Raw genomic sequence first — 57,671 nt, 5'->3', positions numbered from 1 at the left:
GGGTAGAGACCTTATCACCGGTAAGCCTAAAGAAATTATGGTTGGATACAAAGAGATTGCACGTGCATTAGACAAATCGATCATCAGAATCGAGGATGCCGTAATGGAAACACTTTCTCTTACTCCACCGGAATTGGCAGCTGATATTTACAAAACAGGTATTTATCTTGCCGGAGGAGGAGCGCTATTAAGAGGTCTTGCGGACAGAATTCACAAAAAAACAGGCCTTCCTGTATTTGTTGCTGAAGATCCGTTGAGAGCTGTAGTTCGCGGAACAGGGATTGCCCTTAAGAATATGGATAAGTTCAATTTCTTAATTAAATAATTTTAACTTTTTACGACTTTATATCTGAATGGGATTTTTGCTGAGATTATTTTCGAAGAATACTCTTTTCGTCTTCTTTATATTCCTGCAAATTATTGCTCTGGTTTTGATATTCTCTAGAAATGCCATGCAGAGATCCTGGATTGCAGGCCAAACGGCTGCTTTCAATTCCTGGGTTTCCGGATATATTGATGAAGGAGTTTCTTATCTGAAGCTAAAACAGATCAATGAAGATCTTGTGGTTCAGAATAAAGCCCTTATGACTGAGCTCTATGGAAAAGACGGAGAGAAAAATCCTGTTTTCAAAAGAGTTCATGATACCATTGGTGGAGGGCAGATCTATACTTTTGTTGATGGTGAAATTGTTTTCAACAGTATCAACAGAAGAAATAACTATTTTACCATTAACCGTGGCCGAAGAGACGGTGTCTTCCCTCAAATGGGGGTAATGGCGCCAAGAGGGATTGCGGGAATTGTAATCAATTCTACAGATAGTTATGCATTAGTTCAATCGGTGTTAAGTGTCAACAAGATCAGAATTAATGCAGCACTTAAAAACTCAGGATATTTTGGTACCTTAACGTGGAATGGAGATAACTCAAGAGTCATGCACCTTGCGGATATCCCTAAATATGTTGCCTTAAAAGTAGGGGATACTGTCGTTACAGATGGTAAATCTGCTATTTTTCCTAAGGGCGTAACCATTGGTACTATTGCAGGATATTCTGTAGATAATAAAACCGGCTTCTGGGATATTTCCGTAGAGCTGAGTGAGAAAATGGGAGCATTGAATAAAGTGTATGTAGTGAAGAATCTTAAGAAAGCAGAAGTGCAGAAGATTCAGGACACTATGCAGGCTGTAATAAAAAAAGAAAATGATTAGCAGAACTTTATTTACCGATATATTGATCATGATCTTTCTTGTTGCATTACAAATTTTTGTATTGAACAGGATTACGCTTTTCGGAAAATATACTCCGGTATTATATCCTGTGTTTGTCATGTTTTACCCATTTTTCAGAAATAAATTTCAGTTCCTGGCATTGAGCTTTTTAATAGGACTATCTATTGATGGTTTTCTTAATACCTGGGGAATTAATGCGTTTGCAACAACGCTGATTGCCTATTTCAGAACGTTGATCTTTAGAACTTCTACGGATACTTCTACGGATTTTTTCTCTTTTCAGTCCCTTCAATGGGCGCAGTTTTTGCTGTTTTTATTTTCAAGTATTTTCCTGCATCAACTTTTATTACAGTATATTGAGTTCTTTAAGTTTAGCAGGTTTTTTGAAATATTATTTAATGTGTTGGTGACAAGTGTAATTTCATTTATCTTTATAGTCATTTACGCATTAATATTTAAAATCAAACAAAAAGTTTGAACACACGTTATTTAAAAATCTTTTCGATCCTCGTTATCATCGCACTTATTTTTGTGGTGAGGCTTGCGTATTTGCAATTGTTTACAGACCGTTATGCATTGAATGCTGCGAATACATCCATTAAAACAGAATATGTTATTCCACAGCGTGGAGTTATTTTTGATAGAAATGGTAAAATCATGGTAGGCAATCAGCCTGCTTATGAAATTTCATTTACTCAGGCTTTGATGAAACCTGATTTTGATACACTGGCTTTTTGTAGTTTGATGAAAATTACAAAACAGGATTTTATCAATAGAGTCAATATTATCAAAAAGGAGAAATATTATTCGAAGCTGACCCCAATGACTTTCATTAAAGACCTCGGCAGGGAAGATATTGCAAGAGTTCAGGAAATTATTTTTAAATACCCCGCATTCAATATAGTATCAAGACCTCAGCGTCAGTATGAAGTCTCCACATCCGGAAACCTTCTGGGATACACCAGTGAGGTGAACGAAAGAGATATTAAAAAAGATTCTGTCTATTATTTACCAGGAGATTTTATCGGGAAAACAGGAGTTGAAAAATCCTACGAAAAAGAACTTAGAGGAGTAAAAGGGATAAAATATATTCAAAAAGATATCAGGCTCAGAAATATCGGTTCTTATAAAAACGGATCTTTAGATAAAGATGTGATTACAGGTAAAGATATTACCTTAACCATTGATTATGATCTTCAGAGAACAGCTGAGGAAATGATGGTCAACAAACATGGTGCTATTGTAGCTTTAGATCCTAATAATGGGGAAGTACTAGTGGCGGCAACAGGACCGGACATTGATCCGAACCTTTTCACCGGACCTTATAAATCAAAAAATTTATATGCCCTTTCAAAAGATACTCTCTACGAGAATAAACCTACTTTTGACCGTTCTTTACAGGCAGGATATCCTCCGGGATCAACTTTCAAATTGCTGACAGCACTCGCGGCCATGCAAATGGGAGTAATGGATGAAAAAACAATCTTCCCTTGTGGAGGAGGATTCTTCTATAAAGGAAAAAGAATTAAAGGACATGGTGGAGCTGATCCGTTAATTCCTTCTATTCAGGTTTCCAGTAACTGTTTCTTTACCTATGCATTTATTGCCATCATCAAAAAATACCCGGGAAATCCTTCTAAAGGGGTTGATGAATGGAAAAAAATCATGAGTAGTTTTGGGGTGGGTGAGTTTTTAAATAATGATTTTGCTGTTGGAGCAAAAGGAAGAATCCCTTCCGGAGATTTTTACGAAAAAAGATTTAAAGCCATCATGAAGGCAAGTGGCTCCCAGAGAAAGGATTTTACCAACTGGGACGAGATGTCAACCGGTGCTATTTATAATGGAATGGGGCAGGGTGATGTTTTGGTAACGCCTATTCAGTTAGCGAACTACGTAGCTGCTATTGCTAATAAAGGATGGTATTATACCCCTCATATCGTAAAGGCTATTGATGGAAAACCCAATCCTGATCAAAGATTCAAGGTTAAACATAAAACGTTAGTAGATCCAAAGCATTTCGAACCTGTTTTAAAAGGGATGGAAGCTGTGGTTTTGAGAGGAACGGCAAGAGGATTGAAATCCAATGACTTTACCCAATTGGCTAAAACAGGTACAGCACAGGTTCCGCAAGGAAAGGATAATTCTATCTTTGTATTGATTGCTCCTGCTGATAAACCAAAAATTGTAGTAGTAGCAGTAATGGAACATGCTGGATTTGGTGCTACGTGGGCTGGACCGGCTTGTACAGTGATTGCTGAAAAATATATTACAGGTGATCTGAAAAGAGAAAATCTTTATAAAAAAATGATTACCTCGAGTTTCATGCCTGAATATAAAAGGCAATGGATTGCTGATTTGAAGCGTAAAGGTTTGTATGTGGATCCTAAACCTGATTCCATTAAACAGAAAAAAATTAAGGATAGTCTGGAGTTGGTAAAGCAACAAAAAGCTAAACTGCAAAAGAAAATAGAAGAGGAAGCTAAAAAAAATAACACTGCTAAAAAACCTGTGAAGCAATGAAATGGACAGAAGGAATAGATAAACTGGGCCTTGGGCTGTATTTCCTGCTTTGCATTTTTGCGATTGCAAACATCTACAGTGTGGACCAGAAACTAGGAGAAAAGCAATTGGTTTTTTTCTGTATTTCTGTATTTGTGGGGCTTATTATATTCGTTGGGAGAAGCAAATTCTTTGAGAATATGGCCGGGATTATTTACATTGGAGGCGTTTTGTTATTGATAGGGCTTTTCCCGTTTGGTAAAGAAATTCTGGGACAAAAGAACTGGTATAAGTTTGGAAGTTTCACCATGCAGCCCGTGGAGTTTGCAAAAATTGGAACTGCTTTGATGCTGGCTAATTTTGTTTCAAGCCCGGATTTTAATATTAAAAATAAAAAATCTATCTGGACTGCCCTTGCTATTATAGGTATTCCTGCAGCCGTCGTTCTGGCGATTCCTGATGTGGGTTCTATGCTCGTATTTATAGCGTTTTTTATTGCTTTGTACAGAGAAGGACTGAGTGGTCTTTTATTTGGTATTGGATTTATTTTCGCCGGAGTTTTTTTGATCGCATTAGCGGTTCCTCCCGTTTATGTTGCGATCGCTGTTTTAGTGATTGCTGGTGTTCTGATTGCTATGAATTATCATAGAATGTCATGGGACGTTATTTCTATTTCGGGAATTACCGGTTCCATTCTTTTATTGTGCGGCCTGGCTTTCGGATCTCCTTATATTTTAGAAAAACTTCCTAAACACCAAAGAGAAAGAATTGAGGTTCTTTACAAAGGTGAAAAGGCATTTAGAGATACTTCAGGATACAATCTGTTATATTCCAAAACGGCTATCGGATCCGGTGGCCTTTGGGGAAAAGGATACCGTGAAGGATCTGTTACCCAGGGGAAATTTGTGCCTGAGCAGGAAACGGATTATATCTTTTGTACAGTAGGAGAAGAATGGGGCTTTTTAGGAAGTGCGATTCTTATTTTATGCTACATGGTCTATATTGGAAGGATATATTATCTGGCAGAGAAACAGAAATCTACTTTTAACCGTGTATTCGGGTATTGCTTTGCCTCGATTCTGCTGATGCACTTTTCGATCAATTTAGGGATGGTTATGGGGCTTTTCCCAACAGTTGGGATTCCTCTCCCGTATTTCAGTTATGGAGGAAGTTCTTTACTGGCCTTCTCCATGATGACATTTATTTTCTTTAAACTTAATTATTCGGATAAGAATAGCCTGGTGTAATATCTTTTAAGCGAAAATATAAAATCGCAAAAAGGTAATACTTCTTCTTTACACATCTGCAGATTGTGGAGTATATTGTCGTTCTATAAATCATAAAAAATGAAAGATGCTTATATCCTGGATCAGGATTTTGAAAATATTGATCTTACCCAATTACAAAAAGGAGAATATGAAAACTGTACATTCAGAAACTGTAATTTTGAATACGGAAATCTGTCCGGTTTCAGTTTTACAGACTGTGAATTTACAGCCTGTAATCTAAGCATGACAAAGCTTATCAAAACAGCCTTCCATGAGGTGGTTTTCAAAGAATGTAAAATGTTTGGACTTCAGTTTAATGATTGTAATGCCTTTGGATTATCTTTCACGTTTGACGGAAGTGCTTTAAATAACTCCGTTTTTTATCAGACTTCCATTAAGAAGACTGTCTTTAAAAATACCAAATTAATAGAGGTGGATTTTACTGAATGTGATCTGTCAAATGCCGTCTTCACTCACTGCGATTTGTCGGGCGCTGTTTTTGATAGTACAAACCTTGAAAAAGCAGATTTCCGCACATCGGTTAACTATTCAATAGATCCGGCTTTAAACAGGCTTAAAAAGGCTAAATTTTCGCTTTCTGAAATCTATGGACTGCTCTATAAACTGGATATTGAAATTGATAAGAATGGCTGATACCGGTAACTGTGGAATTACAGAACTAAAATAAATAGAAATTCATTCAACAGAACTGGGCTTTAGCCAAAAATTAATGTAAACAACACATATAAAAAAGCCATCAGATTTCTGATGGCTTCATTATTTAAATCAATTATTTATAAAATTAAAAATTTGCTGGTGTAGCTGGAGTAGTTGCTGCTAAGTTGTTATAATTTTCTCCTTCTTCATTAATCACTCTCTTAGCAAATCTGAACTTAGGCCCCCAATAAGAATCATTCAGTGAAGAAATCATTACTCCTTTTGATGTTGCTGCGTGGATAAATTTAATCTCACCCTCTTCAGAAACACTCTCTACAATACCTACGTGAGAAATTCTTCTTCCATGAGAGAAGAAAATCAAATCTCCCTTCTGTAATTCTCCTTTTTCTACTCTTTCACCTTCCTGAGCCTGAGATGCTGCTACTCTTGGTAAGCTAAGCCCTGCTGCTGCTCCGAATACAGAAAGAACAAAAGCTGAACAATCGATACCGTTTCTTGTTGTCCCTCCGTATCTGTAAGGAGTCCCAAGATATGTTTCAGCTTCTTCAAGGATACCGTCAATGGTTTTATTATGTTTGATTGCTTTTGCAATCTCAGAATTCTTAACTGCTTTTTTAGCACTAGCGATAGATGCTGCCTTTTCAGCAAGGAAAGAGTCGATAAGTCTTTGCTTATCCTGCTCTATTTTTTTGTTATCTATAGAAGCTAGTTTGGCATCTGTTTTGTATTCTTTTGTGTAAGTTGCTGGTTTTGAAACCACATAATTTGTAGCACACGATTGCAATGAAACTGTAGTAACTAAAGCAACTAAATAAAACAAAACTCTTTTCTTCATATATATTTGATTATCCGTGTTAAAAAGGAATATTTATTTTCAAAAGCAATACAAAAGTAGAGATTCCGAGCAAAAGACCCCTGATATGATAATTGTCAGGATCTTATTTTAACACATTTTAACATATTGTTTGCATATGTTAAAGAAAAATAAACCGCAACGGCCTATTTTTGGTAAGTGTGCGGTTTTTTTTATTAAGATTCTTTAACAAACTCTGTCGATTTTCTTCTATATATCAGGTTCTGTGATTTAAAACTCTAATTTTCAGGGCTGTTAATAAAACAAAAAAATTCCCCGGAAAACCGAGGAATTTAAACTAATATGGAACTTTACAGGACGTTATTTTGTAAACAACATTTCTCTGTATTTTGTCATCGGCCAAAGCTCGTCGTCTACCATCATTTCCAATGCATCAGAAGCTTCTCTGATTGGATCAAATAATGGCTTTACTTTATTACAATAGCTTTCTGCCTGTTTTTGGCTGTCTGATGTGCTTTTTGCGGTTTCTCTGGCTTTCAGAAGATCCTCAACACCAAGCTTAATTTTAGAAACATTTTCAGAAATGCTTGTAATTAAACTCATTTGTTCTTTTGCTAAAGTTTTGAATTCTTTGTCACCAAAGATTTCTTTAAGACCTTTTACGTTTTCAATTAATCTGTTCTGATAGTTTAGTGCAGAAGGAATAATGTGGTTTCTTGCGATATCACCTAAAACTCTTGCCTCAATATCAATAACAGTAGAGTATTTCTCTAATTTGATTTCGTTTCTTGCTTCAACTTCTCTGTGGTTAAAGATTCCCATCTCTTCATATAGATCTAAGAATTTCTTGTCCATTTCCTGCTTTAAAGCTTCAGGAGTTGTTTTAAGGTTGTTTAATCCTCTTTTCTTAGCTTCTTTTGCCCAGTCATCAGAATATCCGTCACCTTCAAACATAATGTTTTTACACTGCTTGATGTATTCTCTCAATACATTGAAGATGGCTTCATCTTTCTTAAGACCTGTTTCAATTAAAGCATCAACTTCTTTCTTGAAATCGTTAAGTTGTTTTGCTGCAATAGTGTTCATTACTGTCATAGACTCTGCGCAGTTTGCAGAAGAACCTACCGCTCTGATTTCAAATTTATTTCCTGTAAATGCAAATGGAGAAGTTCTGTTTCTGTCTGTATTATCTAACAGGATTTCAGGAATTTTTCCAACTACATTTAATTTTAATTCTGTTTTTTCTTCCGGAGATAGTTTTCCGTTGGTTACTTTTTCAAGTTCTTCCAATACGCTGAACAACTGACTTCCGATGAATACGGAAATAATTGCCGGGGGAGCTTCGTTAGCCCCAAGTCTGTGGTCATTGCTTGCAGAAGCGATACTTGCTCTTAAAAGGTCTGCATATTCATGAACCGCTTTGATTGTGTTAACAAAGAAGGTTAAGAACTGTAAGTTTTTCTTTGGATTTTTTCCTGGGCTTAACAGGTTTTCTCCCGTATCTGTTGCTAAAGACCAGTTGTTGTGTTTTCCACTTCCGTTTACTCCGGCGAATGGTTTTTCGTGGAAAAGGATGTGGAAGTGGTGTTTGTGGGCTACTCTTGCCATGATGTCCATCAACAAAGAGTTGTGGTCTACAGCAACGTTTACTTCTTCAAACATTGGAGCAAGCTCAAACTGGTTAGGGGCTACCTCGTTGTGTCTTGTTGTAGCAGGTATACCTAATTTCATACACTCGATTTCCAGCTCTTTCATGAAGTTCATTACTCTTGTAGGGATAGAACCGAAATAGTGGTCATCCAGCTGCTGTCCTTTTGCCGGAGAATGTCCTAACAATGTCTTACCTGTTAATACAAGATCCGGACGTGATTGGTATAATGCTGAATCAACAAGGAAATATTCCTGCTCCCAACCCAAAGTAGGCGTTACCTTCGTTACATTTTTATCAAAATACTGCATTACGTTCGTTGCAGCTTCATCTACAGCGTTCAAAGCTCTCAAAAGAGGTGCTTTATAATCTAATGTTTCTCCTGTATAAGAAATGAAGATTGAAGGGATACATAATGTAGTTCCCATAATGAATGCCGGAGATGTAGGGTCCCAAGCTGTATAACCTCTTGCTTCAAAAGTATTTCTGATACCTCCGTTAGGGAAAGACGATGCGTCAGGCTCCTGTTGGATAAGCATGTTTCCACTGAATCTTTCAATAGCTCTGCCTCCTTCAATTGGAGTGAAGAAAGAATCGTGCTTTTCTGCAGTAGTACCTGTTAAAGGCTGAAACCAGTGAGTATAGTGGGTTACCCCTTTGCTCATTGCCCAGTCTTTCATTGCTACAGCTACCTGGTCTGCAATATGTCTCTGGATCTTAGTTCCTTTTTTAATCGCATCCATGATAGAACCGAATGCTTCTTTCGTTAAATATTCTCTCATTGTTTCTTCTGAGAAAACATTTTTACAGAATAGCTCTGATAATTTCGCAGGGATCTCAACAGAGTTGTCTTTTCTGAAATCCTTAAATGGAAGGGTTTCTAATGCTTTGAATCTTAAGGTTGACATAATTGGGTTGATTTTTTACAGGGCAAATTTACAAAAAAAATGAATCAAAAATATTTTAACCCTAAAAATTTTAGGGGTCTTTTGAAAATTTATACAATTTAAACGATTGTTTGGTGTTTTTTAACAGGGTGTTTTGTGTTTCCTGTTCAAAAACAATTGTAAATAAGAATGCCAGTTGCCTAAGCAGTGCAAAAAAGATTGTATTTGCTGCCTTCCTGTATATATATCGAATTAAATTTACAATTATTTACACTAATTCTTGAGATTTTTCCTGAAAATAAATAAAAAGATCGGCAGAAAAATAAAAAATGAATAGAGAAAAGGCTTAAAATAATCCATGTCATAAATATCAAATGCATAAAATAAGATGTGAGTTGCAAAAGTTATCAAGAGATAAGGGAGTATTTTTTTAGAAGAAATAACTGCATTTATAAAAAACATGACCAGCATCTGAAGGAGGATTACAAGAGGGAACTTATCAAATAATCCATATATTCCGGCAAAAGGAGAAATCAGAATTGATTTAACAATTTGAGTAAAATCAGGTGTTTCATCCAGCTGAAACAAAAAAAACAAAGCTCTGATAGGAAAGTATATAAAGATATGACAAATCCATATTTTCCAAAAAAGAGAAATTCTATTTAATTTACTTTTCATAAGGTTTAATAATTTTTACAATTTCATTATTTACAGTTCCATCTGAATGTAATTTGCCTTTAAATCCATACCACTTTGGTTTATGCTTTGATAAATATAGCATTAATAATGGTAAATCTATCCTGAATTGTGAATCTGTTACTTTAGCATTAGGCGTAAAATCATCAAATGCCGGAACAATGTCATTAAACCAACTAATTGCCTGAGCTCCGGCTCCATGCCATCCGCCGAAAGGGTCTTTGTCTGCCATATTCTGGAATCTGGATATCGTTGATGAACCCGTTTTTCCATAAATGGGCGGGGCTACAACCCCTTGTTCATGTTGGATAAATTCTTTATCCCAGGTATAGGCCGCGTCTCCTTTTAAAGGAGTTTTAGCATATTGTCCATACATCAGCTCATGAAATTTGGTTATGGCAAAATCACAAATACCTAAATTTAATTCATTGAGAATCGTTTCGACATCATTGGCTAAAAAGCTATTTCCTCCTTCCAGTGAGTTCGATAATGCTTTTACCAGTCCTTTAGCTCCTTTGCACCACTTTACTTCATGCCCGAAACGGTTCTTAATATTCCAGTCTACACCCTCGTAAAAATCATAAATTTGTTTAAAAGGAGCAAGTCTTCCAGGTATTTTGTGCTCAATAATATAAGAATAAGCTCTTCTCCAGGTATCATTATTTTCTGCCCTGTCTTTTGTCAGCCATGAACCATCCTGTCCTTTCCAGTCTTGTATTTTTATAGCTTTGTTTCGTAAAGCAAGTTGATAAGTTTCGTAATCAGGAAATTCTCCTCCAATATATTTTTCTACAGAATTTTTGTTGGTTAGGAAATCATACATCAATTGAGGAAAGTTATTGCCAACATAATTTTTTGGAAGAAGTATTTTAATTTTACCACCATCAATATTAATATATTTTGAATGATGAATGGCGGAATCAAAATATTTTACCTTAGAAGCTCCTTCTACAATTTCTATAACAAGCGGGTTGACATTTTGTTCCACATCTTTTACTCCTGCGTAGTTGAAAAGAATATTGATTACCGGAAATATTTTTCCTACAATAAAGACCCTTTCTTTAGGGAAAATATCTGTGGAATAATCAGATAACTGAATGGGCTTAATATGTTTTCTGTAATAATTTGCATTACGAATCTGAAAAAGAGTTTTTACCGTATTAAGTTCTGTTTTATTGAGAAAAAGAACATCATCTTCTTCCCTGTCTTTTACTGCTAATATTTCCTGTTGTGTAATATCTGAAATACTCATCGATGGATATTGCGTATGTAATCCTAATCTTTTTGGATAGCTCATCTGTATATGTTTAGTGTAATTATGGCAAACTTAGCCTTAGCAGACGCCAAATCTCGACGTATTAAAACAAATATTCATTAGCCTGAAGCATATGTTTTAAACGACTTGTTAAAAGACAGTTAAAATAAAATGGGCAAAGATTTTGTATATTTGTGTGAAATTTATTTTATGACAAATTCTAGAGCAAGAGAAACAACAGAGGCTATTGAAAGACTATACATCTCTATGAGACATTTATTTTATAGAGGATTTTTCAAGCCGGGTGGAGTTTCAGGAGAGAGTATCAGAAGTTTGTTAAAGACCATCAATCCGGAAATTTATGGAACCATGAATATTCCAAGCAAACTGGAGCTTGACGGCTTGATGTATGTACTAGACAGACTTCCGGAAGGAATTGAAGAATGTGCTTTTATTCATCTTACATCTGATGAAGGGTTTGATAAAGGAAGTTTCGAACCCATTGTTCCAAAGAAAAGAAGAAGAAACTGTTATAGAATAGACGAACACCAGATGAATATTGAGGTTCTTTTGGGCCGTTCCGAAATTTATGACATTCTTACCCACCTTACCTTCCTTTTTATAGAAGCTGATAAAATCCGTAATCTGGCATTCATTCAGGATGAAAACTGGAAGCCTACACGTGCTTTCAAAATCATTGAAGAAGTAGTAAAAGGAGAAAAGAAATTCAGCAGAAAAGAAAAAGAAGTGGCGCTTATCCATCTTTCTTCTTTAATAGGAAGATCTTTTGATGAGACTTTAAGGGCTTACAATACTTTTGGTGACGATCAAAATCCTGACCGTTTGTTTAAAATCATTTACAACTTAGGAAAAGTAAGTCTTGATGATGCAAAAGGAAGCAGAGAAAGAGAAATTCATTTCAGTTCTATATTAAAAGAAAGAGTAGGGCACCATTATTTTGGAGAAAAATGGGCCAACAAAGTGAAAGAGGTTTTATTTGAAAAGAATCTTCACATGCGTCCGTTACATATTATTTCTGCCAATATGCATTCGGTGAAAAATATGCTGTATGCCAATAATGCCCTTAAAAAGAAGCAGCATCATGAAATTGATTATAAACTGTACGAAGAAATTTCAAACAAAAAAGAACTTCGTGACAAAGTATCAAAATATGCTTTGGATGAAGGGATGATTCATATTGCTGATAAAAGCGGAAGTAATATTGATGTTCAGATTATAGACCTCAGCAAAACAGACCTGAAGAATACTCCATTTGCTGATTGCAAGTTCGGTGGAGACGATGTGGTGATGGTTTTTGATTACGCATTCGGTGAACAGGCATTCGAAGTAATGGATGAGTTGCTTAGACCTTTTGAGCATAAAGGTGAAGTGTATATGATGCATGTAAAATCTGTTTCCATTATGGGGAAAGCAGGTATCCTTACCGGAGAAAAAGGAGATATTATGATTCCTACTTCTCATATTTTTGAAGGAACAGCAGATAACTATCCTTTTGAAAATGCTTTAAAGCTGGAAGATTTCAACGATGATGAACTGAAAGCTTTTGAAGGACCCATGATTACTGTTTTAGGAACTTCTCTTCAGAATAAAGATATCCTTTCTTACTTTATGAATACTTCATGGAAGGCTATTGGGCTTGAAATGGAAGGAGCACATTATCAGAAAGCTATTCAGGTAGCTTCCAAGATCAGACATCATATTTCACCAGATCTTTTTGTATGCTATGCTTACTATGCATCGGATAATCCGCTGGAAACAGGAAGTACGTTGTCTTCAGGAGGCTTAGGTCTTACAGGAGTAAAACCAACCTATCTGATCACTTTAAGAATCCTTGAAAAGATTTTAAGAAGTGGAAAGAAAGAAGCTTCCACTAAAAAATAATTATATTTCATTATAATATCAACCTCAGGTGCATTTGTATCTGAGGTTTTTTTGTAATTAGTTAAACACGAATATCACAAATTTATTTGCACAAATTGCACTATTTTATTGTGTTTAAAATAGTGGTTTTCATTGGTGAAATTTGTGTTTAAATAAAAACCTATCTTTAGGAAATATAAATAAAATATCCATGAGCTCAGTTTCACAACTTGCGAAAAGATTCAGAGAGGTTCTGCTGGATGGTCTCTGGATCGCCAATACCAATTTTAAAGATCAGCTTTCAGAGGTGACTTGGAAACAGGCTGTGACAAAGATAGACTCTCTTAATACCATTGCAATGCTCACTTTCCATATAGATTATTATATTGCAGGAATTATGAATGTTTTTGAAGGTGGGAATCTTGAAATTAAAGATCAATTCAGTTTTGACCTTCCTCCCATAGAATCGCAGAAACAATGGGAGGATTTGTTGGATAAATTTTGGAAAAATTCTGAAAAATTCGCAGCACTCCTGGAACAGATGCCTGATTCCAAACTTGATGAGGTTTTTGCAGATGAAAAGTACGGAACTTACCGTAGGAATATCGATGGAATGATTGAACACAGCTATTATCATCTGGGACAGATTACTTTAATCAAAAAACTATTAAAAACCTCTGAAAATAAATGAACACCTTTGAAAAGCTGTGGATAGATAATCTTTGTCAGGGTTTTAAACCTTGACAAGGATTGTTGGAAATAAAGCTCAAAAGATAATTTAACAATTCAGATTAAAATCTATCTAAAACCATATTAAACAGAATAAAATCTCAGAATAACTCCTATTTGAGGCTTTTATTTAAATTACCTACCTTTAGAAAAAAATAAAATTTTAAATGAGAAAATCGGCTGCAATCATTTTTGCGTTTATCATTTCACAATTTCAGGCTCAGCAAGGAGCTTATTATCAGCAGGCTGCGAAGTACAAGATGGATATTGATGTCAATGCTGAAAAATTTACCTATCAGGGAAAACAAACTTTAGAATACACCAACAATTCGCCGGATAAGCTGAATGTGGTTTATTTCCACTTATACTGGAATGCTTTCAAACCTAATTCTATGATGGATCAGAGAGTGGCTTCCCAAGGAAAAAATGGTGACGGAAGACTGCAGAAAGATGGTATTTCAAGACTGGCTTCTATTCCAAAAGATCAGGAAGGAGCTCAGAATATTCACTGGATTAAACAAAATGGAAAAGACCTGAAATTTGAAGTTCAGGAAACCATTATGAAAGTATACCTGGCAGAACCTATTAAACCCAACTCTACCACTACGTTTACGATGGACTGGGATTCTGTAATCCCTCAGCAGATCAGAAGAAGTGGAAGAAACAACAGGGAAGGGGTAGACATGACGATGACCCAATGGTATCCAAAAATTGCGGAGTACGATTATGACGGCTGGGCAACTTTTGATTATCTGGGAAGAGAATTTCATGCGCCGTTCTCAGATTTTGATGTTACCATTAAAATCAATAAAGATTATGTAGTGGGAGCAGGAGGAATTCTGGAGAACCCTGCAGAAGTAAAAGGCTACGATGCCAATGCTAAAATAAAAACAGAAAAAGATAAAAAAGCAACCTGGAAATGGACTGCAAAAAATATCCTTGACTTTGCATGGAGTGCAGACAGAGATTATTCTGTAGAAAGCTTCAATGTTCCTGAAGGACCAAAAGTATATCTGGTCTATCAGAAAAATGATAAAACAAAAGCATGGGGTGAATCACAACCTTACATCACGAAGTATTTCCAGATCATGAATGCCCACTTTGGAAAATATGTATACCCAACTTATGCATTTATCCAGGGAGGAGATGGCGGAATGGAGTACGGAATGTGTACTATGATTTTAGGGGAAGCTAAAAATGTTAAAGATTTAATGGGCTTAATGGCTCACGAAGGCTCTCATTCATGGTATCAGCAAATGCTCGCTACTAACGAGTCTGTTCGTCCATGGATGGATGAAGGGTTCACAAGCTATGCAGAAGGATATACCATGTATCAGCTGTTCCCTGAAGATCTGCCAAACCCGTTTGCAAAAACGCTTGATGGTTACAGAAAATTTATCAAAAAAGGAATTGAAGAACCGGCTGTTTGGTTGGGAGATCATCATGATAACGGTACATCTTATACCTATGCATCTTATGTAAAAGGAGAATTATACCTGGTACAGCTTGGATACATTATGGGAGAGCAGAACCTTGCAGAAACGTTAAAACAATATTATGATCAATGGAGTACGAAACATCCTTCAGACAGAGATTTCCTTCACATTGCCCAAAAGGTTTCCGGAATGGATCTGAAGTGGTTCCACAACTATTGGATTAATACAACAAAGACAATCGATTACGGAATCAAAGATGTAAAATATGATGCCAAGTCTACCACTATTACCCTGGTTAATAATGGTCAGGTCCCAATGCCTATTGATTTTGGAGTGATGACTGCGGATAAGAAAGTTATTACGTATCAGATCCCATTGAATATGACTCATACATGGAAAGAAAAAGATATCTACGGGGAGCTTAAAACAATGCCTTACTGGCCCTGGACTCAGAAAGAATACACGCTTACCATTCCTTATACTAAATCTCAGTTATCTGTTTTGGGAATTGATTTCAGTCAGAGAATTGCAGATGTGAATATGGAGAATAATTTTGTAGAAGTAAAATAAACTAAAAAAGAGCTATTTCATTTTGAGATAGCTCTTTTTTTATAGTGTACATAATAGATGCTGCTGAATTCTCTGCGGTTTTATCCTAATTCTGAAGTGCTATTTTCAAATTGATTTTCTCTACATTTTTTATTGAATTAGTGACCTTAAAGCCATTTTTATAATCTATAGTATAGCTTTCTATAATAAAATCATAATTCCCATTCAATTTTTCTTTTAAGCTTGAGAGAAGCATTTTGTCAATATCATCACCCAGGTCTGAATAATAAAATCGAATTAAATCTTTATCCCATGGTTTCAATTTGATCGTTAGCTTAATCTTCCTATTTATATTTTCAAAAATGCGGGAATATTGTATTAAATATTTATTTTCTCCGATTTTTTCAACGATAATATCATCGGTTATAAATCTATTTTGAGAGGTAAGTTTTTGAGAAGAAACGAAGTTATAAATATTCTTGTTAGGATCCGTTTTGTGATTGAGCATTATAACTTCATTATTTTCATAATCATATAACTTGGATATATCGTCATTATATTTATACATGATATACTTTGGATTTTCAGAGTTGATCAGGAACTGGGATTTATTTATAGGACTATGACTGCTTTTTATCAGAAATTTATAATCGAAACTATAATTAGTTTGTGCATTTATACTACAACTCATAATTATAAATAAAAAATAGGCGATAGCTTTTAAATTTTTATCCATTTTTTGTTTTTTAATTCTTGTACAAGGATAATTTTTTTTAATCACTCAGCAATAGGTTTCTATAGATTTTTTTTAGCTTTTATGAACCAAATGTATGTTGTAATAATAAAAATACGCCTCATTTTGTTTCCCGCAGCCTGGTTAAGACTTTCCGATATCTCGTAAAAAGAAAAACAACCTTGTTTGTAGCCCTCAGAGGAATCGTGCAGCTTTCAAACGTACTTGTTTTGCATTGAAGCGCTTTTTACAGAAGTATTTTTAAGATAAACTTAATTTATAAGAGATTGGGGGCTGGTTTTTTATAAAAATGATTAAATTTAATCCCTCAAAATCGAGCAGGAATTTCAATTATATATAATGAATTTCTTCTGAAAAATATGTCAATGAATTCAATCGTAATCAATGTAGGGAACAGCAATATCAGATTTGGTCTTTTCAATGGTGATAATTGTGATGTTTCGTGGGTAATCAATACAAAGCCTTACAGAACAGCAGATGAGCTTTATGTACAGATGCTGATGCTTTACCAAACGTATAAAATTGAACCCAAAGAAATCGATAAGGTAATTATCGGATCCGTAGTACCTCAGCTTACCAAAGTAATGAGCTCAGGAATCAAAAAAATTCATGAAACTACTGCTGTTATTGTTGACAGGAATACTCCTTCAGCGGTGCAGGCAAAATCCAAGCAAATGGGTACAGATATCTATGCAAACCTTGTAGCAGCCCATAATCTATATCCTGGTAAGAAAAAGATTGTTATCGATTTCGGAACGGCTCTTACAGCAAGTTGCGTGGCTGAAACCGGGGAGACCTTAGGCGTAATTATTGCTCCGGGAATTGTTACTTCTCTGAATTCACTCATCAACCAGACGGCACAGCTTCCGGATATCGAACTGAAAAAGCCAAAATCTGTTTTGGGATTGGATACCGTAACCTGTATGCAGAGTGGAATGGTGTATGGCTTCTTAGGAATGGTAGAAGGTTTTGTCAACCGTATCAATGACGAAGTTAATGATGATTGTTTTGTAGTGGCAACAGGAGGAGTTTCCCACGTCTATAAACCTTTGACAGACAAAATTCATGTGATGGACAGACTTCACACCCTGAAAGGACTTTACTTCCTTGGAAAAGATTTATAAATTAAAAGATTAAGGTTCAGGTTGAATCCGGGTAATGCCTTAGTCTTCACCTCAACCTTAATTTTATTATCATGAAAAAATTTCCGATTATAGAAACTGAAAGGCTTATTCTTTCACAACTGGAGGAGAAGGATATTCCTTTCATTGTTGAATATCTTCAGCACAGAATTTATTCTGATCTTACCTCCAATATTCCTTATCCCTACGTGGAAAACGATGCCAGATCCTGGCTGGAAATGTCAAAAGAAGCTTTTGATAACAATACCGGATATACTTTTGGGATTCGTAACAAAAACGGACATATCATCGGAGCAATCGGTCTTCATGACAGAGATGATGATAAAGCAGAGCTTGGCTATTGGATCGGAATGTCTTATTGGAATAAAGGATATGTGACCGAAGCAGCAAAAGCTGTTGTAGATTTTGGTTTTCATACCTTGAAATTCAATAAAATTTTTGCCACTCATTTCCTTCATAACCCGGCATCCGGAAGAATTATGGAAAAAATAGGAATGGAGCAGGAAGCCATTTTAAAACAGGAAATTAAGAAAGACGGAGAATATTTTGATATTGTGAGATATTCTATTTTTAATGACTGATTCGAGAGGAATACAGAATTCTATACGCTATAAAATAAAAGGGATGGATATTGGAAAATATCCGCCCCTTTTTTATGTGATGATTAAAAGACTATCTTTTGCTTTTAAAAAAATCTTTAACAATTGAAGAGCATTCGGCTTCCATGATTCCTGTGATAACTTCTGTTTTTGGATGCAGCGAAAGATGTTTATTGATAAACCCTCTCTGCTCGTCACGGGCTCCAATGACTACTTTAGAGATCTGAGACCAGGAAAGTGCGCCGGAACACATGACACATGGCTCCATGGTTACATAAAGTGTACAGTCTTTTAAATATTTTCCTCCAAGAAAGTTTGCTGCTGAGGTGATTGCCTGCATTTCAGCATGTGCGGTAACATCATTCAGTGTTTCAGTAAGGTTATGGGCTCTTGCAATAATCCTGTTATTGGAAACCACAATACATCCAATAGGAACCTCATCTTTTTCTAAAGCGGCTTCTGCTTCCTGCAGTGCCATTTTCATATAATATTCGTCTGTAAACATTAATCCGTTATGGTTAAGGTTAAAGGAAGTTTAAAATGGTAAATGGCAGGGTCTCCTTTTATCGTTGCCGGAGAAAATTTTTCTGCCAGAGAATATAAGGCAATTTCTGCCTGCCTGTTGAAGGTGAAATTATCCCCTTGTGCATGAACATTGCTGACTGTTCCATCTTTCTCAACAATAAAAGCGACATCCGTTTTTATCATTTTTACTTCAGAATATACCCCGTCAACATACAGCAGATTGGCGACTTCCTGTCTCAGAGAATTGATCCCGCCAGGATAATCTGCACTCTTTTCAGCGTTTGAAAACTTTCCAGATGAGGCAAATCCTGGGTTTTTGATAGTCTGAAGATCTTCAAGATTCCTGACTTTTAATAAAGCTCCGATCAGTGCATTATTTTCAATGCTGTCCATTTTTTTCATGAAAAAAAGGAAATCACCCTTTATGGCCGTTTTTTTTACGGTGTTGGATTCTGCATCAAATTTCTTTTTGAACTCTTTATTCAGCATATTTCTGTGCTGGTTATAATAGCTCTTTACGAGTCTGAACTCTTCTTTCTGCTGTGCGAGAAAAAAGGTAGAGATAAAACAGCTGAGGCCAATGAATAAAGTTTTCAATAAGGGTATATTTATGTAAATATAACAAAAAATATGAAATACATTCTTTGTGCTTAGCTTTCAAGATAGCGGTTTAAAGATTCCTGTAAATGATTGCGAATGTCATCAACTAAACCTTTAGGTTCCAGAACGGTGACCTCTTTTCCGAAAGAAAGAATTTCCTGCATAAAGTCATACGTTGGATGGAGGAAAAACTCGAAATAAATTTCTTCAGGCGTTTCTTTAGTCTCTTTCTGCGATTGGTGAAGAGGGAAGCTTCTGATATACTCTCCCTGATGGCGGCTGCATTTCAATACAATATTTTGAGGTTTCTGCTCTGCCAGATTCATCACCCCGAATGCATTTTTGAAATGCTCCCTGAAATTGTATTTGTACTTCTCTCTGAACTGATTTTTAGCAACGTCCAGATAGTTGATTCTGTCTAGCCCGAATGATTTTAAAACTTTATCTTTTGTATCGATGGCAATGAGATACCATCGGTCTTTAGATTCTTTTAACGCCAAAGGATGAACTTTTCTGGAGGTCATCAGTTTGTTTTTGTAATTGTAGTGTTCAAATGTCACCACCCTTTTATTTCGAATCGCAAAGAAGAGATCGTAAAAGTGTTCTACACCGGTAGGTTTACGGCTTTCAAAAAAGATAAAATCTGAAAAATCCGGGTGAAGATTCAGGGCATTACTTACCTGGAAAGATTCCAGCAGTTTTTGGTTGTATTCATCCACTTCCATAATGGGACGGCTCTCAATATAATATCGGTTGTCTCCCTTTTTTTTGTTGTGAATGGAGAGATTAAAAAGATTGGAAATCTCCCGGATATCTCTCTGCAGGGTACGGATAGAGTAGCTCTTGATTTCAGCATCCTGGAATTCAAAAGAATTTAAAAGATAGCTCTCCAGCTGGGAATAAGTAGCCGGAGAACTCTCTAATCTTTTAATAATTAAGGCATATCTTGTCAGATAAAAATCTTTCTTCATTTCTCTATTTTTAGGGTGCAGCAGGGCTGCGTTTTCATGGTAAAGTTTTATAAGACAAATATATGCGGTTAATGCGACAAAACGTGTCGTGTTTTATTATTTGTGGAAACTTTATGGAGAATTATTATATTCTGCTGTTATAAAGATCAACAGCATATTTACCCATAGAATAGAATGTATTTACATAGGTTTCTATACTTCTTGTAATAACATTACTGTTAAAGGATGTAGGATCTGTTGGGTTGTAAAAGTCTCCCTGATCTGTTTCCATTGTCATTGCTGCTACCTGCTGATTTCCCATCCAGGCCTGAGACATCGGAGAACTGCCGTCAATATCGGAAAATGCAAGGAGATCTTTATCAGCCAGATAATTATATCGTTTCCTTATTTCAGCATCTAATCTGTCACACAATGAATATATTGCATTTTGAACAGTGTTAAATGATGATGCAAACCACGCAGCCCGATAATCAATAGTAACCCCTGAACCAAAATTATGGCAATCAATATATAATACGGTGTCTGTTTTGATCGTATTAAAAGTATCTCTCACCAGTTGTGATTCTTTTTCGCTGAATGGTGCAGTACCTTTATAAGATTGTGATCCAGCGCCTCCGTCTGCATATTCTGCCCAGCGATAATCAAAATTTCTATTAATATCCACACCATTATGATTCCATCTTACGGATTCTGTACCCCCTACATTTCCAACGTTTAATGCATATGGGTTAACCAAAGGAATAAATGTCCAGTCATAATTAGATCGTAAGACGTTTATTATTTCATCTTGATCAGGATTTTCAAGCAAGAGTTTAAAAAATAAATAGGTAGTGTAAACACTTAACTTTTCACCTCCATGTGTACCTCCGCAAACAAATATACGTGGCTTTCTGCGCCTTTGTGTTGGCGCTGCTTTCCTGTTAAATGAAATATCAATTCGTAAAATATCATAAGGTGTTGGACCTTCTGTTTGACCGATAACTGTTTTTGTGACATTATTAGAGAAAGGGGCTATTACACGATCATACATTGGGTAAAGAACATCCGAATTTAGAGTTAAAGGATTGAAGGCAGGATAAACCGGAGCATTCCAATATTTAATCCCGAAATTATCGACGGCAAATTTATTCATTTGCCTTGCATCCTTTTGATATATAGAAACTCCGTTTACAGAATAATTTTTCAGACCGGTAACGTAAAAACTAGTGAACGAACCACTATACCGATAAGTAAACAAAATCAAATGATTTAATAAGGGTGCAGCTGTTTGATTTTGAACAATGATTGTATTGTTTGTTTTATTATACAATACAACGCCGGCTGTTATTGCAGAAGGCATATCTATACCCGCGGTAGTAGTGGGCAAACTAATTCTCCCTATGGTTGTGTTTCCTGTGTCAATGATTGCTCCCCCGGAAATTAGGATCTTACGATTCGCTAAATCAAAATTGATGTCGGTATCATTAGTATTTAGGATGGCAACCTGTTCATTTATGGTATAAATTGTAGATGGAAGAGGCTTGCTTTTTTTACTTTCATTTAATAATTGATCATACTTACTGGCGCTAATATTCTTTAAAATATAGTTGAAATCAAAGCGATCCTGCTCAGTAATAATATCCGTGGGAGTATTTTTTTCAAAAACTATTCTTACCTGATTAGAGGTTGCATTATCCACTGAAAAGTCATTGGTAGTAACGTTCTGGTTGGCGAATATTCCATCCTTATAGAAAACAACACGGGATATTTTATATCCTGATTTTGGGCTTAGCCAATAGTTACCTGTAACTACAGGAATTAAAGCGGTTCGTATTCCTGTATCGGAGGTAGAGTTGAAGCCATTATTCACTGCTATCCTACCTATTTCTGTATTGATACTTTCTCCTAAATTAATTTCAAAATTATTGTATTCTGATATAACCTTTGCAGATACTTTTGTATTTTCTACGATATCATTAAGTGTAATTAACTCAGATGAGTAGCAATTAATTTTGATTGCATTTAATTCTGACTGAGTGACTGTTTGTGTCTTGTCAGCGTGATGTAGGGAAACTTTCCATTTTTTTGCTGTCGCAGGAAGGGTTGGAGTGAAAGTTTTTGCATTGATATCCTGTTTTGCAATAAAAACATTTTTATCTGTGTAATAGAAAATAGTTTGCAATAGCATATCACCCAGAAGTTCAATTTGGTTGGCATAGATGATATCTAAAAAGGTATCCGTTCTACCTCTCATCGTTGATCCTGTGGGAAATCCAACAGACCCTGAAATTGCGAGTGCTCCAACTTCCAGAGTGGGATTCATATAATCCTTAAAGCTGCTGCTTTGCTGGATAATTTGATCACTATTTTGAATTTGGTTTAAGGGGATCAGGTCATTTTTGTGCCAATAAGAGTCTAGCCAGGACCAGAAATGCTCTTGTGTGGGTATGTCTCCGGTTTCGAAGTATCGTTTTAAGTCTTCTTTTGTTTTCATAATGAAATTCGATGATTTTTGTATTAAATAGGTTAAGATTAGAATATCCCTTCAAAGGCTGGGCTTTGTTTAAAAGATGGATAGCTATATTCCAGATTTCTGGTTTTTAGACATAGTTTTGACTGTCCAGCATTTTGTGAATGGTGAATTCAAAATTTTTTTAGAATTTTAAGATTATTTTTTGTGTTTTTTATTTGTGTTTCAAAAGTAGGGAGGGAAAACGTCAAAACTTGACGTGTTTTAATTTTTTTTATCGATTATATTCTTATTAGAAGGATACCTTCAAATTTCCATTTTCATCCCATTTTTTATAAGTTCCGTCGTATTCTACGTTGTTATGGGCTTTATACTCTGTATAATTTTTAATACTGCCATATTTTAATTGACTTCTAATATTTTATATGTGATGAGTGTAGCAAGAATGTGACAGGTCTAAAAAATATAAGCCACAGCATTGCAGTGGCTTATTTATTATTGATCAAAATATTCTTTCCCTTTTCGATCTACCCATCCCTTTTTGCCATCCGGAGTTTCAAACCTGGCAAAAGCTCCAATATAAGGTTCAAGTTTTTTATATCTGGGATCAGTACCTATATTAGGATAGAAGGTAGACAATCCGTCTTTTTCCAGGTATAAATAATTTTGATAAGGAATAATTTTTTTATAATGAAATGGGATAATTTCTTTTTGTTCTTTGAAATCCCAAACACCATATTTATTTTTTAGTTTTGAAATAATATATGATATCTTTAATGGAGAAAATAATCTTTCCTCACTATCTCCATAATCTATAATTTTTTCATTTGATGTACTTTTTCTTCTCAAAGTATATTCAATTTCCAAACTCTTTTTATTATTTAAGAATTTTGGTTCTTGTCCATAAGAAGGATATTTAATATTTAAAAGGTCATCTTCAGGATCCACAAAAATATTAAATGATTTTTCCCGGATTTTATTTTTTTCAATCGTATAAATTTGATAACCATTGTTTTTGTCTTCTTTATATGATTTGTCAGATTCTTTTTGTGGGGATAATTGCAAAGTATTGCTCAGTAATCCATCCCGTGTATAAGTAACCAAAGTTCCGTTATTTAAAATAATTTGTAAAATATCTGGATTTTCGGAATACCTATAGGTTAAAATCTCCTGATCTTTATAGAGTATGGATAGTTTCTGATCATAAATGGTTGTTTCGTCCCCTTTGTGTGTTACAATCAATATATCGGTAGTTATCCGATCATAGATGGCGGGTAATAATATATTAGTTTGATCTTTCAATCCAAATTTACCATTTTCTTCAAATTTTGCCAGGAATTCTTGTGCGCCCAAGAAATTTACTAAAAATATAAGTAAGAAAATAATATGTTTCATTGTTTACAATTTTATTGGACTAATATAATCATAATCGACAGACTTTTCTACCATTTTTTGCCATTGCCATTGATAAAAGGATTTGTATTTAAACTTTTGATTAAAATTTGGTTTCCCATCTTCTCCTGCATTGCTTTCTTGCAAATCGGCAAATTGTCTGTAATCCATTATGTTTTCTAAAGTTTCACTTTGATTTTTTACAATACCTAAATAAGGAGTCCATTTTGCAATTTGACTCTCATAATTTTTAATATCATTCATGACTTTATTTTTTGTTGTGTTAACATCAAAATCCGGCAAATTAATACTTTCAAGTTCTATTACTGAGGTTTTTTTATCGGTAACCAGCTCCGATTTGTCATTTAAATAAGAGCTTTCACCGACAATATTTATTAAAAATCTTTTTTCGAATTCTTCAATATCAACCAAAGATTTTTCAGAACTTTCAATAACAGACTGTATAACTCTATATTTTGTATCAAGTGTAAAATATTTTTTTAAGTCAACTTTGACATTATTTAATTCATCTAATTCTGCTTTTTTTCGTGTTATTAAAGTGTTTAATCTATTTATTTCTTTACTGGCTTCGTCTTCGAAAGTGTGGAGTAATCCCAAAGAATGTCCAAGTTCATGAATAACTAGAGAAAGGGCGTCTTCATCCTTAATAGCACTTTTGAAAATATGCGTAATTCCTGAATTTCGATAAGAATAAGCCTGTGTTTTAGCATCTTCATTTTTACCACCTTCCACAGACATGTTGACAAATATATAAACAATTTTATCCTGATTAAGATGTACAATTTTACTTTTTAAATACTCTGATTTATAATTTAAATATTCCTTATATAGTGTATCCTTTATTTGATTCCAGGCATTTGTGGCCGTATGATCTTCATGAAATTTTTTTGCTTTCTTCAGATTAGATTCATTATCATACTTAAAATTTTTTTTGAATGCTTGTAATATTGTTTTTATACAGGCTTGCATTTTTTCAATATTTTTTTGTATTTCTACTACATTGTAAAATAATGCGGAATATTTGTTTTCGATTAAATCATTATAAATCAATGCATTTCTTTGGTTGTTTTCTTGGTAGTTTACGAATAGATTTTTTCCTTTCATTTTAACTACATCATCTTTAAGAAAATCAGTTTTGTCAAATTTTACAACGTGAGTATGCTCAGCAAGATTGCCTTTAATATATGCTTGGTTAAAAGATTGTTTATTAAAGAAATTATGTAATTTATTAACAAATTCAAATTCTTTATGGTCTTTTAATTCAACAGTTGTGGAGGGAGCGGAATCAAAAGAAACAAAAACTGGCTGTATGGTTGTTTCATATACTTTAGCATTTGCTTTTACAATTAGCCTTCCAACTGTTTTTCCTTCATACTTGGCTTCAACACTAATATCCTTTTCAAATGGTTCCAAGCACTCTATTTTTATTTTATAAAATTTATCATCAGAATTAGGAACAGTTTCTGTACGTTCTTTAGTTACAGTTATTTTGTTAGTTATAGATATAAAGGAGTCATTATTTTCATTCAATTCTTTACATTCATATTCTAACAATTCAGGAGCAGCATTATTATTTTCTGTACTTACATATAAAAAAACATAGCTTTTTTCTTTATTTATTTTAGGTGGCCAAATACTTAAGTACGGACAAGAATATCCTGTATAAAGCTTATCAGTAATTTTCTTACCTTCTTTATTTCTGTAATATATTATGCTCCCAGTAGGACAGTGTTCCGCATTAAATTTGTCAAATCCAAATTGCCCTATATATCCGGAGTCATTCAAACCTATCCTCTCTTTTTTAGTCAATTTATCTATCATATTTGTTTTTGAACGATAAAAAGTAACATCTCCTTCAAGCTTATATTTTGAGTATTTTCTTCTGTCCGTCTTATAAACATCCACATCAGCCACACCAATCTTTGCAAGATTTCTAATATCTATATTTTTCATTTTTTAAAGTTTTTTGAAATTAAAAATTGTAAAAAAATAGCGGTGATATTTCACACCGCCATTAAGGTTAATACTATCCAACAATTGTTGTAGGTAATGTTGTCGCTCCATCACTATGTGACAACTGAGCATCAGTATCCAGAGAGAAACTTGTTTCAAACTCCAGTTCTGAAGGATTCTCACAATTCTTAGGATCATTTTCAGGGAAAATCGGTAGAGGCTGCTTCACTGGAAGTCCTGTAGACTTATCCTGAAGAATCGTCAGTGTAGTAGGGATTCTGGTAATCCAGTATTTACCCTGAGGTTCTCCTGTCGGCTGTCTCATTTCGTCCACGATACTCATGTACATTGGGTCTCCGATTACCGGTACAGATCCGCCATTCCAGATTAATCCGGTTTCAAGGAAGAACTGAACGGCTGCTTCGAAGCCTGGCTTTACGGTAACGATAATTCTTGCCATACCTGCCTGTAGGAAGCTTCTGAATAAAGGATCCATACTTTCACTGATATAGAATTCCTGCCAGCTTTTACGGTTAGCCCAATAGTATGGATAGAAGGTATAATCCATAATTTCCCATTCAAATGCCTGTTCCATAAATTTGGCAAGTGCGGTATATCGGTCCAGATTTTCATTCAGGTAGACCTGGAAATTATCCATTTTTGTTTTCTCATCGGCACCATTGGTTGTTTCCTGGCCTAATGTATAAAGGTAATCCTGCAATAAGTAAGCGATACAGTTGTGCTTTAATACATCATGCTCCATATAACGGTAGAACGTATCCTGTCTTTCTTTAAGCTGTGCCTCTTTTTCTTTTTGCTCTGCATCCAATCTTGCCTGATCTTCCTGGAATTTTGCATAAGCAGCTTCATAGGCTTTAATAATTTCATTGAAGCTTTCAGTTTTCCATTGATTGATAAATGCATCGCTTAGTTCACAATTTACAACCACTTTGATGGTGTAACTTCTAACATTGTGTCCTTTCACCTGGAAAGTTACATTCCCTGTGATATTGAAACCAGATGATCCGTCATCAAAATTAAGGTCTCCACCACGTTCAGAACGTCCAATCATATCTCCTTTTAAGTTAGAGAACATTACTTCAGAATAACGTGATCCTGACCATCCGCCACCTCTGTTTCTTGTTGATCTGCAGGCGAAGCTTGCATTCTTTCCGGCATAGTTGTCCGGGATGGTAAATTGGGTATGATCAATTCCAAAATCGTCATTTGTCTGAGGAACACTAGAAGCTGTATGAATAACCTGTTTGGTTGCTTCCGGGAAGGCTACTAAATTCACTCCATATTCCTGAGCCCAATGCTGGATCTGTACAATAGTTGCAGATTTTGGATCTGGCATTAACCATGGTTCCGGTGCTTTTCTAGGATCTACAGGAGCTTTAAGTACCTGCGCTTTTGCAACAGTAAGGGCCAAACGGTGTAATCTTGAAGGTTCAGGAACCATAAATTCAAACATGGTACGCTTACCATAATTGTAGATCTGGTTCTTCATTTTCTTGTCGATCCATCTGTAAACTCCTGTAATATGTTTAGGTTGTGCAGCATCAGGATTATCAGTATTGGTTACTTTTCCTCTGTTGTCATATTCATGAACATTGGTTTCCGTATATTCTTTGATGATTTTCTGTACTCTTTCCTCTGAAATTTTAGTCAGAACTCTTTCCATCGCTCTTTCCGTAATTTCCTGAGATTTCATCACGGCCTGTCTTGTACTGTCGTGCTGTGCTGTGTTATTGGCATAGTCTGCACCGATTTCAAACTTCATGGCACTGTCATTTCCATAGCTGAATCTTGTGTAGGCAGAAATACTTTGTTGCTTCTCAATTTCTTTAGCAACTTCGGTCTGCATATCCGTTCTGGAAGTTTTTGAAGTGTCGGACATCTTCTCTGTTTCCTGAGATTTAGATGTTGTATCTGTAATTTCAGAATATTCTCTGGAAACGGAAGATTTATGTCTTAATTCGCTTGCCATAACATTCTCAATATTGGAAACCTCTCCGGGAACGTAGGCATGAACACTTTGTACTACCTTTAGATAATCTGCTACACCCAGTCTTTTTATTCCGAAATTTTTACGTTTCTGAATGGTTACCGGATCCGGTGTCCCCGGGTTTTCAATGGCTGCACGTTTCAGGGTCAGCATTCCGGTAAGGTTCAGATCTTCTTTTGGATATTGTGTAGCAATCTCTCCGTAGGCTACGCTTCCGTTATCAAAAATGATTTCTATTTTGAAACTAAAGCTGCTTCTGAATCTGTCTACCAAAGCTGCAGGTAAAGAAATTTTATTGTCTACAACAGAAATATTGCTGTAGTTTTCTTCGAAAGTTCCGGCTGCATCCGTTGTAGCAGTGATTCTGGCATTGGCAACGCTCCATGAAACATCTTCAACTTCAAAAGAAAAACTAACAAATCCTCTGCTGCCGGACACTCTGTAAGAACTGTGTGCGTATAAGCTATATGCCATCGGCGTTCTGGCAGTATTTTGAATAAGGGGAACTGAAGCTCCACCGATATTGGCATACTGCTGTTCCGGAAGAGGACTGTTTTGCAGAGCGGTTTCTATGGAAGATGAAATATTGTTTTTTACAACAAGTAAAGCATCGGCATAGCTTTCTATCTCATCATCAAGAACAATAGTCTGAGTGCCCATTCTCAAAGTATCATGTGAAAGGATCTGAAGGCTGTCCGTCTCTTCAGCCAGAGAAACTAATCCCGTTGTGGTTTCACCGAAAAGCTCAACAAAAAGGTCGAAAGATTCCGGCGAAAGCTTTGCCTGTAAATCTTGTAAATTGATTTCATTATTGTACGTAAATACAAACGGAGCAACTTCATATTCCTTTAAGGTGCTGTAAAGGCGTTCTTTTTCTTCTTCAGACATGTCTGGAGTGATTTTGCTGTCTACTTCAGCCAGTTTCTTGTCATAAAGCTCTAAACGCTCTTTGTTTTCTGCCATATATCTGGAATACTCATCCTCGTATGCCTGATGTCTGGATTTGTGGAATTTTTTCTGAAGTTTTTCAAGCTCAGAGTTCAGGGTGCTTAAAGATTCTTTTCTATGAATTGCTTTGGTGGCAGCCAATGAAGCTCTTGCTTCAGATTCCAGTCTTTGAATGGTTTTTGCACTCAGGGCAGGTTCAGAACCTTCAGCAGCTCTTGCAGAAACTGAAAGCGTTTCAACATCCTCTGAAAATAAGATGGCGGGTAGTATAATTTTTCCATCCATTGCTTTTTCCAATGGTTTTTCACCATTAACCTTGATGATTTCCTGATCGGTAAGATCCTGATTGCTGGCAAAACCAAGCTGAATAGCCATTAGAACGTGGCTGATTGCTTCTTTGATATAGAAATCTCCCTGGGTAACAATTTGATGAATATAATTATTCCAAAGCTGGGAAAATATAGCAATTCCTTCTGCGTTTAGCTGTCTGTTGGTGTTAATAAGACTTTTGTAATAGTCTGTTACCAGAGCCCAGTCAGCACTCTCTAATGTTTCTTTTTTAGAAAGCTTTCTTCCAATCACAAGAAGATCTTTAAATGCACCTTCTTCAATTTTCTTTTCGCTTTCGAATCCCGCGTTGTTAAATTCACCTGCAACTCTTTTCATTGCTGCAAATTTTAATGTTTTGGCAGGTCTTCCTGCAACTGCTGTATCAAAAACACCGGTTACCCCTTTAGGTCTGTGGATAAATCCTAAGTTTTTGTCTTTAGTTTCTGTTAATTGCGGATTCCTCAGACTTACAAATCTGAAAAGTGATTGTGATGCATTATTGGTTGTATTCATAGGGTTTGTTTCTTTATAATTAATAATTCCTTCTCCGACTAAGGATGTTCCGACGGTAAATGCGGACTTTGCTGTTGATGTATTGTTGGTTGACATTTTGTGCTTATTTTTTTGTGTATTCGAGAGTTAGAGTAAACGAATTGATAAGAGAATAATCATAATCAGGCACATTCAACAGTTCTATGATAGCCATTTCCCTTTCTATGGTGATGTAGGCTTTTGTTCTCCATTGGTTACCTGCAAATGCGGTTTTCAAGTCATACCACTCCGTAAACATTTCGTTGGAAATAATCGTTTCAAGATCTGGGAATTCAGCTTTCAATTCAATTTGACCTGTTCTTGGAATCTGATCCAGATACAAGGTTTTTTTGTAAACGGGTTTCCCGTTGATCCATTTTCCGCCTGTTAGCTCTTCTTTGGTGCTGTAAGAATGTTGCTTATCCGTATACTGTTTCTGGATGTAATCATTGTCCTGGGCATTGTCTCCAAAATAAGTTTTAGAACTTAATCCTCTGGCACTTGGTGCTTCATGTTCTATGAGCACAGGTTCATCCAAGTTCGGACTTGCAAAAATTCCTTTTAGCCCTCCTCCGTCTGTCTGCCTTAAAGCAGCACCTACATCACTCAGCATCAAACGAGCTCCGTGGCCATATGCGAAAACCCCATTTTCTTTACTTACAGAAATAGTAGAGGCATTGGTTCCATCTAAGTTACCGGAAGACATCATAGCAGCTTCAGGAAATAGGCCGAGAATATTTTTTACCCCATCAAGTTCATTCGTTCTATAAATGATTCTTTCCTCCGGATCTTCGTCTGTAAACTGGATATTACCAGAAACGGGATTATTTACTTCTGTTCCTGTGAGAGGAATGTAGTTTTGGAAGTCTGAAAGATTTTTATATCCAAATACATTATTGGCATTTAGAACAGCTACTTTTGTATAGGTGTTATCAGCTAAAGGTGTCCTTTTTGCAGATACTACAGCATCAAAATCTAATGTTCTTGCAGCAAAGTCACCGCCAATTAAAGGGGTTACAAAATCATGACGTCTTGCTACCGGATTGGATTCAATAACCAGCTTGTTGAATGTTGAACCTCCTAATGGAGCATTACAGCCGATCACGACATTATTATCACCCCAAACACCCATAGCGTGAGTAGTGGAGGCTGCATTATATCCAACAAAAGTATTGAAACCCCATGCACCGGATCCTGTTGCTTTACCATGAATGTTTCCGGCAAAAGCACCTAAAAAAGTATTTTGAGTTCCATTCGTTAAGGAATAAGCCGCTCCAAGACCAAGAGCCGTATTATTCGTTCCGGTAATATTTTTGTTTCCTGCTTCATCTCCGATATACGTATTTCCGGTTCCCGTTGTTGTTTCTGTTCCTGATTGTGTTCCGAAAAAGGCATTGAAATTTCCGGTTGTTAGCTTAGTTCCGCTTGAAACTCCCGTTGCTGTATTCCATCTTCCTGTGGTGAGCTCATTTAAAGCATAAGAACCGAGTGCTACGTTATTTGCCCCTGTGGTTAATTTTGATAATGTATTATAGCCAATTCCTAATCCATAGGCTCCGGTATGATCTGTATTTAAATTTCCAAACCAAAAGGAATACGTTGTAGGACTGAAATTTATTTCACCTGCTCTGCCTTGGGCTGGCTGGAAAATAATAGGCTTGGTTGTTCCGTTCCCTCTGTCGATAACATTTTGTAAATTATCATTTCCACTAAAAGTCGGTTTATCAGAAAGATCATTATAGCTGCCTGTTACAGCTACTTTTTTCAGGGAGACTTTTTCCTGTCCTTCCTGTGACAAGGTTACGCTTCCGTCGGAATTGGTCGTCGGAATGATACTGAATTCCGAAAGATTGATGTGAAAGGCTGAGCCATCATTTTGGGTAATCGTAATAATATTTTGAGAAGCATCATAGGTGGCGTTCTCAATACTGATATCACGGGTTATCAAACTGCTTAAATCAACAGATTTACTTTGCTGGGTACCATTCTCTCCGGTGTAGAATACCGTTAAGATGTTCCCGTTCAATTGTGGAGTCTGAATGGAGGTTTGAGTTTCAATCTTATCTTTCCAAAGCTGAGCATTCTGTGGACTTAGATTGGAGGCATTGACATCTGCTTTTTGAGAGAGATCATAATCTAATTGATCTGCCGGAATTTTTTCATCTTTGTGCCAGTAAGACTCCTGCCATTCCCAGAATTCTTCCTGGATGGGGATATCTCCGTTTTCGAAATATTTTTTTAATTCTTGTTTTGTTTTCATTTGTATAATGTTTAATTGGTAAGTTGTCCGCCGGTTATCTTAACATCAGTATCAAAAGAATACATATGATACTTTGTGTTTTCACCTAATACAACCTCTGTAAGTTTGTTCCCTGAAAATGCTCCTGCTTCAATATTGAGAACACTGTTGGGGATCGTTGCTGAGGTTAGTTGATTACCGTAGAAAGCATCGGATTTAATTTCTGTCACTCCATTTGGAATCTCAATAGATGTTAGTTTATTACCTGAGAATGCCCCTTGTGAGATAACTGTTATTCCTTTTGGAAGGTGTACTTCAGTCAACTGATTTCCTGTAAATGCTTGAGTTCCAATATAGGTTACACTGTCAGGAATATGTAAAGATGTAATTCGGTTGCCGAAAAAAGCCCAGCCTTGAATATCCGTTACGCGGGCAGGAATCTCAAGTGCTGTTAAGCCGCTTCCTGTAAATGCATTTTCCTGAATACTTGTTACACTGTCAGGAATTTGTACTTCAGTAACGATCAAACCTCCGGTAAAGCTTTTTGGAATAGTTAACGTTCCTGGTTTTATAACTATTTTTCTTTGTGCAAAGAACGCCAGTGAGGCATTCTTCTCAGCATCCATTTCAGCATAGAGCAGGTTGAATGTGCCATTTTCAAGGCCTGTCACCTTCTGTGTATCAATTTTTTCGTCTTTATGCCAGTACGAGTCCTGCCATTCCCAAAAGTCTTCCTGTTTTGGGATATCTCCATTTTCAAAATAGAGTTTTAATTCTTGTTTTGTTTTCATAAAACGTTGTGTGATCTGTGGGTTAATAAATTGATTGTTTTGTCCTGCCTTTTAGTAGAGCAGGTTCCTTTTAGGCTATATTTTCAGACATAGTTCTGGCTGTCCAGCATTTTGTGAATGGTGAATTCAAAGGTGTTGAGAATGTTTAATGAGACTGCTGTACGTGTATTATAGAGATTTCAAAGGTAATGTTGAACAGCGCCAGAACTTGTCGTGTATTAGTTTTTTATTTAAAAAGTATCTTCTTCAAGTGCTCCTTCTTTAAAATCTTCTCTAAAGAAGTTTTCAATGTCATTGAGATAGTTTTCATAATCCATCTCAGCATTTTCAATATCGCTCCACTCAATGGTATAGAGATCTTCATCAAAGAGTATATTTGTATTGTGATCTGGTGTTTCCATGTTTTGTGTTATAAGGTGTTGTGAACATATTTCAGGCTGTTCAGCATAAGAGAATGTTGAATTCAATGGCTTTTAAAAGTTTTTTATGGATTGTTGTTTTGTGTCTTTTTGATACTCCAAAGGTAGTAGAGGATAACGACAAAACTTGACGTGTTTAAAAAAAGATTTTTTAATTTTAAATATAATCTTAATAGCTTATATGAGTTGTTTATAAGGTAAAAAGCTTATATTTTATTTTTAATGAGTTTCTGAACAATTTGGTTCAAAATTTCTCTGTTATCATCAATATAGCTCAATCCGGCCTGGATCAGGTTTTCAATATTGGATCTTCTCACATTATCCATTGCTGGAGAAGCATTTTTTAATGAGGGATTCAAACGGTAATAATTTTTTTGATTTCTGAGACCCAGCGTCTGAAACATTTGCTCCAGCTGATAATCTACTGTTTCTGCATTGGCAGACATTAAAATGTCAATAATTGGGCTTACCCAGCCAATTTTACCGGCTTTTTCAAGTCTTTTAAAGGGGTAAGGTCTTGCCTCAATTCCTGTTCCGATAGAAATAATAATCATATCATTTACACTTGGATGGTTGGCTTTCTGATGATTTTTCAATACTTCTGCAAAAGGAATTTTTCTTGCCTCAGCATAAGCACAAAGAGCAGGATTATTGGCAAACATTCCGCCATCAATGAGACTGAAAATCTGTCCGTACATGGATTTAATCTGAACTGGACTAAAATACGTAGGAGCAGCGGAAGTCGCTCTGCAGATATCTCTTACAAAAAAATTATCTGTACTGAGGTTGGCTTTCCATGAGTTGAAAAGCTTTGCTCTTCTGTTTTCTATATCATAACTTGTTATCAAACAGGGTTTTATTAGTTCTTTTAATTCTAAATTTCCAAAAAAATCATTTAAGTTTTTCTCAAGCGCTTCCTGGGAAATTCTTTCATTCAATAATCCGAATGGATTGACCAGTTTTTCCCAAAAAGAAACCTGGAAGATGTCGCCGCCCTTTTCAGCATATAATTCCAATCCTTTTTGAATAGAATATTTTGCTTTTCGGGTTTCATCAGGAGAGAGAATAATAGAAGCAATCAGACCTCCGGTGCTGCTGCCTGCTATCAGATCAAAATAATCTCCCAGCTTGGCTGTGGGCTTATCATAATACTGGAGCTGTTCTTCTATGTAACGCAGAATAATACAGGTTATGATTCCCCTTATTCCACCTCCGTCCAAAGAAAGAATGGTTGTCTTTTTCATGTGATATTTTTAATGTTTTGTTAAAAGGACACATGCAATCTTAAATCTGCAGAATCTATTGATTGATCATAAAAACATTCAGATTCCATATTGAGATTTCATTGCTTTTTTCGTTGTTTTCTTATAAAGCAAAGGTAGTGTGGGGAAGCGACAGAACGTGTCGTATTATATTTATTTTCAAATAAATGACACTAAAAAATAACGTAATTCTGCTTGTCTTTTGGCATCTTAAGAAGTGTTCTCCAACTGGTTTTTACAGGGCCTTTTTTAGAAGGAATATTCTTTTTTTCAAAGTGGGGAAGATCTTTAAATGTTTTCCAGTTGCCACCCCAGTCCCAGCCATGGCGGGCAAAAATTTTCACACACTCATACCAATCTGCAACTTGGTCATTATCCCAGTCTTTTGCAGTGTCCCAGCTTGCTGTTTTTCCGTCAATCATCAGGCAGATATCTACAGCAAGTCCATAATTGTGGATGCTTTGTCCTGCCTTTGCATTGGTTACCTTTTTTCCTGACGTAATTCTTCCGATTGCATACAGCTTTTCCTGTTCTTCAAAAGATCTTAATCCCTGGGTGATCCGTATCTTGGCTCTTCCGGTAAGTGCTTCGTCACATTCCTGTACAATTTGCTTCACTTCATCTCTTACCAACGGATGAAGGTTCTGAATTCGTTCTAAGGTTACTTTGTCCATATTTTCTATTTTGTTACAGAACAAAAGTATAGCGCGGAGACGACGAAACTTGACGTGTTTTTATTAGAAGTTTGATTAAAATTCTATATCATTCAATCAGAGATGAAAAACATAATCTACAAACAGATGAATTCATCTGTGAACACAAAAAATAAGAAAAATTGCTATTTAATTTTTAAAAATCAAATAGAAGTAGTAAATATGATGGATAAAACACAATATTAATGCATACCATCTTACCTTTTTTATTGGCCATGATTGCGGCCATTGTGCTGCTCAACATGTGGGCTGCAAAATTAAAAATTGCTTACCCGATTTTACTTGTTGTATTCGGATTGCTTGTCAGTTTTGTACCTGGCCTCCCGGTTGTAAAAATTAATCCGGATCTTATCTTTTTTATCTTTTTACCTCCTTTACTATTTGAAGCTGCGTGGTCTATTTCCTTTAAAGAAATGAAACGGTGGTGGCGTATTATTGGAAGCTTTGCATTTTTAGTGGTCTTTTTTACCGCACTGGCCGTAGCAGTGACGGCCAATTACTTTATACCCGGTTTTACACTTGCCCTCGGATTTTTGCTGGGAGGAATCGTTTCTCCTCCTGATGCTGTAAGCACAGGAGCCATCATGAAATTTGTAAAAATACCATCCACTACATCTGCTGTTCTGGAAGGAGAAAGTTTGTTGAATGATGCTTCTTCACTTATTATATTCCGTTTTGCTTTAATTGCTGTAGGAACCGGACAGTTTGTATGGCAGGAAGCTTCGCTGGATTTTTTATGGATGCTAATCGGAGGAGTAGGAATGGGTTTATTGCTGGCATGGATTTTTGTGCAGGCTCACAAAAGACTTCCTACAGATGCCTCTTCAGATATTGCATTAACACTTATTGAGCCTTATCTGATGTATTGGATTGCAGAGCAGCTCCATTGTTCCGGAGTTTTAGCCGTAGTTTGCGGAGGTCTGTATATGTCAGCTAAAAGAATGATCTTTTTAAACAGTACCAGCCGTATAAGAGGTTACAGTGTATGGGAAAGCTTCGTCTTTATTCTGAATGGTATTGTATTTTTAATTATCGGACTGGAACTTCCTGAAATTGTTGGCGGACTGCGGTGGGAAGGAATTCCTTTGAGAATAGCTATTCAATATGGGATATTGGTGACCGGTGTTCTGATTGCTGCCAGAATCATAAGCTCTTATGCTGCAATGCTGGCTACACTTATTTTCCGGCCAAGTGTGGCACCTCGTGCTTCTTCCTCAAGAAGACGTTTGCTGATGCCTTTGATGCTTGGGTGGACAGGGATGAGAGGTGTTGTATCATTAGCCGCTGCGTTAGCCATTCCGATTACCCTTGAAAACGGACTTCCTTTTCCCAACAGAAACCTTATCCTGTTCATTACTTTCGTTGTGATTTTGCTTACATTGCTTGTTCAGGGACTTACACTCCCATATCTGATAAAATATGGACATGTATTTGATGATTTTACAGATGAGGAGAAAGACAAACAATCCAGAGAAGAAATAAAGTACAAACTGAAACAACACGTCTATCACTTTCTTAAAAACAAGCATGAAAATGAACTGAATGGTAACGCCGGATTAGAAAGAATGCTGAAACACTGGGAAGAAAAAATAGAGGCAAATGATGCAGAATGGATGAATGAAAAAACCAAAGATATCTTTTTTGAAATGCTGGAAAGTCAGAGGCAGTTTCTCTCAGAGCTTAACAAAGATATTTCCGTGAATGAAGAGATTATCCGTCATCAGCTTTATCAGATTGATCTTGAGGAAGAACGGTTGAGGATGATTTAATGGATGTTTTTTGAAAACAAAATTAAAGTGCTAATGCGACAAAACATGTCGTATTTAAAAATTTTATCCATTTGTTTTTCAGAGTGTTAAATGTGATGTTAATTATGGTCTAAAAGATTATTTTATTCTTTAAAAATTCTAATTTTGTATAGATTTTTACTATACAATTGTCATGTATGCTCTGGTAGATTGTAACAATTTTTTTGTTTCCTGCGAAAGGACTTTAGATCCTGATCTCGAAGGCAAACCCGTTGTGGTTCTTTCCAACAACGATGGATGTGTGGTGTCCAGAAGTAAAGAAGCAAAAGATCTGGGTATTCCTATGGCAGCTCCTGCATTCAAGTACAAAGAGCTTTTTCAGAAATATGATGTGAAAAGCTTTTCTGCAAAATTTGAATTGTATAATTATAAAAGCCAGCAGGTCATTAATATTGCCAAATCTTATGTTATTGACCATGAAGTTTATAGTATCGATGAGCTTTTTCTTGACTTAACGGGGTTTAAGTATATTGATATGTATGACTATTGTCTTAAAATCCGAAATGAAATTTATGATAAGGAAAATATTCCGGTAAGTATAGGGATTGCGCCCACTAAAACATTATGTAAAGTGGCAAACAGGATTGTAAAAGACTTTCCGGATAACTTTAAGGGAGTGTATATTCTGGATACTCCCGAAAAAATTGAAAAAGCACTGAAGTGGCTCAATATAGGAGATGTGTGGGGAATAGGTAGACGGCTTGCTGTTAAAATGAATGACAGTGGAGTATATAAAGCCTGGGATCTTCTTCAGAAACCTGAAATGTGGGTCCGAAAAGTGATGGGAATTCATGGGATAAGAATGATTAATGAGCTGAAGGGAACCCGCCAGCTTGAGCTTGATACTCCGTCTCCTAAAAAATCCATAGCGGTTACCCGTAGTTTTATGCAGATGCTGACAAAGAAAGAAGACGTAAGAGAAAGGGTAGAGACTTTTGGAATGTATTGCTCAGAAAGATTGAGAAAGCAGAATACATGCTGTAAAATGATTACGGTTTTTGTACAGACCAACCGTTTTAGAAAAGATCTGCCTGAATATAAAAATGCAATGACCCGGATTCTTTCCAATCCTACTAATTCATCCATCCTAATCGGAAGAATAGTGAATGAACTTTTTGAAGCCATTTACAGAGAAGGGTTTCATTATAAAAGAGCAGGAGTAATGGTGAATGATTTTGTGCCGGAAGATCAGAGACAGATCAGCCTTTTCGAAGAAGATATACAAAACCAGCACCTTCCTGTGATGAAAGCAATGGATGCCATGAACAGAAAATTCGGGAAAGATAAAGTACGTTTGGGAAGTATGAGCGGTGAAAATACTTTTGGAAGGGCAAAGCTTTCTCCGGAATATGAAGCCTTCCTGAAAAAGAATACATTGCCGGAAGCAAACTTTAGATTTCATTAGTACTGAAATTTTTCTTCAAAAAATAAAAATTCTTTAAAATTTTTCAACAAAATAACATGCCTGTTTTATTTTAAATAGTAAAATTCCGTATTTTGATACTGTGAAATAAAGTGTTATTTGACTTATTTTCAGTGGTTTGTGTGTTTTTGGTTTGAATGGCGCTATTGTATGAAACGTGCTTTTACATTTATCTTTGGCCAAGAATTGTACACGTTTTAAAACCACAAATTAAATGAAAAATCCAAGTATTTTGATAAAGGGAATACTCATTTCCTTGTGCTTTACGATAAGCCAATCGAAAGCACAAGTAGGAATTAATACTTCAAGCCCTCAAACCATTTTCCATGTGGATGGGGCAAAAGATAATCCCTCATCCGGAGTCCCATCTTCTACTCAAATGGCCAATGATGTCACCATCACCTCTACCGGAGAAATAGGAATTGGAACCTTAACTCCTGCTACCAGAGTAGACACCCGGTCTGCAACGAATTCAGACAACTCAATTGGAATAGGAGAAACCAGTCAGACCGCAGCCATTGCAGGCAGTGGCGCTGTAAGATATAACCCGCTGAACGGGGGAAAGATGCAGTATTCAGATGGTGTTGTATGGCAGGATCTTATTTCTTCCCCAACCAAAGCAGTAGTGGTAGCCAATCTTCAGGCAGGGAACTTTGCTGTGAAAATTCCCTATCAGGTTTCTACAGGGATTGCAGGATGGACGGAGATTTCCGACCCAACAGGGAACTTTACTCCCGGAACAGGTGTTTTTACAGCGCCAAGAACCGGCGTATATCTTGTTTCTTTTACCTATGATTTTGTTAGAATTCCCATAGTTTCAGGGTATTTTTCAGAAGCAAGATATGTTGTGAATGGAAGCAGTACGGTGAAAAAATGCGTGAAATCTTACTCAAATATTTCAAAACAGGCACAGGTGGCAGGATCCTGTGTTGCCGGAGTTCAGTTGAATAAAGGTGATACTCTTCAGCCCTATATCTATCAGTCGGTTTATAATGGAAACCTGAGTCTGAGAACAGATACGTCTTCTGCAAGCAATGAATACGGCTTCGTAAATCTTTCGATTTTAGAACAATAACACACTTTGATATGAGAAAAAAATTAGGACTGGCTTTACTCATTTGCTGTGGCATAGGGATGAAAGCTCAGATAGGAATTAATATGTCTTCTCCGGAAGGAATACTACATATAGACGGGCAGAAAAACACAAATGTTTCCATACTTTCCAGTTATTATGATGATGTGGTGATTACCTCTTCCGGAAATGTAGGAGCCGGAACAAAATCTCCGAAAACAAGACTGGATATGAGATCAGGGGAGCGCTTAAATGCCATTGGGATTGGAGGAACTTCACAATCTGCTTCTGCAGCAAAAGCCGGAGCGATGAGGTATAACTCCGGAACTCAGGACCTAAGCTATTCTAACGGAACAGCCTGGGTAGCATTGGCTCATAAGGCTCCCAATGATTTTGTGGATGCCGAAAATGCTTCAGGACAAAGTTTCAGTGATGGAATACAGACAGCAGTTATCGGCTGGACTAAGAAAACAGATGTGAATGGTAGCTTTAATACTGGTACCGGAGCTTTTATAGCGTCCAAAACGGGTGTATACATTGTATCCTTTACCTTTTCTCTGGCCTCAGGAAGCATTGCAAATGATTCAAGATATGAAACGCTGATTCAGACTAATTCAACGTCTTCCGCTACCGGTAAAGTGTTTAAATGTGTAGGAAGTTATCCGGGAAACAATACGATCGGAAATCGTGTTGCCGGAAACTGTTCCGGGATTTTTAACCTCAATCAGGGAGATAACATTACGGTAAGCCTGAATCAAAAACTGGGAAGTTCAAAAACACTGGATACTGATTCTACGCTTACTTCTTTAAGTATTTTCGGATTATAAAAAGATAAATGATGAAAAAGAATTGTTTACTGATTTTAATGACTTTAAGTTTCCAATATGCATTTTCACAGATTGGAATCAATAGCCCAAACCCGCAAGGTGTTTTACATATTGACGGGCAAAAAGATAACCCTGCTTCAGGATCCACATTCACTCCAGCTCAGCAGAGCAATGATGTTCTTGTTAACAGTGCCGGGAAAATAGGAGCAGGAACTCTCAGTCCCACGGTAAAAATAGATGCCAGAAATTCCGGTAACGGAGCGATTGGTTTTGGAACTTCCACACTGACAGCAGCTGCGGCAGATGAAGGAGCCGTACGCTATAACAATGGAGTGGAATATTCCAATGGAAATGAGTGGCTTCCTTTGCTTACCGCACAGCCTGCCGGTAATAAAGTGATTGTTATTGCAGCCAAAACAACTAATAATGTAAAACTCGTAACCCCGGCTACCCCAACAATAACAGCTGGTTTACAAAACAGAGCCAGTAATTATCTTGTAGACTGGAGCAAAACTTTTGAAAGTAATTCCGGAACCAGTTTCAATGCTGCTACAGGCATCTTTACAGCGCCCAGAAACGGAATTTATGTAGCTACTTTCACAACAGATTTGGCTCCGTTAGCCATTAATTATACTACAGACCCTTTAAATCCTATTCAGATAGAAGCCATCTGGCAACTTTATGATAATACAGCGGGATTGGCCATCACCAATGTTGTAAATACTGTAAAATGTGCCAATACCATGTCCTCAAACAGCATCGTAAATATTGATGCAGGGAGCAATTGTACAGCCTCATTTTATATGACAGCAGGGCAGAGACTGATGCCTTATATCTGGTTTAATTTAAATAATTCAAACGTTGCGAATTTTTCGCTCAACAATACGGGAGGTTACAATAATCTCACTATAGCAGAACAGTAATCAGGAGATTTCATCAAGCGTTTTAATAAAAGCAGACGGATGCAGCCCGGTGATCTTTTTGAACTCAAGAGAAAAAGCACTGTGAGATGAATATCCCGTGATTTCAGCAAGATGATTGATCTTATATTTTCTATATTGAGGTTCGTTTTTCAACTGGGTGACAATATAATTGATCCTTAGATGATTAATGTACTGATTAAAATTGAATTTTTTATGTTTCTTAATAACCGTTGAAAGGTATTTTGTGTTGATATTCAGCGTGTTTGCAAGGTTGTAACGAGAGATGTTTTTGTTGTTAAACTCAAGGTTTTCTTCAAAAATTTTTAATCCGTTTAGTATGTTTTCCTCTACTTCAGGCGAAATTTTTATTTCTGTGGGAGTAGAGGTATTTTTTGTCTGGATATCCTCAGATACTTCCTGTGGATCTTCTTCATAAATAACGGGTAAAATACCGTCTCTGTAAATTTTGGCAACAGCTTCTTTATGCTTTTTACGAAGACGGATGGTATTGAAAATAAAAGCTCCTAAGATAATCATCAACGCAAAACAGGCTATGATAAGTCCTTTTGAAGTAGAATGGCTTTCATTGAGCTGCTGATGAAAACTTTCTTCTTTTTGGGATAATGTTTTGTTGACAGCCATTGCTTTGTTGTAAGCGATGCTATCTTTTAATGTAAGATTTTCAATTTTATATTTTTCCGTATTGGAATCATCGTGGAGCAAAGCATACGCTTCTTCAAGGTTTTTGGTAACCTCAATCTTTTTTTCATTGAAACCATACTGCTCTACAATGGCCAGAGATTTCTTATAATAAAGCACCGCACTGTCCGGCTTATTTTGTTTTGAAAACGAAAATCCGATATCATTAAGGATATTTGCCCGGAGATAATAATTGCTTTCTCCCACCAAAGAAAGGGCTTTTACAAAATAGGGTTTGGCTTCCTTAAAATTTTTTACCTCAGATAAATTGTATCCCATATTGGTATACGCTGAAATTAAAAGTTCATTCCGTCGGGTTACATTTTTAAGCTTTTGAAATTCCTGAATGGCACTTTTGGAATAGAATGCTTTTTCCTTGTACTGATTCTTATTGAGAAGGATCAAAAAAGAATTAAAGATCATTCCTTTCAGCTCATGTCCTTCCTCTGTATTATTATTTTTTACTTCAGCGATAGCATTTCGGAGACTTGTGGAAGATTCCTTGAGCAGTCCAAGCTTTGCATATTGAGTTCCCTGCATTCTGTAGGCAAGAGCTTTCCCGATATTGTAGTTGCTCTCGGTAGATATTTTAAGAGCTTTATCTGCAAAATCAAGACTTTTCTCAGCATCAGATTTTAAGTAACTGTTGAACGATTTTAAATAATACGCCTTTGCCAGAAATTCCGGGAGATTTCTTCTCTGGGCAGAATCTATAATCTTATTCAGAACAATTTCCGAGCTGTCCGGATTTTTGGATGACAACATACGGGCATACTTGTACTGCCCCTCAAAATCAAATGTCTGAGCGAATGTAAAAAATGAAATAATAAGGAAGAAAAAGAGTATAATTTTTTTCTTCATTGTGTGTTTTTTTATTTTTTCTGGTATTTCCAGTTACGGGCTTTACCTTCCGCTATCCATTCCAAAGACTGTTCCAATCTTTTATTTCTGGTAGCTTCTGTTTTGGCTTCTGTAACCCATGCAATATACTCTTTTCTGAAAGATGGTGAAGCTTTTTCAAAAATTTCTTTTGTCTTTGGCCGGGCATCTAAAGCAGACTGAAAATAATCAGGGATTTCCATCTCTATTTTGGATGGAGGAGCTTTCTTCATGGTAACTCCCATATCTGTAAGCTCCATGGCTTCCCGGATTGCTCTTTTCAGCTGAGGTTTAGAAGGAAGGTCTTCAAGACGGGTTACTTTTCCTAAACTGAACATTGAACTTTTTTCAGCACTTGTTTCTATTTCCTGTAAAGTTTTCATTTCCTGATGAAGCCAGAATCCCAGACTGCAATAGTGTTTGAAAGCAGTAATTGAGCATAGGATCTTTCCTTTGTACATGAAAGTAGGAAATTGCCACTTGATGGCTTCTTCCGCATCAGGACAGGCTTCGTGAATGGTTTCACGGAGATATTGTAAAATAGGTTTTGCAAAATCCGGAGATTTTTCAATGTATTCATCAACTTTTGCGCTGTGTTTCTCCATAGTGTTTATTGGAATAATTGTACCATTTCATTGACAAGGAATTTTACCTGATCAGGTCTTCCCCTGTCATTTTTAGGGTTGTTGGAATAGCTTCCGGTTTTTACAATAACCATATTGTGCTCCGGAACCATAATGATATATTGCCCCTGTAATCCAAGGAAATAATAATGTTTGATTGGATTGTCATGATTGATCCAAAGTCCCATTCCATAGATGTTTTCGGACTTTTCTGTAGGAGTTCTCATCTTTTCAACGAAGTCTGCGTTGAGGATTTGCTGATCTCCGACTTTTCCATGATCAAGAAATAGCTGCCCCAATTTGGCAAAATCTCTGGCATTGGAATGAATACAGCAATACGTTTTTTCCATACCATGATCGTCTGTACTCCATTTCGCATTCTGCTCCATTCCCAGAGGAATCCAGAATTTTTCTGATAAATAGCTTGCCAATGGCTGATTCAGAGCTTTTCGAAGGGCAAAACCAAGAAGCTGAGTGGAACCGCTTTGATATTCGAATCTTACGCCTGGCTCTTCTTTAAATTTTCTTGGGAATACAGCTTTTACGAGGCTTTTCCCATAATAGGCTTTGGCATTGGGAAGAAACGGATTGTTGTAATTTTCATCCCAGTCCAGTCCGGCTTCCATTTGGGCTAAATTTTTAAGGGTAACCTGATTTCCAAATGTTTTATTTTTAAATTCAGAGTAAAATTCAGAAAGTTTTTCATCAATGGAGGGGATAATCCCTTCTTCCAGTGCTTTCCCTAAAAGCATTACTGTTACTGCTTTTGCCATCGAAAAAGAATTGGTCTGCGAAAGCTGATTGTAACCATCCCAATATTGTTCATGAAGAATTTTACCATGCCTTATCACAACAAAAGCGGCTGTTTTGGAAAGTTTTAAATTTTCAACTAAATTTTTAGGTAACTCCTTTTTGTTATAGTCAGAATCTTCTTCCCAAAGCCTGGGTTCTTCTGTGGCAATAAGATTGCTGGGGAAAAGATCTCCATCATCAATGTATGCACTTGACTTTCCTTTTAGATAGGTCTTGGAAATACCACTAAATAAATAATCGTATCCCAGAAAATAAGCTGCTGCTGCACCTGCTACAGCTCCGCCTATCATATACTTCAGTATTCTCATTGTTTCATGAATGGGTCTCTAACAAATTTAGAATAATTTGGTTATAAAATTTAAAATGAATCAGCAAATAAGTTATTTTTGTTCTTATTGATGAAAACTATGACCAGAAAACTAATTTTATTAGGCTTCTTCCTGCTTTCGATGATGGGAATAGCCCAGATGTATAAACCGATAGATACTGCAGATTATATACAGAGAAAAGCATTTTTAAAGAATTTTGAAGGCAATAATGAAGCAACTGTCAAGAGATTAAAATCCCAATATTCAGGGAAAACAGGCTCTGAACTATCCAAGATTTATAAAGAATTCGGAACTGATTTTGAAAAGCAGGTAAAGAATAAGGATTTTATCTTTAAATCCGAATTTGAGACCAGTATACAATCCATGATTCATCGTCTTAAAAAGAGTAATCCTGCAATTCCTCAGGATCTGAAAATTCTGATTGCAAAAGACAATACCCCCAACGCTTATTGCCTTGCTGACGGAACTTTTGTAATCAATATGGGGCTTTACAGCTGGCTGAACAATGAGGAGCAGATTGCTGCGGTGATTTCTCATGAGCTGGGGCACAAAATAGAAGAACATTCTCTGAAAACTTTTTTAAAAATTATCGAACAGGATAAGCTGGATAAAGTGGTGGTGGAGAATATAAAATCAACAACAACACGCAGAAGCCAGAGCCAGAATCAGAAAGCTTTTGACATTTTTAAAAATACTGCGTACAAAAAAGGGGTGGAAAGAAGACAAAGTGAAATGCAGGCAGATTCTTTAGGATATATCATTTTTAAAAACAGTGATTTCAAGAAAGCTGAATTTGTAAATGCACTTCAAAGGCTTCAGGATTTTGATACCATTTCACCAAGAGAATTGAAGGTGGATACCTATAAGAAACTTTTTAATCTTCCTAAACAGGTTTTCAATGAGAAGTGGATGAAGAAGGAAGACTTCTCCCTGTACAATTATAATTTCTACAAAGAAAAGCTTAATAAAGATTCCCTGGCATCGCATCCTGAAGTATCCAGAAGGATTGCAATGCTTAAAAAGACTTTTACAGAACTCAAAACACCTTTTATTCCGGAAAAACCTTCGGATCTGTTTCTCACATTGAAAAAAACAGCCAGGATGGAAATTTTGCCCAATTATTTCCATTCGGAGGATTATGGGTTGGGCATTTACACTGCCATGCAGTTTTTACAGGATGATGAAGAGGAAAAGTATTATAAAAGCTGGCTGGGAAGATGTTTTTCCAAAATATATGAGGCAAGAAAAAATTATAACCTGAACCGGTATCTGGATCGGATAGAGCCTAAAAATCAAAGTGAAAGTTATCAGCAATTTCTGAACTTTATGTGGAATTTAAGCCTGGATGAAATAAAGAATATTGCAGACTTTTATCAGACGAATGAAACGATAGCGAAGGTAAACTGATCATCATTAAAGGATCAATAGGAACGGGCTTTAGCCCGTTTAAAATAACAAAAAATCCCACTGGCTTAAGCCAAAACATAAAAGAAATAACCCTGATGTTTTGTCAGGGTTCTTTTTATATTAGTAATTTAATTTCTCCAAACGGATTTTATTGAATTTTTCTTTTTCGTTATATTCACGAAGCAGGATATAGCCTTCTTTTCCAACGTACGGAGTTACGGCATAGTTGTCTTTTTCAGAAATGGGAATGATTTCCTGTTTGAACTTTCCATCAATAATGGTATTGATAAATAGATTCCATCTTTTCTGCCTGGTTACTTCGTCTTTTTGATAGTCGCGGTAGAAAAATACCACATCTTTTCCTCCGTTGAGGTACTGTGAGAACAGATAGTCACTGTTTACCCATTTTGATTTTTCCTTTTCAAAAACCTGAACATTTTTCACTTTGAAATCTTTATCGGTATAGATATACACAAGATCAGTGGTTTTCGGAGCATTATATTGACCTGCAGGTTTATATTTTTCGGATAAGATACCTATGCTTCCATCGTTCATAAAATACATGTCTTTGGTCTGAAGCATATAACCGCTTTCTACCATTCCATATTTATTAACTTTGGGAAGAAATGTAGAGATATTAGGCTCATAATTAATTGCTTTGGTATCTACTGTGAAATCAGATTTGTTGAGAATCATTCTTGCAAACCCTACGGATTCGGAATCATCATAGTTTCTTCCTAGCAGGACTACTTTATCATCAAAAGTTTTATCATTATCAAGCTTTCTGTAGTTGGAGTAGAAGGATTCAATATTGTCTATCGTATCATCAGATAATCCTGTAACCGGTTTATTGGACGTTTCTTTTCCGGTTTTCATATCAAGAACCATCACACTGAATGTTTTCTGCTTGTCATTAACCTTTTTCATGATGCAGTACATATAATTTTCATCTCTTTCCAGAACGGATAAGGTAGTGTACAGCTTTTTACTTCCGTCTGTGTTATACTTATATCTCCAGACTTCCTTTTTGTTAGCATCAAACTTAATAAGACTATTGCTGTTTTCGTATTTTCCGTAATCTTTATATTCCACAGCAAAATAGCCTCCTTCTTTCAGTTCTCCTACGGCAGAAATGTAGTTGTAGCCTTTATCTTTTTTCTCCTCACGGTTTTCCTTACGCTGTTCTTTCCAGCTTTTGGGTTCATTGATTTCTTTGAAAGTACCATTTTCCAGATAGTCGTAATATATTTTTCTGGTAATAGAGTTTGTTTTAGGATCTATCACCATAGAAACGGGAGTAAATACTTCTCTTGTTTTTACCAGGGAATAGTCCATCATGGAAGGTTTTAAAATAATCTGTCCTTTAAAATCTACATATCCTAAATAAGAAGCAGCCGTGATATCACCTTCAAATTCTTTGTTGGCAACAGGGTTGAGGTTTTTATCTAATATAACATACTCAAACTTTTTGGTTTTATCACCGGATTTTCCGTAAGAATAGAGAGAAACGTAACCGTAAAGATTGTCTTTATCATCGAATAGAGCATTCATTCCTACATGATCACCCGCAGCGAGTGTTGTCAGATCCTGAGTTTGGGAAAATGCAAAGGTCTGGACCAGCCCAAACATTATCAGAGTTATTTTTTTCATGGTTAAAATTTGAGGGATAAAAGTAATAAATTAACCTATATGTTGCGAAAAATAAAAAAGCTTTGGAAATATTTCCAAAGCTTATAACCTAAAATGCAAAATAATTATTAATAATACTCGTAAAGCCAGTTATGAGTACTTGTTCCATTACCTGAGATATCATATGTAGTAACGGCTTTGGTAGGATAGTTGTCGCTGTTAAGTGTATACACAGCAGTAATTTTGTTGGTTCCATTGGATGAACCGGAATAGCTCTCTGTTTGATTCAATAGGTTATTATACCCTATTTGTCCGTCACTCACATCAAATAAATTGATCTTCACAAAACCTCTTATATTTTTCATAGGATTATTGAAGGTATCATAAGTATTGGTAATAGTATAGGTAACTCCGTTATAGGTGTATTTGGCAGAAGCTACATTTCCGGCATTGGTTAAATTAACATCCACCTGTGCAAATACAAGATCCGAATACGTTCCCGTTGAAGGATTATAAGTTCCGCTTTTATACTCATTAAACTGGACATGGGTATCACTGATATACTGATAGATTTTGGTATAGATAAGCGTTCCTTGCTCCTGATCGGTTATCTTTTCTGTTGAAAGCCTTCCATTGGAATAGGTGAATTCTCTCCTGAGAACCAGGGCACCACCAATAAATTCTTCAGTTTTAGCAATATAATCACTATTGTATCCGCTATAGGTATAAACCACTCTGTCATCATCTGAAGCATTGTAAGTTTCTATAATCTGATCTCCGTTATACTTAAACTCCACCATGTAGGGCTGACCGCCTGGATTTACGTCAGTTGCTTTTTTAAGGAGATGAAAAGGACCGTTATTATTGTTATGAGAATTATTGCTGTTATCTCTGTGATCGGCCGGATTATCATTAGACACACAGCCTGAGAGCACTGCCAAAGCCAGTGATGAAAGCATCAGTTTTTTCATGGTTATTATTCGTTTAGTTTTTAGTCCGCTAAAAATAACAATTTTTGTGGCATGTTGATCCGGAATAGTTGAAAAATAAAAAAGCCCTAACCAGGGCTTTTCAATTATATTTTAGAAAGTAAATTTCTGAAGTTTGTTTTTTCATCAATGATTCTTCTCAACTCTGAAACAGGAACTCTTTCCTGCTGCATCGTGTCTCTGTCTCTTATGGTTACGGTGTGATCAACTAAAGAGTCGTGATCTACAGTGATACAGTAAGGAGTACCAATGGCATCCTGTCTTCTGTAACGTTTTCCAATAGCATCTTTCTCTTCGTAGAATAAGTTGAAATCGTATTTCAGATTATTGAAGATATTTTCTGCATATTCTGCAAGACCATCTTTTTTCATCAATGGAAGAATAGCTGCTTTGATTGGTGCTAATGCCGGAGGTAAAGATAAAACTGTTCTTTCTGAACCGTCTTCCAATACTTCGTCTCTCAGGCAGTGTGAAAATATAGAAAGGAATAATCGGTCTAAACCTACGGACGTTTCCACTACATAAGGAACATAGTTTTCGTTTCTCTCAGGATCAAAGAACTGAAGCTTTCTTCCGGAGAATTCCTCGTGAGCTTTTAAGTCGAAATCTGTTCTTGAGTGAATTCCTTCCAGTTCTTTAAATCCGAATGGGAAGTTAAACTCAATATCAGCTGCAGCATTCGCATAGTGAGCAAGCTTTTCGTGATCGTGGAATCTGTAGTTCTCGTCTCCCAAACCTAAAGCTCTGTGCCAGTTCAGACGTTTTTGCTTCCATTGTTCGTAGAATTCAAGTTCTGTTCCCGGAGCAACAAAGAACTGCATTTCCATCTGTTCGAATTCACGCATTCTGAAAATAAACTGTCTTGCCACAATCTCATTTCTGAAGGCTTTACCAATCTGTGCAATACCGAAAGGAAGTTTATGACGTGAAGTTTTCTGTACATTCAGGAAGTTAACGAAGATACCCTGAGCCGTTTCCGGTCTAAGGTAAAGATCCATCGCACTGTCAGCAGAAGCGCCCAGTTTTGTTCCGAACATCAGGTTGAATTGTCTTACTTCTGTCCAGTTTTTAGAACCCGTATCAGGATCTGCAATTTCAAGCTCTTCAATCAACGCTTTTACATCAGCAAGGTCTTCATTTTCCAGAGATTTTGCCAGTCTTGAAAGAATTGCTTCTCTTTTTGCTCTGTATTCCAGAATTTTTGGATTCGTAGCAACAAACTGATCTTTATCGAAAGCCTCACCGAATCTTTTCGCTGCTTTTTCGATTTCTTTATTCTCTTTATCTTCAATTTTAGCACAATAATCTTCCACCAAAACGTCTGCTCTGAAACGTTTCTTAGAATCTTTATTATCAATCAATGGATCGTTGAAAGCGTCTACGTGGCCTGATGCTTTCCATGTTGTTGGATGCATAAGGATTGCTGAATCAATACCGACAATATTTTCGTTAAGCTGTACCATCGCTTTCCACCAATATTGTTTGATATTATTTTTAAGTTCGGCACCGTTCTGTCCATAATCGTAAACAGCGGATAAACCATCATAGATCTCACTCGATGGGAAAATAAAACCATATTCTTTAGCGTGAGAAATCACTTTCTTGAAAACATCTTCTTGCTTTGCCATAATTTTTTTAACGTCTGATATGCAAAAATAATGTTTTTTATTGGGAAAATATTAATACCTGTAAGAACCTACATTAGAGATGGTCATCAAAAAGCATCCTCCCACACCAATGATAAATAAAATACCGGCAATAATAAACAGTAATATCTTTGCTATTCTGTATTTTTTTAAGGGCACAAAAAAAATTGTAGCGATCGTTATAACAACAGCGATCACGATCAATTTTACAAAAAAACCAAAATAGTCTGTCATTTTTTTAAAATTAAGGGAAACCTTTTACTAATATAAACCTTTTATTTGAAGTTTGATCAAGGAGCCGGGAATTTGCTTTCGCTACTCGCTTTTTCTGTTTTTAGGCGGCGGCTTTGCCGCCGCCTAAAAACAGAAAAGAGCTCAAACATACCGCTCAATCAGGGCTAAATCGGCCGGAAATTTCTACTTTTGCACCATGTTAGAAATTCTTTATCGTGACGAGCATATTATTGCCATCAACAAACCCAGCGGACTGTTGGTTCACAAATCTTTCTATGCGGGAGAAGCCGATACCTATGCTATTCAGGAGTTGAAGAAACAGATCGGACAAAAAGTATATCCTGTACATCGGTTAGACCGAAAGACTTCGGGTGTTCTGCTGTTTACCTTAGATAAAGATACTCTTAGAATTATGAGCGAGCAGTTTGCGTCACGCGAAGTGGAGAAGAAGTATCTGGCCATTCTTCGTGGATGGACAAAAGAAGAAGAAACCATTGATTATGATTTGGTTAATGAAAATGAAGTCAAACAAAATGCCATTACCTACTACCGCCGTTTGCAGACTTCAGAAATAGATTTACCTTTTTTAAAACATCAGACTTCGAGATATTGTTTGGTAGAAGCAATTCCTGAGACGGGAAGATTTCATCAGTTGAGAAAACATTTTAAACATATTCTGCATCCTATTTTAGGTTGCCGAAAACATGGTTGCAATAAACAAAATAAGTTGTGGCTTCAAACATTTGAGATCAGCAAAATGACGCTTCACGCCCATCAATTGATTTTTAATCATCCTGTTTCTAATGAAAGAATTACAGTAAATGCCACTATAGATGATGAGTTCAAAAGAGTAGGAGATATTCTGAATTTTGATCTGAGTTCTTATTCTTAATGTTATTTGTAAATATTTTTTAATGCAATGTTCACTAAGAATGTATTTAAATATTTACTTTTCGAGCGCTAAGGCACTTCGTTCAGCAAAGAATGATAACGCGTACTTCGCTTAGTGAAACGTCCTTGCGAACCAAAATGTTTTCAGGATGGTCATTTTTCTTTGCGGTCCTAGCGTTAAAAATCCCACTGATTTGTTGCATATATAGTTGTTTTCCAGCTTATAGATACTATAGATCAAACATTTTGATAAAATATCATAGGTTAATCTAGCATTAATTTTAAAATGAGTATTTTTGTAAAACTTTTTTTCAATGTACAAATCGCTCATTCGTCCCATTCTTTTCAAATTTGATCCCGAGGAAGTTCATCATTTTACATTTTCAATGCTTAAAAATTTTGGATTTCTTACCAAACTATTTTTACCCAAACCTATTGAAGACAAACGTCTGGAAAGAGAAGTTTTCGGATTAAAATTTAAAAATCCTGTTGGATTAGCTGCCGGTTTCGATAAAAACGCAGTTTTGTTCAACGAATTAGGAGATCTTGGGTTCGGATTTGTAGAAATCGGTACGGTAACACCAAGAGCACAGGCCGGAAATCCTAAGAAAAGATTGTTCCGTCTTATTGAAGATGGGGGAATCATCAACAGAATGGGATTCAACAATGATGGTCTTGAAGCGGCTATTGAAAAACTGAAATCCAATAAAGGAAAAATAATTATAGGAGGTAACATCGGAAAAAATACCGATACAAGCCCGGAAAACTATACCCAGGATTATCTGGACTGTTTTGAAGGTCTTCATCCTCATGTAGACTATTTTGTACTGAATGTAAGCTGTCCGAATGTAGGAAGCCACGCCAAACTGGAAGATGTAGAATATCTGAGAGAGCTGATTACAGAAGTAAAGAAAATAAACCAGTCAAAGTCTGTACAGAAACCTATTTTACTGAAAATTGCTCCGGATTTGAATAACAATCAGTTAGACGAAATCATTGAGCTGATTGCAGAAACGAAAATTGATGGTATCGTAGTTTCCAACACCTCTGTCAACAGAGAAGGCCTGAAGACATCACCAGAAGTTTTAAAGCAAATAGGAAATGGCGGACTAAGCGGAAAACCGATCCGTGAAAGAAGTACAAAGATGATTAAGTACCTTTCCGATAAAAGCAACAGAGCATTCCCGATCATTGGGGTAGGAGGAATTCATTCTGCAAAAGATGCGATGGAAAAATTAGATGCAGGAGCCACATTGGTTCAGCTGTACACCGGGTTTATTTATGAAGGTCCGGAACTGATTAACGAAATCAATCAGGAACTTCTGAAAAGAGCAAGCAGATTACCAAGATAAAATATAAAGAGAGTTATTGTGACTCTCTTTTTTATTTTGATTTGATGACGGATGCATTTTTTACATCTACAGTCAGCGTGTGAGCAGGCGTTGTCTCGGATTTCCCTATCTTATATTGTATAATTTGTTTGTCTTTGGATTTTGTTTTGGTTACATCATAAATATTTTCCCAGCAGCTTTCAATCAGGAATTCTTCATAGTTTTTATAATTCCAGTCTTTTGTGAAATAAAGAACTCTGTAGCCCTTTTCTCCATCACTGGCTCCACATTGTCCGCAGGCATTAAAGTTTGAAGTCTGCTCAAAATACAGCAGAACCCTGTTTCCATTTTCTCCTGAAGAGTAGGATAGCAGTTCATTTCCTCCAGCTTTATTGATGAAATCATAAGTATTGATCTTTTTATTATTTGGTAAGTACAGATAATTGTTGAGGCGGTAGATCATAGCATTTCCTGTAAATAATGTTGCAGGCTGAACCTTTTTACGAAAATAAAAATGGCCGGGAATTGGATTGTTTTTAAGAGTGGATTGATCAAATATGATAGATTCCTTTGGGAGTAATTTCTGAGCTATTTCATCCGTCTTTTCTACTTTCTGAAGGGAAGTGATCTGCTCTTTCAAAAGCTTAGAATTCTGTTTTTGTTTTGTTCCAAAATTATACAGCGACAGATGTCCATAATAGTCATATATTCCGGTAAGCGGGATTTTCTTTTTGTATTTATCATAATAGTACCATCCATCAACGTAGTGCTGATACTGGTCACAGTCTACCACTCCTGTGTAGCTGAGCTGTAGGGTAATAGGAGCTCCTCCAATCTGTCCGGTAAAAGTTTGCGAAGAATCTGTTACCTTTTTTAATTCAATTTTTTGGCTGAGAAAAAACGTGAGGGATAAGAAAAAGAATAATGTAAAATTTTTTTTCATGGTTGAGTGATCGTGGATGTTAGTTTTTAAATGAAGAAGTGAGCAATGGTGTAGATAATCAGGCCGACCAGACCTCCCACCAGTGTTCCGTTGACCCGGATAAACTGTAAGTCTTTTCCTACCTCCAGCTCCAGCTTTTCACTGAGCTCTTTTCCCTGCCAGTTACCAACAGTCGTACTGATGAGGTTTCCAAACTGATGGGTGTTTTTCAGAATGTATTTATAAGCCGTTACCCGAACCCAATGGTCAATTTTGTTCTGAAGATTTTCATCTGTCTTTAGATTTTGTGCGAACTCATTCAGGTTTTTAGTAAGATAATTTTTCAATGAGGAGTTTTCTTCCTGAAGCTCTTTCATCAGCGTTTTTTTGATAGAAACCCAAATGTCATTGGAGTATTCATCCAGTTTATCATTTTTCAGAAGTCCGTTTTTGATCGTTTTAAATTCTTCATCCCATTTCGGATCTTCTTTCAGATCAATAGAAAATTCATGAATCTTCTGAGTAATCAGTCCTCTTACTTCATGCTGAGGGTTTTCTTCTATTTCCTTAAAAAAATCAGAAAGCCCGTCTGCAATTTTATCTGCAATTTTAGTATCTACAAAAGAAGGAATGAATGAATAGCTGCCTTTCTTTACCCGTTCCTGGATCATTTCATCGTTTTCAATGATGTATTCCTTGATCTGCTTGGAAAGATTGGTGATGATTCTCTGGTGGTCATTCTTTTCCAGAATATAGCCGATTCCGTTTCCTACTACCTTATTAAGCTTAATATCATCTGTCATTTCAGATACTTTTTTGCTAATAAATTGACTTACCGTAGAGTCATCAAGTTTATTAAGAATGTCAAGAACAATATCAGAAAGATTTTTAATCAAAATATCCTGACTCTTTTCTTTACCCAGCCATTCCCCGACAAAGTTGGAAACCTTAAGCTTTTGAATATAAGGACGTATATTCTGAGGAGAAAGGAAATTACCTACTACAAAGCTCCCCAGGTTGTCTCCCAGTCTCTGTTTGCTGTTTTCAATAAGGTTGGTATGAGGAATAGGAAGACCGAGAGGATGGCGGAATAATGCAGTAACTGCAAACCAATCTGCCAATGCACCTACCATAGCGGCCTCAGCAAAAGCCCGTACATAGCCGATCCAATGAGAGTTATTAGACTTCTGTACAATAGTGGTAACAATGAAAATAACAGCCATCAGAACAAATAATCCTGTGGCAAATGCTTTATATTTTCTGAGTTGTTTTCTTTTTGCTTCGTCATTCATATTCTCAAATTTACTAAATTTGGTTATGAAACCGTTTAATCTTAATAAAAGCTTTTAAACCATAAAGATTGATGTCATTTAAGTCAAAATAATGCCAACCCAATCTTTTGCCGTTAAAGAATGAAATTTACGATGAAATTTTTAGTTTCACTCACCTTATTATTTTTTCTGCAGGCATGTACGCAGAAATACGAACCTATTAAAAAAACTTCTATGGAAAATACAGAAGCAAAAAACAATCCATATTACTCCAGAACAGATACTACAAAACTTAACGTTTCCAATGATGAATGGAAAAAACTCCTTGCTCCGGATTTGTATGCCATCGCCCGAGAAGCAGCAACAGAAAGAGCTTTTACAGGAAAGTATAATGAATTTGATGAAGTAGGAGAGTATTACTGTGCCGTGTGTGGAAACCACCTGTTCCGTTCTACCTCAAAATTTTCCAGCAGCTGCGGATGGCCGAGTTTTTTTGAAGCTGATAAAGAAGGTGTTTATTATGTAAGAGATCAGTCTTATGGGATGGACAGGGTAGAAGTGCTCTGCAAAAGATGCGATTCCCATTTGGGACACGTTTTTGATGATGGTCCGAAACCTACGGGATTGAGATACTGTATGAATTCTGTGAGTCTTGAATTTGTAGCGGATTCTAAGAATTAAACATCCATGAATGAACCTGTGCTCTTTGAAGAACGGAAGCTTGTATGGCTGGCGCTTGCCGATTTGTATCTCGATACAGAGCTTCAGGAGTGGCAATTTCAGTATATAACCGGTATTTTCCTTAAAAGCCCTTTTAACCTTGAAAAGATTAAAAAGATAGATCAGTATGAAGTTTTTCCTGTTCTTTTTTCCAATCTTCTGAATCCGGCGGGTGAATGGGCTGGTTTTGAAGAAAAAAGATTAGTTAAAAATATTATGACCTGGATGGAATTTCGAAGTAAACTGGATATTCTGGCTATCAAATGTATTTATCCAATATACCAACCCATAAATAGAGATTATTGGAAAAGACTTGAAGAAATCTATAATCAAACGAGGTTCTGACTTCTTCAATGGAAGAAAATATTGAGTATTATCAGCCTTTATTTACTTGAAATTTTTTCAGAATAAGTGCTTTAATTCACAAAATCAGGACGTTAAAGTTTCTTAAATAGCGTTAAACTTTTTAGAGTTATAACCCCTTGGTAATTATGTTTTTATACTTTTGCCTCACTAATTTGGATTTATATAGTATTGAATGAAAGGATTTTATAGCGTATTAGGCCTTGTTTACATGGTGACGACTTCATTCTACATTTCCCCAAGAGTGGTGGCGAAAAGTGAGAATGTAAAAACAACGAAAACTGAAAAAGTAGCTGAAACGAAATCTGAGAAGAGCACTACAGCAGTGTCTTCATCAGAAGCATTGTACCAATCTATCGCATTTGACCCTGAACATGAATTGAATTATGAAGTGTTCTCAAAAGCATTAACTGGTTATGAAAATTTAAAAAAAGCAGGATTGCTTACTCAAGACTCGCACTTATTAACTATCTGCGATTTTTCTATGTCTTCTAATACAAAAAGACTTTGGATCATTGACCTGGAAGACAAAAAAGTTCTGTTCAACTCATTGGTAGCACACGGAAAAAATACCGGCGAAGAATTTGCGACGAATTTTTCTAACAAGGAAAGTTCGTTACAGAGCAGCTTAGGATTTTATATCACGGATGCAACCTATCAGGGCGACAACGGATATTCTTTGAAACTATTGGGAATGGATAAAGGCTTTAATGATGCAGCCTACAGAAGAGCAATTGTTTTGCATGGTGCTGATTATGTAAGTGATGCCTTCGCGTCTATGCACAAAAGAATCGGAAGAAGCTGGGGATGCCCCGCTGTTCCAAGAGAGCTGACACAATCTATAATCAATACGATTAAAGGAAAAAACTGTCTGTTCATCTATTACCCGGATCAGAACTATCTTTCTTCCTCAGAATGGTTGAAAGCGTAAAGATAAAAAGAGCAGTCAGATTTGACTGCTCTTTTTCTTTTAAATAAGTTCTGCAATTCGAAAATAACAATTAAATTTATATCAACTTTTTAGCCTTAAAGTATCATAGCATGATAAAAGGACAACATGACCATCATAAGAGTATAAGTGTAGATACGGAAACTTCTGTCGGATTTATTCCCGCTATAAGACTGATTAATAATCCTGATGGATCATGCACTTTTGAGAAAGGTAAAATGCCCACGCTTAAACCTATCAATGCAAAAGTTTTCTGGATCAGTAATGAAACGGAAGAATGGGAAAAAAGTGATCATCCGGCGCCCAGAAGGCAATATGTTATTACCATCAGAGGGAATATAAGATTTAAAGTAACAGACGGCACTACATTTATTATTGAACCAGGAATCATTCTTTTGGCTGAAGATCTTAAAGGTTCCGGACATAGCTGGGATATGGTAAAAGGTGAAGAATGGGAGAGACTTTATATCCCGATGTCAGAGAATGAGAGTGATTTTTTCATTCCTGATGCTGATTTTATGTAACAGCTAAAGACAAGATAGAATAAAAAAATCCCTGTATGTTTTCATACAGGGATTCTCAATTATTTTAATTCAAATTAGCTGAATTTCTTGAACACTAAAGTCGCGTTATGCCCTCCGAATCCAAAAGCATTACTTAAGGCATAGGTAATATCTTTTTCCTTTGCTTCTCCAAAAACAATATTG

The 57,671-nt window shown here is 36.2% G+C and carries 49 protein-coding genes (2 of these 49 cut by a window edge); 23 read left to right on the top strand and 26 right to left on the bottom strand.

The features are described 5' to 3' along the window. From JOE44_RS16215 to JOE44_RS16190, 6 genes are all read left to right on the top strand, one after another. On the top strand, positions 1-325 hold the final stretch of the coding sequence (locus JOE44_RS16215) for a rod shape-determining protein (RefSeq protein WP_045491741.1). 701 nt of this gene lie to the left of the window's left edge; only the last 325 of its 1,026 coding nucleotides appear in the window; the start codon falls outside the window, past its left edge; its stop codon occupies positions 323-325. Positions 326-353: 28 nt separating this feature from the next. Further along, complete coding sequence (gene mreC / locus JOE44_RS16210) at positions 354-1,208, top strand: rod shape-determining protein MreC (RefSeq protein ID WP_062673151.1); 855 nt, start codon at positions 354-356, stop codon at positions 1,206-1,208. Next, on the top strand, positions 1,201-1,707 hold the full coding sequence (locus tag JOE44_RS16205) for a rod shape-determining protein MreD (protein ID WP_105683113.1): 507 nt from the start codon (positions 1,201-1,203) through the stop codon (positions 1,705-1,707). Before mreC ends, JOE44_RS16205 begins: the two co-directional genes overlap by 8 nt. Then, positions 1,704-3,749 carry a penicillin-binding transpeptidase domain-containing protein gene (locus JOE44_RS16200; protein ID WP_209786364.1) on the top strand — a complete coding sequence of 682 codons (2,046 nt, stop codon included), beginning with the start codon at positions 1,704-1,706 and terminating at the stop codon, positions 3,747-3,749. Before JOE44_RS16205 ends, JOE44_RS16200 begins: the two co-directional genes overlap by 4 nt. Continuing rightward, positions 3,746-4,975: a rod shape-determining protein RodA gene (rodA, locus tag JOE44_RS16195; protein ID WP_209786363.1), complete on the top strand. Its 1,230-nt coding sequence runs from the start codon at positions 3,746-3,748 to the stop codon at positions 4,973-4,975. The genes JOE44_RS16200 and rodA overlap by 4 nt, the downstream gene beginning before the upstream one ends. 99 nt (positions 4,976-5,074) lie before the next feature. Next, positions 5,075-5,650, top strand: a complete 576-nt coding sequence (locus JOE44_RS16190; RefSeq protein WP_209786362.1) for a pentapeptide repeat-containing protein — start codon at positions 5,075-5,077, stop codon at positions 5,648-5,650. A 148-nt stretch (positions 5,651-5,798) separates the two neighbouring features. Here the strand turns inward: JOE44_RS16190 and JOE44_RS16185 are convergent, their stop codons facing one another. The 3 genes from JOE44_RS16185 to JOE44_RS16175 form a co-directional block, all read right to left on the bottom strand. Continuing rightward, positions 5,799-6,509, bottom strand: a complete 711-nt coding sequence (locus JOE44_RS16185; RefSeq protein WP_105683117.1) for an NlpC/P60 family protein — start codon at positions 6,507-6,509, stop codon at positions 5,799-5,801. 339 nt (positions 6,510-6,848) lie between these two features. Next, positions 6,849-9,044, bottom strand: a complete 2,196-nt coding sequence (locus JOE44_RS16180; RefSeq protein WP_209786361.1) for a glutamine synthetase III — start codon at positions 9,042-9,044, stop codon at positions 6,849-6,851. A 646-nt stretch (positions 9,045-9,690) separates the two neighbouring features. Then, a complete protein-coding gene (locus tag JOE44_RS16175; protein WP_209786360.1) occupies positions 9,691-11,016 on the bottom strand; it encodes a hypothetical protein in 1,326 nt (441 codons plus the stop codon). Positions 11,017-11,184: 168 nt separating this feature from the next. Here JOE44_RS16175 and JOE44_RS16170 point away from each other — a divergent pair, with 168 nt between their 5' ends. From JOE44_RS16170 to JOE44_RS16160, 3 genes are all read left to right on the top strand, one after another. Continuing rightward, the gene (locus JOE44_RS16170) at positions 11,185-12,876 is read left to right on the top strand and encodes a hypothetical protein (RefSeq protein ID WP_209786359.1); all 1,692 of its coding nucleotides are present in this window, start codon (positions 11,185-11,187) and stop codon (positions 12,874-12,876) included. Between the two features lie 190 nt (positions 12,877-13,066). Then, complete coding sequence (locus JOE44_RS16165) at positions 13,067-13,546, top strand: DUF1572 domain-containing protein (RefSeq protein ID WP_209786358.1); 480 nt, start codon at positions 13,067-13,069, stop codon at positions 13,544-13,546. Between the two features lie 205 nt (positions 13,547-13,751). Continuing rightward, entirely contained in the window at positions 13,752-15,590 is a 1,839-nt protein-coding gene (locus tag JOE44_RS16160) for a M1 family metallopeptidase (RefSeq protein ID WP_209786357.1), read from the top strand. Between the two features lie 85 nt (positions 15,591-15,675). Here the strand turns inward: JOE44_RS16160 and JOE44_RS16155 are convergent, their stop codons facing one another. Next, positions 15,676-16,305 carry a hypothetical protein gene (locus tag JOE44_RS16155; RefSeq protein WP_209786356.1) on the bottom strand — a complete coding sequence of 210 codons (630 nt, stop codon included), beginning with the start codon at positions 16,303-16,305 and terminating at the stop codon, positions 15,676-15,678. A 383-nt stretch (positions 16,306-16,688) separates the two neighbouring features. On the opposite strand from JOE44_RS16155, the gene JOE44_RS16150 reads away from it, so the two are divergent. Both JOE44_RS16150 and JOE44_RS16145 read left to right on the top strand, forming a co-directional pair. After that, a complete protein-coding gene (locus tag JOE44_RS16150; RefSeq protein ID WP_209786355.1) occupies positions 16,689-17,447 on the top strand; it encodes a type III pantothenate kinase in 759 nt (252 codons plus the stop codon). Between the two features lie 71 nt (positions 17,448-17,518). Then, positions 17,519-18,046, top strand: a complete 528-nt coding sequence (locus tag JOE44_RS16145) for a GNAT family N-acetyltransferase (RefSeq protein WP_209786354.1) — start codon at positions 17,519-17,521, stop codon at positions 18,044-18,046. 91 nt (positions 18,047-18,137) lie between these two features. Here JOE44_RS16145 and JOE44_RS16140 read toward each other — a convergent pair whose 3' ends face one another. The 12 genes from JOE44_RS16140 to JOE44_RS16085 form a co-directional block, all read right to left on the bottom strand. Continuing rightward, positions 18,138-18,569, bottom strand: coding sequence for a nucleoside deaminase (locus tag JOE44_RS16140; protein ID WP_209786353.1), 432 nt, complete (start codon positions 18,567-18,569; stop codon positions 18,138-18,140). Beyond that, positions 18,569-19,186, bottom strand: a complete 618-nt coding sequence (locus tag JOE44_RS16135; RefSeq protein ID WP_245169799.1) for a hypothetical protein — start codon at positions 19,184-19,186, stop codon at positions 18,569-18,571. Before JOE44_RS16135 ends, JOE44_RS16140 begins: the two co-directional genes overlap by 1 nt. A gap of 53 nt (positions 19,187-19,239) precedes the next feature. Beyond that, positions 19,240-20,160: a WYL domain-containing protein gene (locus JOE44_RS16130; RefSeq protein ID WP_105683126.1), complete on the bottom strand. Its 921-nt coding sequence runs from the start codon at positions 20,158-20,160 to the stop codon at positions 19,240-19,242. A 124-nt stretch (positions 20,161-20,284) separates the two neighbouring features. After that, positions 20,285-22,633: a M14 family zinc carboxypeptidase gene (locus JOE44_RS16125; protein WP_209786352.1), complete on the bottom strand. Its 2,349-nt coding sequence runs from the start codon at positions 22,631-22,633 to the stop codon at positions 20,285-20,287. A gap of 471 nt (positions 22,634-23,104) precedes the next feature. Beyond that, the gene (locus tag JOE44_RS16120) at positions 23,105-24,004 is read right to left on the bottom strand and encodes a hypothetical protein (RefSeq protein ID WP_209786351.1); all 900 of its coding nucleotides are present in this window, start codon (positions 24,002-24,004) and stop codon (positions 23,105-23,107) included. Between the two features lie 3 nt (positions 24,005-24,007). Further along, entirely contained in the window at positions 24,008-25,975 is a 1,968-nt protein-coding gene (locus JOE44_RS16115) for a hypothetical protein (protein WP_209786350.1), read from the bottom strand. A gap of 73 nt (positions 25,976-26,048) precedes the next feature. Continuing rightward, positions 26,049-29,870 (bottom strand): hypothetical protein, encoded by a 3,822-nt coding sequence (locus tag JOE44_RS16110; protein ID WP_209786349.1) that lies wholly within the window; start codon positions 29,868-29,870, stop codon positions 26,049-26,051. A gap of 7 nt (positions 29,871-29,877) precedes the next feature. Next, the gene (locus JOE44_RS16105) at positions 29,878-32,052 is read right to left on the bottom strand and encodes a hypothetical protein (RefSeq protein ID WP_209786348.1); all 2,175 of its coding nucleotides are present in this window, start codon (positions 32,050-32,052) and stop codon (positions 29,878-29,880) included. A gap of 11 nt (positions 32,053-32,063) precedes the next feature. Further along, positions 32,064-32,822 carry a leucine-rich repeat domain-containing protein gene (locus tag JOE44_RS16100; RefSeq protein ID WP_209786347.1) on the bottom strand — a complete coding sequence of 253 codons (759 nt, stop codon included), beginning with the start codon at positions 32,820-32,822 and terminating at the stop codon, positions 32,064-32,066. 230 nt (positions 32,823-33,052) lie between these two features. Further along, positions 33,053-33,223, bottom strand: a complete 171-nt coding sequence (locus JOE44_RS16095) for a hypothetical protein (RefSeq protein ID WP_209786346.1) — start codon at positions 33,221-33,223, stop codon at positions 33,053-33,055. A gap of 224 nt (positions 33,224-33,447) precedes the next feature. Beyond that, entirely contained in the window at positions 33,448-34,485 is a 1,038-nt protein-coding gene (locus JOE44_RS16090; RefSeq protein ID WP_209786345.1) for a patatin-like phospholipase family protein, read from the bottom strand. 191 nt (positions 34,486-34,676) lie between these two features. Next, on the bottom strand, positions 34,677-35,177 hold the full coding sequence (locus JOE44_RS16085) for a M15 family metallopeptidase (RefSeq protein ID WP_209786344.1): 501 nt from the start codon (positions 35,175-35,177) through the stop codon (positions 34,677-34,679). Between the two features lie 224 nt (positions 35,178-35,401). Between JOE44_RS16085 and JOE44_RS16080 the strand changes: the two genes are divergently transcribed. The 5 genes from JOE44_RS16080 (at position 35,402) to JOE44_RS16060 (ending at position 41,269) form a co-directional block, all read left to right on the top strand. After that, the gene (locus tag JOE44_RS16080) at positions 35,402-36,985 is read left to right on the top strand and encodes a Na+/H+ antiporter (protein WP_209786343.1); all 1,584 of its coding nucleotides are present in this window, start codon (positions 35,402-35,404) and stop codon (positions 36,983-36,985) included. A 172-nt stretch (positions 36,986-37,157) separates the two neighbouring features. Next, on the top strand, positions 37,158-38,429 hold the full coding sequence (locus tag JOE44_RS16075) for a Y-family DNA polymerase (protein ID WP_209786342.1): 1,272 nt from the start codon (positions 37,158-37,160) through the stop codon (positions 38,427-38,429). A 232-nt stretch (positions 38,430-38,661) separates the two neighbouring features. Further along, complete coding sequence (locus tag JOE44_RS16070) at positions 38,662-39,522, top strand: hypothetical protein (protein WP_209786341.1); 861 nt, start codon at positions 38,662-38,664, stop codon at positions 39,520-39,522. Between the two features lie 11 nt (positions 39,523-39,533). Further along, the gene (locus JOE44_RS16065) at positions 39,534-40,346 is read left to right on the top strand and encodes a hypothetical protein (protein ID WP_209786340.1); all 813 of its coding nucleotides are present in this window, start codon (positions 39,534-39,536) and stop codon (positions 40,344-40,346) included. 11 nt (positions 40,347-40,357) lie between these two features. Continuing rightward, entirely contained in the window at positions 40,358-41,269 is a 912-nt protein-coding gene (locus JOE44_RS16060; protein ID WP_209786339.1) for a hypothetical protein, read from the top strand. Here the strand turns inward: JOE44_RS16060 and JOE44_RS16055 are convergent, their stop codons facing one another. From JOE44_RS16055 to JOE44_RS16045, 3 genes are read right to left on the bottom strand one after another with little or no spacing between them, the layout of a single operon-like run. Then, positions 41,270-42,829 carry an AraC family transcriptional regulator gene (locus JOE44_RS16055; RefSeq protein ID WP_209786338.1) on the bottom strand — a complete coding sequence of 520 codons (1,560 nt, stop codon included), beginning with the start codon at positions 42,827-42,829 and terminating at the stop codon, positions 41,270-41,272. An 11-nt stretch (positions 42,830-42,840) separates the two neighbouring features. Next, a complete protein-coding gene (locus JOE44_RS16050) occupies positions 42,841-43,452 on the bottom strand; it encodes a YdeI/OmpD-associated family protein (RefSeq protein ID WP_209786337.1) in 612 nt (203 codons plus the stop codon). A gap of 5 nt (positions 43,453-43,457) precedes the next feature. Further along, entirely contained in the window at positions 43,458-44,591 is a 1,134-nt protein-coding gene (locus JOE44_RS16045; RefSeq protein WP_209786336.1) for a serine hydrolase, read from the bottom strand. 99 nt (positions 44,592-44,690) lie between these two features. Here JOE44_RS16045 and JOE44_RS16040 point away from each other — a divergent pair, with 99 nt between their 5' ends. Further along, complete coding sequence (locus tag JOE44_RS16040) at positions 44,691-46,019, top strand: M48 family metalloprotease (protein ID WP_245169798.1); 1,329 nt, start codon at positions 44,691-44,693, stop codon at positions 46,017-46,019. Positions 46,020-46,139: 120 nt separating this feature from the next. Here the strand turns inward: JOE44_RS16040 and JOE44_RS16035 are convergent, their stop codons facing one another. From JOE44_RS16035 to JOE44_RS16020, 4 genes are all read right to left on the bottom strand, one after another. Beyond that, positions 46,140-47,669, bottom strand: coding sequence for a hypothetical protein (locus JOE44_RS16035; RefSeq protein WP_209786334.1), 1,530 nt, complete (start codon positions 47,667-47,669; stop codon positions 46,140-46,142). Positions 47,670-47,776: 107 nt separating this feature from the next. Continuing rightward, complete coding sequence (locus JOE44_RS16030) at positions 47,777-48,619, bottom strand: hypothetical protein (protein WP_209786333.1); 843 nt, start codon at positions 48,617-48,619, stop codon at positions 47,777-47,779. A 104-nt stretch (positions 48,620-48,723) separates the two neighbouring features. After that, positions 48,724-50,265, bottom strand: coding sequence for a glycine--tRNA ligase (locus tag JOE44_RS16025; protein WP_209786332.1), 1,542 nt, complete (start codon positions 50,263-50,265; stop codon positions 48,724-48,726). Positions 50,266-50,316: 51 nt separating this feature from the next. Beyond that, positions 50,317-50,517: a hypothetical protein gene (locus tag JOE44_RS16020; RefSeq protein ID WP_209786331.1), complete on the bottom strand. Its 201-nt coding sequence runs from the start codon at positions 50,515-50,517 to the stop codon at positions 50,317-50,319. A 196-nt stretch (positions 50,518-50,713) separates the two neighbouring features. On the opposite strand from JOE44_RS16020, the gene JOE44_RS16015 reads away from it, so the two are divergent. Both JOE44_RS16015 and JOE44_RS16010 read left to right on the top strand, forming a co-directional pair. Next, on the top strand, positions 50,714-51,409 hold the full coding sequence (locus JOE44_RS16015; protein WP_209786330.1) for a pseudouridine synthase: 696 nt from the start codon (positions 50,714-50,716) through the stop codon (positions 51,407-51,409). Positions 51,410-51,722: 313 nt separating this feature from the next. Further along, positions 51,723-52,760: a quinone-dependent dihydroorotate dehydrogenase gene (locus tag JOE44_RS16010; RefSeq protein ID WP_209786329.1), complete on the top strand. Its 1,038-nt coding sequence runs from the start codon at positions 51,723-51,725 to the stop codon at positions 52,758-52,760. Positions 52,761-52,791: 31 nt separating this feature from the next. Here the strand turns inward: JOE44_RS16010 and JOE44_RS16005 are convergent, their stop codons facing one another. Together JOE44_RS16005 and JOE44_RS16000 are read right to left on the bottom strand one after the other, a co-directional pair. Then, complete coding sequence (locus JOE44_RS16005; protein WP_209786328.1) at positions 52,792-53,682, bottom strand: hypothetical protein; 891 nt, start codon at positions 53,680-53,682, stop codon at positions 52,792-52,794. Between the two features lie 26 nt (positions 53,683-53,708). After that, entirely contained in the window at positions 53,709-54,953 is a 1,245-nt protein-coding gene (locus JOE44_RS16000) for a DUF445 domain-containing protein (RefSeq protein ID WP_209786327.1), read from the bottom strand. A 213-nt stretch (positions 54,954-55,166) separates the two neighbouring features. On the opposite strand from JOE44_RS16000, the gene msrB reads away from it, so the two are divergent. The 4 genes from msrB to JOE44_RS15980 all read left to right on the top strand — a co-directional run bounded on the left by msrB (position 55,167) and on the right by JOE44_RS15980 (position 57,488). Continuing rightward, positions 55,167-55,613 carry a peptide-methionine (R)-S-oxide reductase MsrB gene (gene msrB / locus JOE44_RS15995; RefSeq protein ID WP_245169797.1) on the top strand — a complete coding sequence of 149 codons (447 nt, stop codon included), beginning with the start codon at positions 55,167-55,169 and terminating at the stop codon, positions 55,611-55,613. Between the two features lie 6 nt (positions 55,614-55,619). After that, positions 55,620-55,997: a hypothetical protein gene (locus tag JOE44_RS15990; RefSeq protein WP_209786325.1), complete on the top strand. Its 378-nt coding sequence runs from the start codon at positions 55,620-55,622 to the stop codon at positions 55,995-55,997. A gap of 193 nt (positions 55,998-56,190) precedes the next feature. Next, positions 56,191-56,946 carry a murein L,D-transpeptidase catalytic domain family protein gene (locus JOE44_RS15985; protein WP_105683153.1) on the top strand — a complete coding sequence of 252 codons (756 nt, stop codon included), beginning with the start codon at positions 56,191-56,193 and terminating at the stop codon, positions 56,944-56,946. A 110-nt stretch (positions 56,947-57,056) separates the two neighbouring features. Continuing rightward, the gene (locus JOE44_RS15980) at positions 57,057-57,488 is read left to right on the top strand and encodes a hypothetical protein (protein WP_209786324.1); all 432 of its coding nucleotides are present in this window, start codon (positions 57,057-57,059) and stop codon (positions 57,486-57,488) included. A 74-nt stretch (positions 57,489-57,562) separates the two neighbouring features. Here JOE44_RS15980 and fabF read toward each other — a convergent pair whose 3' ends face one another. Further along, positions 57,563-57,671, bottom strand: the 3' portion of a protein-coding gene (fabF, locus tag JOE44_RS15975; protein ID WP_209786323.1) for a beta-ketoacyl-ACP synthase II. It continues 1,133 nt past the right edge of the window; 109 of the gene's 1,242 nt are visible here — the last part of the coding sequence; the start codon falls outside the window, past its right edge; its stop codon occupies positions 57,563-57,565.

This window comes from Chryseobacterium sp. PvR013 (genome assembly GCF_017833095.1).
In the GTDB taxonomy this organism is placed as follows: Bacteria; Bacteroidota; Bacteroidia; order Flavobacteriales; family Weeksellaceae; genus Chryseobacterium; species Chryseobacterium culicis_A.
The sequence above is the reverse complement of the archived record's forward strand: the minus strand, read 5'-3'. Positions and strand labels throughout refer to the sequence as shown.

What these genes read in the sequence shown, in the direction of transcription:
- mreC (WP_062673151.1), top strand. Translation starts at nt 354, where the DNA reads ATGGGATTTTTGCTGAGATTATTTTCGAAGAATACTCTTTTCGTCTTC.
- JOE44_RS16205 (WP_105683113.1), top strand. Translation starts at nt 1,201, where the DNA reads ATGATTAGCAGAACTTTATTTACCGATATATTGATCATGATCTTTCTT.
- rodA (WP_209786363.1), top strand. Translation starts at nt 3,746, where the DNA reads ATGAAATGGACAGAAGGAATAGATAAACTGGGCCTTGGGCTGTATTTC.
- JOE44_RS16190 (WP_209786362.1), top strand. Translation starts at nt 5,075, where the DNA reads ATGAAAGATGCTTATATCCTGGATCAGGATTTTGAAAATATTGATCTT.
- JOE44_RS16185 (WP_105683117.1), bottom strand. Translation starts at nt 6,509, where the DNA reads ATGAAGAAAAGAGTTTTGTTTTATTTAGTTGCTTTAGTTACTACAGTT.
- JOE44_RS16180 (WP_209786361.1), bottom strand. Translation starts at nt 9,044, where the DNA reads ATGTCAACCTTAAGATTCAAAGCATTAGAAACCCTTCCATTTAAGGAT.
- JOE44_RS16175 (WP_209786360.1), bottom strand. Translation starts at nt 11,016, where the DNA reads ATGAGCTATCCAAAAAGATTAGGATTACATACGCAATATCCATCGATG.
- JOE44_RS16170 (WP_209786359.1), top strand. Translation starts at nt 11,185, where the DNA reads ATGACAAATTCTAGAGCAAGAGAAACAACAGAGGCTATTGAAAGACTA.
- JOE44_RS16165 (WP_209786358.1), top strand. Translation starts at nt 13,067, where the DNA reads ATGAGCTCAGTTTCACAACTTGCGAAAAGATTCAGAGAGGTTCTGCTG.
- JOE44_RS16160 (WP_209786357.1), top strand. Translation starts at nt 13,752, where the DNA reads ATGAGAAAATCGGCTGCAATCATTTTTGCGTTTATCATTTCACAATTT.
- JOE44_RS16155 (WP_209786356.1), bottom strand. Translation starts at nt 16,305, where the DNA reads ATGGATAAAAATTTAAAAGCTATCGCCTATTTTTTATTTATAATTATG.
- JOE44_RS16150 (WP_209786355.1), top strand. Translation starts at nt 16,689, where the DNA reads ATGAATTCAATCGTAATCAATGTAGGGAACAGCAATATCAGATTTGGT.
- JOE44_RS16145 (WP_209786354.1), top strand. Translation starts at nt 17,519, where the DNA reads ATGAAAAAATTTCCGATTATAGAAACTGAAAGGCTTATTCTTTCACAA.
- JOE44_RS16140 (WP_209786353.1), bottom strand. Translation starts at nt 18,569, where the DNA reads ATGTTTACAGACGAATATTATATGAAAATGGCACTGCAGGAAGCAGAA.
- JOE44_RS16130 (WP_105683126.1), bottom strand. Translation starts at nt 20,160, where the DNA reads ATGAAGAAAGATTTTTATCTGACAAGATATGCCTTAATTATTAAAAGA.
- JOE44_RS16125 (WP_209786352.1), bottom strand. Translation starts at nt 22,633, where the DNA reads ATGAAAACAAAAGAAGACTTAAAACGATACTTCGAAACCGGAGACATA.
- JOE44_RS16120 (WP_209786351.1), bottom strand. Translation starts at nt 24,004, where the DNA reads ATGAAACATATTATTTTCTTACTTATATTTTTAGTAAATTTCTTGGGC.
- JOE44_RS16115 (WP_209786350.1), bottom strand. Translation starts at nt 25,975, where the DNA reads ATGAAAAATATAGATATTAGAAATCTTGCAAAGATTGGTGTGGCTGAT.
- JOE44_RS16110 (WP_209786349.1), bottom strand. Translation starts at nt 29,870, where the DNA reads ATGTCAACCAACAATACATCAACAGCAAAGTCCGCATTTACCGTCGGA.
- JOE44_RS16105 (WP_209786348.1), bottom strand. Translation starts at nt 32,052, where the DNA reads ATGAAAACAAAACAAGAATTAAAAAAATATTTCGAAAACGGAGATATC.
- JOE44_RS16100 (WP_209786347.1), bottom strand. Translation starts at nt 32,822, where the DNA reads ATGAAAACAAAACAAGAATTAAAACTCTATTTTGAAAATGGAGATATC.
- JOE44_RS16095 (WP_209786346.1), bottom strand. Translation starts at nt 33,223, where the DNA reads ATGGAAACACCAGATCACAATACAAATATACTCTTTGATGAAGATCTC.
- JOE44_RS16090 (WP_209786345.1), bottom strand. Translation starts at nt 34,485, where the DNA reads ATGAAAAAGACAACCATTCTTTCTTTGGACGGAGGTGGAATAAGGGGA.
- JOE44_RS16085 (WP_209786344.1), bottom strand. Translation starts at nt 35,177, where the DNA reads ATGGACAAAGTAACCTTAGAACGAATTCAGAACCTTCATCCGTTGGTA.
- JOE44_RS16080 (WP_209786343.1), top strand. Translation starts at nt 35,402, where the DNA reads ATGCATACCATCTTACCTTTTTTATTGGCCATGATTGCGGCCATTGTG.
- JOE44_RS16075 (WP_209786342.1), top strand. Translation starts at nt 37,158, where the DNA reads ATGTATGCTCTGGTAGATTGTAACAATTTTTTTGTTTCCTGCGAAAGG.
- JOE44_RS16070 (WP_209786341.1), top strand. Translation starts at nt 38,662, where the DNA reads ATGAAAAATCCAAGTATTTTGATAAAGGGAATACTCATTTCCTTGTGC.
- JOE44_RS16065 (WP_209786340.1), top strand. Translation starts at nt 39,534, where the DNA reads ATGAGAAAAAAATTAGGACTGGCTTTACTCATTTGCTGTGGCATAGGG.
- JOE44_RS16060 (WP_209786339.1), top strand. Translation starts at nt 40,358, where the DNA reads ATGAAAAAGAATTGTTTACTGATTTTAATGACTTTAAGTTTCCAATAT.
- JOE44_RS16055 (WP_209786338.1), bottom strand. Translation starts at nt 42,829, where the DNA reads ATGAAGAAAAAAATTATACTCTTTTTCTTCCTTATTATTTCATTTTTT.
- JOE44_RS16050 (WP_209786337.1), bottom strand. Translation starts at nt 43,452, where the DNA reads ATGGAGAAACACAGCGCAAAAGTTGATGAATACATTGAAAAATCTCCG.
- JOE44_RS16045 (WP_209786336.1), bottom strand. Translation starts at nt 44,591, where the DNA reads ATGAGAATACTGAAGTATATGATAGGCGGAGCTGTAGCAGGTGCAGCA.
- JOE44_RS16040 (WP_245169798.1), top strand. Translation starts at nt 44,691, where the DNA reads ATGACCAGAAAACTAATTTTATTAGGCTTCTTCCTGCTTTCGATGATG.
- JOE44_RS16035 (WP_209786334.1), bottom strand. Translation starts at nt 47,669, where the DNA reads ATGAAAAAAATAACTCTGATAATGTTTGGGCTGGTCCAGACCTTTGCA.
- JOE44_RS16030 (WP_209786333.1), bottom strand. Translation starts at nt 48,619, where the DNA reads ATGAAAAAACTGATGCTTTCATCACTGGCTTTGGCAGTGCTCTCAGGC.
- JOE44_RS16025 (WP_209786332.1), bottom strand. Translation starts at nt 50,265, where the DNA reads ATGGCAAAGCAAGAAGATGTTTTCAAGAAAGTGATTTCTCACGCTAAA.
- JOE44_RS16020 (WP_209786331.1), bottom strand. Translation starts at nt 50,517, where the DNA reads ATGACAGACTATTTTGGTTTTTTTGTAAAATTGATCGTGATCGCTGTT.
- JOE44_RS16015 (WP_209786330.1), top strand. Translation starts at nt 50,714, where the DNA reads ATGTTAGAAATTCTTTATCGTGACGAGCATATTATTGCCATCAACAAA.
- JOE44_RS16010 (WP_209786329.1), top strand. Translation starts at nt 51,723, where the DNA reads ATGTACAAATCGCTCATTCGTCCCATTCTTTTCAAATTTGATCCCGAG.
- JOE44_RS16005 (WP_209786328.1), bottom strand. Translation starts at nt 53,682, where the DNA reads ATGAAAAAAAATTTTACATTATTCTTTTTCTTATCCCTCACGTTTTTT.
- JOE44_RS16000 (WP_209786327.1), bottom strand. Translation starts at nt 54,953, where the DNA reads ATGAATGACGAAGCAAAAAGAAAACAACTCAGAAAATATAAAGCATTT.
- msrB (WP_245169797.1), top strand. Translation starts at nt 55,167, where the DNA reads ATGGAAAATACAGAAGCAAAAAACAATCCATATTACTCCAGAACAGAT.
- JOE44_RS15990 (WP_209786325.1), top strand. Translation starts at nt 55,620, where the DNA reads ATGAATGAACCTGTGCTCTTTGAAGAACGGAAGCTTGTATGGCTGGCG.
- JOE44_RS15985 (WP_105683153.1), top strand. Translation starts at nt 56,191, where the DNA reads ATGAAAGGATTTTATAGCGTATTAGGCCTTGTTTACATGGTGACGACT.
- JOE44_RS15980 (WP_209786324.1), top strand. Translation starts at nt 57,057, where the DNA reads ATGATAAAAGGACAACATGACCATCATAAGAGTATAAGTGTAGATACG.